This window comes from Microbacterium sp. NPDC076911, from assembly GCF_040687125.1.
Taxonomy (GTDB): Bacteria; Actinomycetota; Actinomycetes; order Actinomycetales; family Microbacteriaceae; genus Microbacterium.
In genome coordinates, this window is record NZ_JBFBMP010000005.1 from 57536 (window position 1) to 113648 (window position 56113).

The window sequence follows — 56113 nt, forward strand, 5'->3', positions numbered from 1 at the left end:
GCGGGCAGCCACTCTCTTTACCCGATGCTGTTCGTGGGTGCGCCTGAGGAATGGGGCGATTGGTACACCCACGAGGGGGAGGAATTCATACACGTGATTGCGGGGTCGATCCTGGTGGAAGTGGCGGACAAAGGCACTTTTGAGCTGCAACCTGGTGACACTCTCTACTACCCGGGCGGTGTGGCACATCGGTGGCGTGGCGTGCGCGGCTACGGCGCCGAGACGGCTCGGTTGCTCTTCGTGCAAGAAAGTAGATCCCGCTAGTTCGACCTTTGTCCGGCATCCCGCGCGATGTTGGTCATGGTTAACTCGGGCGTAACACGAAGGACATTCCAGGGAGCAATTACTGCCTAATGTTGTTAGGACTTACAAAATCTTAACGCAAGGAGTTGGTAATCGTGTGGAATGACCACGACACCCTGGCATTCGAATCGTTGTGCGCCGATGGAATTGCCTTTTATCCGGGGCTTTTGAGCGAGGACCGCTGCGGTGCTCTGCTGGAGGCAGTCTCATGGGCCCGCGCGAATCCCTCGCCCTCGTACCGACGGCTGTCGCCGGACGGCGCACCCGCTCTCGACAGCGACCTCTTCCGATGGCGAGATGTGCCCGAGATTCGTGACTTCGTCACCGACGACACGATGCTTCGCCTTGCGAGCGCCTACCTTTCAACTGACGATCCGATCATTCTTGAGGATCAGTGGTTCTGGTCTGAAGCAGGGTCGAGTACCGACAGCCCGTGGCACCAAGACGATCCCTATCACCCGCTAGACCGACCGTTCTTGACGATTTGGGTTCCACTTACCCCGGTGCCCGCCGGACTGGGGCTACGCGGCGTGGCCGGGTCTCATGAAGCGACGACCTTCGCGCCGGTTGAGTTCTCTGCCGGAGAGAGCACGCTCTCGACTGAGGCATCGTCCTTGGGAACTGTGCCCGACATTGATGGCCGCCCCGATCTTTACCGTGTGATCGACCCGGCTGGAGGAAAGGGTGACGCGGTGTTGCTCGATTCGCGCACGCTACACGCGGCAGGAGGATTTTGCGCCGACGACTTCGTGCGCCTGTCGATCCGATACGCTGACCCCGCGACAGTTCGACGTGGACGGTCATGGCCGACAGCAACTTTCTGGGATGCCTACGACTGGGCGGATGGGGATTCGCTTCCTTCCGTTGACTTTCCGCGGGCCTCCGCCCTTGTCGCTTCAAAGGAGCGGGCATGAGTTCGCCCCTCTACCGCACCCCTGATTCAGAGGTGACCGTAGGAATCGCATCGGTGCGCGATCGCTATGACGGACTGCGCCAAGATGTTGAAGACGTTCGCGGCGCGCCTGGTGCTGACGCACGGCTCTCTGCTGATGTGGCCCAGTGGTTGTACTCAGAGGCGCGCCTGCTCGATAACGAACGCTGGGAGGACTGGGCCGCGTCGTGCTGCGACGAGACGATTCTCTGGGTGCCGATTGACTCACGCACTCCCAACCCTGGGAGCGATCAAGCGCTCTTCCTTGATGATCGTCGGCGCCTCGACGAGCGAATCTGGCGATTCCTCGATCCCAATGCGTGGGCTGTTGTTCCCGGCGGCCAGGTTGTGCGCAGCGTAACGCGAGTCGAAGCCTGGCTCGATGCGAAGAAAACCGACGAAGTTCTCGTGTCCAGCTGCCTATCCATTCAGCATGTGCGCAATCAGTCCACGTTCTCGACGGCCGGTCATCAGGTGCACCGGCTGCGGCGAGCCACGGACAACAGCTGGACCTTGATTCAAAAAACACTTCTTCTCCCGCAGCTGGCTGCCGGAACCCCGCACCTTGGATGGTTGATGTGATGAGTATGCGCCCGGATTCTGCCTTTCGTTCGAGCGACCTCGATGGGATCATCGAAGAGATCGATCGTCTCGTGACGCCGGAACACGTGCACCGCCGGTTGTATACCGACGAAGCCATTTTTGACCGCGAGATGACCACCGTTTTCGGTGGATCGTGGACCTACGTCGGCCATGAGAGTGAGATCCCTCAGCCGAACAGCTGGGTGCGGCGAACCTTGGGGAAACGCCCGGTCATGCTCACGCGTTCTGCGAAGGGCGTCATCAACGTCGTACTGAACCGCTGCAGCCACCGAGGCACCCTCCTCGTTACTGAAGAAAAGGGCTGTGCGGCCGTTGTCACTTGTCCGTACCATGGCTGGCGATTCGGTGTGGACGGCAAGCTCAAGAACGTTCCCGTTCCTTCTTCATACGAAGACGTTCGCTCTGGTCGCTTCGATTTGGGACGTGCGCGCGTCGAGACATACCGAGGGTTTATCTTCGCGAGCCTTGCCCCCGAGCCGCCCGAGCTGATCGATTGGCTCGGCGCTGCCCGGCCCTGGTTTGATGAATACATCGACCGTTACCCCGGCGGCGAGATCGCGGTCCACGGCAGCCCATTGGTTTATGAGTTCAGGGCGAATTGGAAAGTGTCGTGGGACAACTCCGCTGACGGAATTCATGCCACGTTTGCTCACCGGAGTTACAACTTGCTCGGCGAAGAAGCGGACACAACGACGATTCTCGCGCGGAACCCTGCCACGACGTCGATTATCGCGAGGGCGTATCCCTATGGGCACTCAGTTGTCGACCAGAGACCGAGCATTCCTGCTGGACCTTGGGCCACAATGCGCCCGCTGCCTCTTGTTCAGGAGTTGCTTGATTCTCTGAAAGAGCGCGGGTTGTCGGACGAAGACACCTTGAACCTTGGTGCCGGCAGCATGGTCAATCTCAATCTGTTCCCCAATCTCATTTTTGTCGGAAACCAGCTCATGGTGGTAGAGCCGATCGCGGTCGATCACACGCGACTATCGATCTTCTTGCTGTCAGCACCGCAAGCGCCAGAGGAGACCGACCTCATCCGTCTTCGAGTTGAAGAGGACTTCATCTCGTTCGGAACACCGGATGACTTCGAGATGTTTGAGCGCATTCAAAGCGGACTATCCATTCCCGAAAGTGAATGGATAGATACCTCAAGGGGAGCCGCTCTGGACACCGAAGACCCCGTGGAAGTTGGAGTGCTTCTCGGAGATGTTGCCACAGAGGCGCCAATTCGGGGCTACCTGCAGGAATGGACGCGCCTGATGACAGCACGCCACGCTCTCGCTGCTGTTCCTCATGCACGAAAGGACGAAACAAAATGACTGCTGTCGCACCCGCAACGATGGACGCGAACAAAGCGATGATCATCGACTTTCATCAGCGACTCTGGGGAACCGGAGACCACTCGGCCATCGATGAGTACTTTCTTCCAGACGCTGTCGTTCACTTCAGCGGATTCGATGGCAGCGCGGTACAAACGGTGCGCGACGACGCTTCGCGGTGGTGGGGTGCTTTTGCTGACACGAGAACAACAATCCAAGACATCTTGGCTGACGGTGACCGAGTAATCGTTCGCTGGGATACGTCAGGACTGCACATGGGCCAGTACGGGAAGGTCGAGCCCACCAATAAGACGATCAACATGACAGGGATCGACATCTTCCGCATCGCAGATGGGCAAGTCGTCGAGTGCTGGTCGATGTGGGACGGCCTTGATGTATTTGACCAGATGGGTGTTCTCCCCGACCTCTGGTGAGTCTAGGGTCAACGTCCACGCACAAAAGCGCCACCCCAGGTCCGGGGTGGCGCTTTTGTGCGTGCTAGTGATGCGCTGCGACGGCCCAGACGGTCGTGTCGGGAGGCACGAGCCCGTCTTCGAGTCGACTGGTTGCGAGAATGATCTCGCCCACGGGCGGCTCGACAGGTGACGAGCCGGTGTTGGCCAGCACCGATACTGCGCCGGTGGTGAACGAAATGGTGGCGCCCCCATCGTGGGCGGACCATGAGAAGTGCCCCGCACCGAGTTGGTAATCGCGGCGCAGTGAAAGCGCCTTTCGATACAAAGAGAGCGTGGAGTCAGGGTCTGCGAGTTGCCGCTCGCGTGCGTATTCCCCCCAGTTGGGCGGCTGCGGCAGCCAGGCAGCGTCGGTTTGGTTGAAACCGAACGTTGATCCTTCGTTTGACCACGGCAGGGGAACGCGGCATCCATCCCTGCCGTATCGAGCTCCACCGGTCGTGATGAAGGCAGGGTCTTGTCGCGCTGCTGAGGGAATATCTATGGCTTCAGGTAGACCGAGTTCCTCGCCCTGGAACAGGTATGCGCTGCCGGGTAGTGCGAGCATGAGGGCTGTCGCCGCGTTTCCACGGCGCAGCGCGAACGCGGTATCAGGCAGATTCGGAGTTGTGGGACCGATGCCTGCGACCAGGTCAGAGCCGAGCGGGAATGCGAGCCGCGTCGCGTGGCGAACGACATCGTGGTTTGACAACACCCAGGTGCTGGGAGCGCCCACGGCATGGAACGCATCTAGCGAGGCATCTATCACTCGCCGCAATTGGGACGCATCCCATTCAGTGAAAAGGTACTCGAAATTGAATACCTGATGCATCTCGTCGGGTCGGGTCCAATTGGCGAGGCGCGCATGGGGGGTGACCCACGCTTCACCGCACAGAATGCGGTCGTCGTATTCATCGACCACGGTGCGCCACTCGCGCAGAATCTCGTGGACTTCGTCGCGACCGTAGTAAGGGGTATCGGCGAAGACATCCGTGGGATCTGACAGGTGATCGGGGAGGCCGGGGTCTTTTGCGATTCCGTGTGCAACATCTACTCGAAATCCGTCGACACCTCGATCCAGCCAAAACCTCAGAATCTCGACGAAACGATCACGTACCCAGCGATTCGTCCAGTCGAAGTCGGGCTGCGTGGTGTCGAAAATATGGAGATACCACTCTCCCGGCGTGCCGTCAGGATTTGTGGTGCGGGTCCAGGCGGGGCCCCCGAAACAGCTGGGCCAGTTGTTGGGGGGTATCTCGCCGTGTTCACCCTTGCCGTCGTGAAAGAGGTATCGCGCGCGTTCCTCGCTACCAGGGGCGGCAGCGAGCGCTTGCTGAAACCACTCATGCGCGGAGGAACAGTGATTTGGCACGAGATCAACGATCACCCGCAGGCCGAGTTCGTGCGCGCGGCGGATCATGTCATCGAAATCGCTCAGGGTTCCGAAAAGGGGGTCGACGTCGACGTAGTCAGAGACGTCATAGCCCCCGTCGTTTTGTGGCGACCGGTAGAACGGCGAAAGCCAGATAGCGTCGGCGCCGAGTTGAGATATCGACTCAAGGCGCGAGGTGATGCCGGGTAGGTCTCCCATGCCGTCGTCGTTGGAATCAGCGAACGATCTGGGATAGATCTGGTAGATAACGGCGGTGCGCCACCATCCACTCTCGTGCGGGTGATTCGGGGCAAGTTGACCGACTGCGGGGAGCACGGATTCCTCTCTAAGCAACCCAAAGATATTATCAGTGAAGATTTAGGCCTATCGCTCCTTGAGGAACGCATAGTGTGCCGCTGCGTGCTCCGCCGCAGACGGCTTTGAATGATGCCTCTTTGCCGCCACGATCGCCCGGTCGAAGCACTCCATGTACTCCTCTGTGGCGCCGATACTCACGATCTGGCGTACCTCTTCAAAGTAGAGTTCACCCGGGCTCACGTGGAAGTACTCCTTGTCGCACTCGAGTGATCGGAGCCCATCGGCAGTGACAGCGAAGTAGGGCTCCACGCGTTCCCACACCGGTACGTCGCTCACATCCCAGATGTGGGCATTGAAGCCATCGATGAGCCCCGTGGCCGTGATGACGATCGTTTGGCCCTCGGTGCCACTGGGAAGCATGAGGTGTCTGCGCACCTGAGCCAGGGCAGCGTCCACGATGACCCGCGAAGGCTCACCCGGTGGGCGGCTGGTCCCCAAGTGCGTTGCGATCTCGCTGGCATCTCGTTGCTTGACCGACGTAATGGTGTCCTCTACGGCATCGGCAAGCTTGCGCCGAGATATCGTGCGCTCAGGCGACAGAACCACGAACACCGGTGGGAGCTTCTCGCGGTACACCCAGTAGCACGCGGTCGAATAGAACGGCTTAATAATGCCTTGAGTCTGCTCTGTCGGCTCCTCGCCGTGAGCATCGGCATCTGACATGAGCCGAAAGGCGACCTGCGCATGCCGCAGTGCCTCGGTGGCAGGGCTAGTGGGGGCCATGAGTTCACCTCGAGGTCACAATGGCACGGTGCGGACAGCAACACCGTAGCGCGCGGACTTCAGCTCGTCTCAAGACCAGAGTTCTCGACGATATACACGCAAGGCGCGTGCATCTTCTCGGTTGAGGGATGCCACACCTCGCCGCTCAGCATTCGCGGCGGCACTGCGAAATACACCGTAATTCTGCGGCGACGCCGCGGCAAGAGATGCGAGCACTTTCTGCACGCGGAGACCGACCTCGATCATGCCGGCACCATCGCGCGCGATAGGACGAAACCCGTCTTCAGTCAGGTCTTCAATCGAGACGGGTGAGAGCCAAAGGTGCGGGTAGATCAACTCTTCGTCTCGCTCTTGCTCGGCCATGAGCGTGAACACTCGTTCGAGCGCCGCCAGAGCATCGATCGCGGTGCCCGGGTCGTTCGTCGCCGGCGAGAGTGCTCTGCTTCCGATCTCTGAGAGGGCGATCACGCCCAGTCGCGGATCCTGATCGTAGCTGCGGTGCGCCTCGACGTGGAAGGCATCTCGCAGTGCCTGGGTCGTGTCGTCGTTGAGCGTGCCGACCACGTATGCGAGCGGCGTACGCGAATTCGCCGTTCGGCCCGCTGTGGCCACGATGTACACGTGGATCGAGGCGGAATCGGCGACATGCTCGAGGGCGCCAAGGTCGATATGGGTGACGAAGCCGGGCGTTGTGGCATAGACCTGGTGGGCCGACGGCGGTATTGAGTGCAGGGGCTGAGCGCCAAGAGTCGGTCGCCGAGCGTACTGGGCGAGCGTGTCGCCCGCGGCTTTCTCAACCCGGCTGATGATGTCAGACATTCGACCGAAGTTGGCGAGGTGTGCGATCCATCGAAGCAACGTCACGATGATGATGACCACAACGACGAGGGTGCCAAGAAACAGCAGTGTGCGTGATTGTTCAGGGTAGTAGCCGGTGGAAAGGGCGACGATGCCCACGAGCGAGTAGGCGAAGCTGCCCACGAACGTCGACAGCACGTTTTGTGAAGTGCGGTCTTCGACGAGTAGTTGCGTCGCTCGCGGTGTGGCGATTCTCGCCGCAGACGAATATGCGGTCACCATGGCGGTCAACGAGAACGTCGTCACTGCCAGCATTGACGTTGCAAGAATCTGAAGGATCGAATCGATCGCGCCCTGGCCGAGATCGAGACTCGGTGAGAACGGCAGCAATGGTCCGATCCAGCCGATCAGCAAGGCATACGCGATGGCGACCAGCGTGAAGAGCGCGGCGCGGAACCATACGCGACGCGCTAAGCGACTGAGGAACACTTTTGCTGCGCTGATGATGAGACCTCCTCTGCGTTCACCTTACGACGCCATGGCTCGGTGCCTGCGGTTGCCGTAGTACCCATCGCAGATGTAAACTTGAGTCATGACGGCTCAACTTTTGAGTCTCACGATTTTTAGGAGCACGATGAACGCCACGCAGAACCCTGGACAGGAGGACGCGCGCAGCGCCCTCGAACAGTTTGGAATCGACCTCACTGAACGAGCCCGCCAAGGAAAACTCGATCCCGTAATCGGTCGAGACAGCGAGATCCGCCGCGTCAGCCAGGTCTTGACGCGGCGCACGAAGAACAATCCGGTGCTGATCGGTGAACCCGGCGTCGGTAAGACTGCGGTCGTCGAAGGACTTGCGCAGCGCATCGTCGCGGGTGACGTCGCAGAGTCGCTCAAAGACAAACAACTCGTCACCCTTGACATCTCGGCGCTCGTCGCCGGTGCGATGTACCGCGGCCAGTTCGAAGAGCGGTTGAAGAGCGTGCTCAAAGAGATCACCGAATCTGACGGTCAGATCATCACCTTCATCGACGAACTGCACGTGCTCATGGGCGCCGGCGGTGGTGAGGGCTCGGTCGCAGCATCCAACATGCTCAAGCCAATGCTGGCTCGTGGTGAACTGCGCCTGATTGGCGCGACCACCTTGAATGAGTATCGCGAATTTATTGAGAAGGATGCTGCTCTCGAGCGTCGCTTTCAGCAGGTCTACGTCGGTGAACCCACGGTCGAAGACACGGTCGCAATTCTGCGCGGACTCAAAGAGCGCTATGAAGCGCACCACAAGGTCGCTATCGCTGACGCCGCACTTGTTGCAGCCGCGGCGCTTTCACACCGCTATATTCCCTCGCGCCAACTGCCCGACAAGGCCATCGACCTGATTGACGAAGCAGCCTCCCGCCTACGCATGGAGATCGACTCGGCACCGCTTGAGATCGATGAACTGCGCCGTCACGTTGACCGGCTCAAGCTTGAAGAGCTCGCCCTGAAGAAGGAGAAAGACGACGCCTCGAAAGAGCGACTCGCCACGCTGCGCGAAACACTGCGCGTAGAAGAGGAACGCCTGGGCGAGCTGCAGGGCCGCTGGGAACGCGAACGTGCTTCGCTCAACCGTGTCGGCGATTTGAAGACCAAGTTGGATGCTGCTCGCATGGACGCAGAGCGCGCACAGCGTGAGGGCAACCTCGAGAAGGCGTCGAAGCTGTTGTACGGCGAGATTCCGGGCCTTGAGCGCCAACTGATCGACGCGGAACGTGATGAACCAGCCGGCGACCGGATGGTCGGCGACCAGGTGACCGAAGAAGACATCGCATCGGTGATCGCCGCGTGGACGGGCATTCCCGTCGGCCGGTTGTTGCAAGGTGAGAGCGAGAAGCTGCTGCATCTCGAGGCCGAACTCGGCAAACGCCTGGTCGGCCAAAAAGATGCCGTCACGGCCGTCTCTGACGCAGTGCGGCGTTCGCGCGCAGGCATCAGCGATCCGGGCCGACCCACAGGCTCATTCTTGTTCCTTGGCCCGACGGGTGTCGGCAAAACCGAGCTGGCGAAAGCGCTCGCCGAGTTCCTGTTCGACGATGAGCACGCCATGGTGCGCATCGACATGTCGGAGTATGGCGAGAAGCACTCGGTCTCACGACTGGTCGGTGCTCCTCCGGGTTACGTCGGCTACGAGCAGGGTGGGCAGCTGACCGAGGCTGTGCGACGCCGGCCATACTCGGTGGTGCTCCTCGACGAAGTCGAGAAGGCGCATCCCGAGGCGTTCGATGTATTGCTGCAGGTGATGGATGACGGCCGCTTGACGGACGGTCAGGGCCGTACCGTTGACTTCACGAACGTGATCCTGGTGTTGACGTCAAACCTTGGTTCGCCGCTGCTTATCGATCCGACGCTTTCGATTGAACAGAAGCGCGAAGGCGTCCAGGCGATGGTGCGCCAGGCGTTCAAGCCTGAGTTCATCAACCGTCTTGACGACATCGTGATCTTCCAGGCGCTGACAGAAGACGACCTCGCGCAGATCGTTGAGCTCTCGGTTGACGCCTTGCAGCGCCGGTTGTCCGAACGCAGATTGACGCTTGCTGTCACGCCGGATGCGCGGGCATGGCTCGCGGAGCGCGGCTATGATCCCATGTTCGGCGCACGGCCGCTGCGGCGACTGATCCAGACTGAGATCCAGAACCGCCTCGCAACCGCGCTGCTGTCGGGCGGCGTGCGCGATGGCGACACCGTTCGGGTTGACGTGGCCGTAGACGGCAGCGGGCTGGCACTGACGAGCGCCGCGGGCGAGTAGCTACTAGCCGGCGTTCACCTCGTCGCGCCAGCGCAGCAGGGGAGTGAGCTGGGCGAAGTCGAAGTCGGGACCATCAAGTGCCGGAATGAAGAAACGAAATCCGTGGTCGTGGAGCTTTGACACACCGCCGTCTTCGAGCATCGGACCAAAACCGCGAATCGTGAACCCGGTCGACAGCTCAATGTCGGCCGGGTTTCGGCCTTCCGTGCGGCACCATTCGTGCAACACGTCGATCTTGTGGGGCAGTTTGTCGAGCGGCGTGAATGTGTGCCAGATGTCGGCGTGCTGTGCCACCATGCGCAGCGTCTTCTGCTCGCCTTGGCCGCCAATGAGAATCGGGATGTGACGCGTCGGCGCCGGGTTGAGCTTCGCCCACCGTGCTCGTACGCAAGGCAAGTCGGCAGCGAGATCGTTGAGTCGGCTTCCGACGGTGCCGAACTCGTAGCCGTACTCTCGGTAGTCCTGCTCGGCCCATCCTGAGCCGGTGCCGAAGATCAATCGACCTACGCCGTCAGCGCCCGCACTGATGTGGTCTACGGTTCGTGCCATGTCAGCTTGAAGATCCGCGTTGCGGTAAGAGTTGCAGTTGACCAGCGGACCAAGCTCCACCTTCTCGGTGAGCTCCGCGATGGACGCGAGCATCGTCCACGCCTCGTAGTGTTCCGCGTCGAACGGCTCGGTCAGCGGAAAGAAGTGGTCCCAGTTGAAGATGGCGTCGACGCCAGCGTCTTCAGCGCGGCGCACGGCGTCGCGGATGGTGGCATAGCTTGCATGCTGAGGTGCGAGCTGCACCCCGATGCGAACAGGACGATGATCAGCGGGGTGAACGGTCATGATTTCAGCGTAGGCCGGTGAGCAGAGTCTCAGGGTGCCTCACAATGGGAAAGATGATCGTCTTGCGTGCGCTCTGGGGATCGACGCACCCCGGCCCAACCCTGGTAGTCACCGCACTCGCCGTTGCGCTCGGCATCGCCTCAGGACTCGATCCCTGGCGAGTGTGGGTGTTGGCGGCCGCTGTTTTCGCCGGTCAGGTGTCTGTGGGTATATCCAACGACGCCCTAGATGTCGTGCGCGACCGCATAGTGTCGCGCCCAGACAAGCCCATCGCGCGGGGAGATATCTCAGAGCGCGGAGCCTGGGCCGCTGCCTTCATCGCGCTGGGTGTGGCGCTCTTGCTGTCTGCACTCCTGGGCGTAGGCATGTTGGCAGCGCACGCCCTGGCCCTCGCTTCCGCGTGGGCGTACAACGCCGGCATGAAGGCAACTCGCGCATCGATTCTCCCGTTCTTGGTGAGTTTCGGATTGTTGCCCTCGCTTGCCACGCTTTCAGCGGTGTCGCCGTCCTTCGCCCCGGCATGGGCAACGTTCGCTGGCGCGGCACTTGGCGCGGCCGTGCACCTGACAAATGTGCTGCCTGACCTTGACGATGACGAGCGCACCGGAGTGCGCGGGTTGCCGCACCAGCTTGGATCGCGCCTATCGACGGTGCTCGCGGTTGTGGCTGTCATCGCTGGCGCGATCGCGGTGCTCATCGGACCCGCACACAGCGACCTCGCTGCGGTGCCCACGGTGTCGTGGCTGTTGTTCACTGCGGCGGTCTCGGTTGCGATCATCACCCTGCTTCAGGCGTTTCGTCGAACACCGTCTCGCACGCTCTTTCGCCTTGTGATGCTCGCTTCGTTGCTGCTTGCCACGCAACTGATTGCATCAGGTGCGGCCCTAGCGTCTTAGCTGGTGCCGTCTCTTCCCTGATGCCGTCCGTCGCCGAGGCTGCACCGCGGACCTCATGCGTCTTTGTCGAGGCCCATTGAGTACGCATGGGCGAACAGGTTGCCTGTTCTCGAAAGCATGGTGCTGACCGCCGCTCTTCGCACTTGATCGGCCGCGGGATGGAGGGGTCGACCCAGCCGCGTGTTCATCGAGGCGAGAGCTGCGGCACGTCGGGCTGATGTCACGCGCCGGCGTTCCCAGCGCTCGAGTTCGTCTTCGGGGGCTGCGCCAGAACGAACCCATTGTGTGAGCAGGGGTGCCAGCGTTGCGGCATCGAGTAGGCCGAGGTTCATGCCCTGCCCGCCAATTGGGCTCACCTCGTGGGCGGCATCTCCGATGACGAACAGTCGGCCGTGACGCAAATGAGAAGCGACGAACCGGCGCACGCCGAACGACGTGGCTGTCTCGACCGCCGAGGCTGATTCTGCTCCCTCGCGTGATGCCACTACCTGCCGCAACCTGCTCACCCGCGCGGTTGCGTCGTCAGGGAGTTCGTCATCCCAAGCCACGTATCGCCGGAACCCATCGGGCAGCGGAAATGACTCCAGTACACCCGAGGAATCGAGGTGGACGACTGCGGTCTGCGGGTCGGCGAACGGGCCTGCGACTGCATCCGTCATCACGTAGCGATCGCGATAGATACGAGTCGAAATCGCGCGGCGTCGGAATACGAGATCGCGACCGGAGCTTCCAGAAGCGACCACTACGAGAGGAGAACGCGATTCAGTGATCCGGCCCTCGATGCGGGACCGCACGCGCACCCCCGATTCGTCGGGTTTCAGGCCAACGACGTGCGCACCGCGCAACGGGGTTGGTGCGCGCGATGCAAGCACCTGCTCAGTAGCGGCTTGCGGCAATGTGGCCACGAACCCGAAGCGACTGCGCGAGCGGTCGAAGTTCACGAGGCCTAGCCTCTTTCCGCGTGAGCGCGCTTCACCGCGCCAGACCCGCTGTGCATTTTCGAGCAGTTCGTCGGTGATACCAGAGCTCTCAAGCGCTGTCAGCACGGGGGCATGGATCCCAATCGCGCGACTGCCGGCTCCGGCTTCTGTGCGACGCTCAAGCACCAACACTTCAACTCCCGAACGCGACAGTTCGGCGGCGAGGAGCATGCCTACCGGCCCCGCGCCGACAATGACGACGTCAGGCATGGCCTAATCGCGAGGCGAGCAGTCGAAATGCGCTAGGAGTGTCGACAGCCCATTCTTTGCCGAGCACGCGTGAGAGCTCGGCGCGACGAAAGCTTCGACGGATCGAGCGGAGGCCATCAGTGCGCAGAAACGTTCCCGGGGCGAGTGGAGTGATCCCGACGGCGTACAGCGCGTAGGCGGCGCGACTGCGGGCGATATCAGAGTGCAGCACGATACCAGTCGACAACTGCGCTGACGCGTCGGCGAAGTCTCGGATCTGAACAGAGTCGAGGTGATGAAGCACGTGGTTCGACAACACGGCGTCAAACCTTTCGCCACCGCGCAGCAAGTCGTCGGCGTCAGCGGCGCGGAAGGTCACCCCTGGTGGGTGAGGTCGCTCGTTCGCAGCACGCAACGCGCGGGGGTCAGGGTCGGCGCCAACCCACTCGACGTCAAGCCCGTCCGTTTCGGCCAGCGCGGCCAGACGGAGCACGATATCCCCTCCGCCCGAGCCGAGGTCGAGTACCCTCGCTGGACGACGAAGCCCGACGAGGAAGGGTGCGAGATTGCTGCGGTAAACCGTGCCCCAGCCGGAGATGAGTCGGTTGACGGTGTGGAATCGACGCAGTGTTGCGCGAAGTCGTTCAGGGTCACACTCCGGGTCGTCCATCAGTTCACGCAGTTGTTCGTCGCGGATGCTGAGGGTGGTGCGGGTGCGGGCAGTCATGCTGTGGCTGACCGCTTCGTGAGAAGCGCCGACTCAACAGTCAGCCCTGGGCCGAATGCGAGTGCACACACGCTGTCACCGTCGCCGAGCTCTTCGTTGTGGAGCATCTCGCGCAAGATGAAGAGGAGCGTTGCGCTCGACATGTTTCCGTACTGTCGCAATACGGCGCGTGAGGAGTCAATCGCGCGCGGTGCGAGATCCAGCCCGGTTTCGACGCGGTCAAGAACGCTCCGTCCACCGGGGTGCACTGCCCAGGCATCCGGTTGTGCGTCCACGCCGAGAAAGGCATCGACTGCACCGCGGATCTCGCGGCCGATGATGCGCGGCACCTCTGCCGAAAGTGTCATCTCGAAGCCGGCGTCGCCGATCGTCCAGACCATGTCGCTTTCGCCTTGCCCGGTGAGGGTGGTCGCGAAGCGCTCCATATCTAGTCCGCCGTGGCGCCCCAGCTCCGCGCGTGCCGATACGATCGCGGCACCCGCCCCGTCTGCGAACACCGATGCCGCGACGATCTGCTGGGGGTCGTTCGATGCCCGCACGTGCAAGGTGCATAGTTCTGCACACACCACCAGCACCACGGCATCGGGCTGAGCCGAGGTGATCCGCGCGGCAAGGCGAAGTGCAGGGATAGCAGCGGCGCAGCCGATGAAGCCCAGGTGATACCGCTCGACCGTGGCAGCCAGCCCGAGGTCGCGGACGAGTCGGTAGTCGGGACCCGGGGCGAAAAACCCGGTGCACGAGACTGTGACGACATGGGTGATGTCTTCGGCGTTCACGTGTGCTTCTGCGATGGCATGCGCAGCCGCACGCGCCGAAAGGTCAGGCGCGACCGCGGTGTACACGTCGTTTCTGGTTCCAGTGCTCGGAATCAGAAGTTGTTCGTCGACCACGAAATCAGGGCCCCGGTGCGCAGATCCTCCGCCGGCGGGTTCGGCGGTGGCATCACCCAATTGGGTCAGCACCGTATGTCGGTAGTCGATGGCAGCAGCGTCAAATGAAGCGTGGATGAGTCTCTGGCTGAGTCGGTCTGTGCCGGGTTGAGACGTCAAGAAGTCGCGTATCCGCGTCTGCGCCACACGAGTAGGGGGCACCGCCGTGGCGAGGGAGAGGATGCGCGCCGTCATACTCCCCACCTAAGCACGCACAGTCGGTGCGTGGGTCGCGCTTGCGACGTGGGCCCCCACCGGCTAGGCATTCACTGGACGTGAAACTCTGCGATTTTTCACCGCAGAGCCCCACCGGCGCAGCATCCACTCGCCCTTAGCCTGGGGGCATGACCATCGCGACGGCTGACCTCTATGACGAACGTGGTGAAGCGCTCGACTCGCTCTCGCTACCCATGCTTGACCTCGGCGGGCACGTGAGTTTTGATGGCCCGATTCGTACCGTGCGTTGCCACCGCGACAACGCATTGGTCAAGGCGATGCTCGCGACACCGGGCGAAGGCGCGGTGCTCGTCATTGACGGCGGCGGCTCTCTGGAGTCTGCGCTTGTGGGAGACCTGATCGGTGCATCAGCCGTCAAGAACGGCTGGGCGGGTGTGATTGTCAACGGTGTCATTCGAGACCGTGAAGCGCTGGGGATGCTGCCGCTCGGCGTCAAAGCACTCGGCAGCAACCCACGCAAGAGCGCAAAAGACGGGGTGGGTGAAGCCGACACGGATGTCGTCATCGCGGGGGTGCTGTTCACACCCGGCAAGCACGTGTGGGCAGATGCCGACGGAGTGCTCGTCGAGCGCTAGGCCCCGAGAATCAATTCGCTGACCGGACGCCGCACCCGAGGAGCGACTTCGCGCTCAGCAAGTGCCTCGGGAAGGCTGCCAGCCTCACCAATCTCGCCGATCGCAATTGCCGTCATCGGAGTGAAGCGCTCTGAAAGATCGAATGCGCTGCGCACCGCATCGCGGTCGAAGCCGCCCATCTGGTGCACGTGAAGCCCGTCGTGATGTGCTTGCACGCTCAGGTGTGCCACTGCCTGGCCAAGATCGTAGGCTGCGAATCCGATCTCTGTGCCGTCTTCGGCGGTGGTCTCTGCAACAGCGATGATGAGCGCTCCCGCATTGGCTGCCCACGCCTGGTTGAAGCCCAGAAGCGACGCGACCAGAGTGTCGTGTGCTGTAGTGCCCCGGCGGGCGACGATGAAGCGCCACGGTTGCAGGTTGTGTGCAGACGGCGACCAGCGGGCGGCTTCGAGCGCGCTGGCGAGCTTGATCTCATCGATGTGGGCCGCGGCATCGAATGCGCGCGGGCTCCAACGACCGGCCAATACGTCCAAGACGGGACTATCGGTCTTAGCGAGGCGGTCAGAAGTGAGCACAGTTCCGTTGGTCATCGGAGTTCCTTCAATCAATGGATGCTGCTCGGGCGCCGGTGACCGCACTTTCGATAACAACATACGCACGCAGGAATTCCCTGCATGCGGCATCCACAATTACCGAACGGCTCTAGACAACGACACCGAAGCAGAGAATGCTGGCGAGCGAAGCAAGCGATGTCATGCAGAAAGAGGGACCCGCCTAGAGCTCGGGCCACGCCTTCGGCCCTGACGAACCGGCGGGATAGTCCTCGAGCGGCACCTGATCGGCGGCCCATGCCTCAAGCACCGGCTGCACGATGTGCCAGCACCGCTCGGCGGTATCGCCACGCACCGAAAGCGACGGATCGCCGTCGATGATGCCCGCGAGTACTTCGCTATAGGCTCGGCGCTCACCTTCGCTGAAGTCTGCTTCAAGAGTGGCGCGATCGAGGTGAAACGGTGCGCCGGGGCCGTTGAGGTTGAGCTCGAGCGCCATCTTGTCGGCACCGAGCGAGAGACGAAGCACCGATGGTTCGGTAGAGCCGTCGAAGCCGGATGGCAGCAGCGACACTTGTCGGAAGCGAATGACGATCTCGCTGCACTTTTCGCCGAGCCCTTTGCCCGAGCGCAGCGTGAACGGCACGCCGGCCCAGCGATGCGTGGCTACGGCAAAGGTGACCTCGGCAAGAGTCTCAGTATTGCGAGAGACATCGACGCCGCCCTCATCGACATAGTTCGGCAGTTCGCGACCGTTGATGGAGCCGGCGGTGTAACGGGCGCGGCGCGAGTTGGCCGCGGGGTCGTGGTTCCACACGCTGGTGGCGCGCAGCGCGGTCGCTTTCGCTTCACGAAAGTCCGCGGCATCTAATGTGGCGGGCGGATCCATCGCGACGATCGCGAGCACCTGCAGCAGGTGGCTCTGGATCATGTCGACCATCGCGCCCGCCTTGTCGTAGTACCCAGCGCGGTTTTCTAGCCCCAGCGTTTCGTCGTAGCGAATTGCCACAGATTCAATGTGCTCGCTTGACCAGACCGGCTCGAAGACGCGGTTGGCGAATCGCAGACCGAGCACGTTAAGCACGGTCGAGCGCCCGAGAAAGTGGTCGATGCGATGCACCTGCTCTTCGGGCACCACTCGCGTCAGCTGTTCATTGAGCACCTTCGCGCTCTCTTCGTCGGTGCCGAAAGGTTTCTCAAGCGCGAGGATGAGTCCGTCGGGCAGGCCGACAGATTCAAGCGCTGTGCATGCCTTCGCGGCAATGGCCGGGGGCACTGCGAAGTAGAGCGCCACCGTTCCCGAGCAGGTGCCCAGCAGAGCGGCGAAGTCTGTTGAGTCGGTGATGTCGCTCTTGCGATAGCGAGCGCCTTTGAGTATCGCGTCGACGGTGGCGCCCGCGGCATTGGCGGTAGCGAACGAGTCGGCGACTACCGAGCGCCACTTCTCGTCTGTCCAGTCGTCCATCCCGGCGCCGACGAGGTGCACCGTGCGGTCTGGTTCTTCGGTGAGAAGCTGACCGAGCGCCGGCAACAGCAGCCTGAAGGTGAGATCGCCAGAGGCGCCGAGAATGCACAGGGTCGTTTCCGAGTCCGTCATGCCGCCCACCTTAGCCGCCGGGCCTTTCGGGCATGTATCGGCCCGGCGCTGCCGCGCAGACTGACACAATCGAACCCATGGCTTCACCGATCGAGGACTACGCAATTCTCAGCGACTGCCACACCGCAGCTCTCGTCTCGCGCGAGGGCAGCATTGATTGGCTGTGTCTGCCCCGCTACGACTCCCCGTCGACGTTTGGCGCGTTGCTCGGTGACGATAGTCACGGCAGATGGATGCTGCGCCCCACCGACCCCGACGCTGAGACGACCAGGCACTACGACGGCGATGGCTTCATCTTGGTCACGCGCTGGCAGACATCGTCGGGCATCGCGGAGGTCATCGACGTGATGCCGCACGGCGATCGTCGCGCGGACGTGCTGCGACGTGTGCGTGGCATCGAAGGCACCGTTGAATTTGAACAGGAACTGCGGGTGCGCTTCGACTACGCACGGGCAATGCCCTGGATGCGCCAGGCGGGCACCGATGACGCGCCCGCTCTGGTTGCAACGGCCGGGCCCGATGCGCTCGTTGTGCGGGGCGCTCGCCTCACCGCGTCGGACCACGCGCACCGCGGCACAGTCACTGTTGCGGCTGGCGAGCAGGTAGACCTGACGCTGACATGGTTTTCTTCGCACAAGGATGTTCCCGCCCCGATTGATGTCGATGCGGCGCTCGCCAGCACCGTCGCCTGGTGGTCGAAGTGGGCGGAGGGCATCGAGCACGCGGGCCCGCACCACCGCGAGGTCGTGCGATCGCTGCTCGTTCTTCGAGCGCTCACCCACGAAGACACCGGCGGAATCGTCGCGGCGGCGACGACGTCGCTACCCGAGGACTTCGGAGGCGTGCGCAACTGGGACTACCGCTATGTGTGGCTTCGCGATGCATCGTTGACGCTGGAAGCGTTGCTTGATCATGGCTTCGTTGAAGAAGCGCAATCGTGGCGCCGTTGGTTGTTGCGCGCGATTGCGGGTAGCCCGGAAGACCTGCAGATCATGTACGGGCTCTCGGGTGAGCGTGACCTGACAGAGCGCACACTGGATCACCTTCCCGGCTATGACGGAGCAGCTCCGGTGCGCATCGGCAACGGAGCAGTCGACCAGTATCAGGCCGACGTGATCGGCGAGGTCATGGTCGCGCTTGAAGCGGCGCGAATGGCCGGGGTCGATGAGACCGAGTTCTCATGGCCGTTGCAGCGGGCGTTGCTCGATTTCGTTGAGCGCAACGTCGACCGTGCCGACAACGGCATCTGGGAGATCCGTGGCGAACCTCGCTACTTCACCCACTCGCGCGTGATGATCTGGGCCGCGTTCGATCGCGGTGCGCGAGCCGTGCGAGAGTTTGGGCTTGACGGCGACGCGGAGCGCTGGGAAGCGCTGCGCGATCGGGTGAGAGCAGAGATCGACGATCGTGGCGTCGACCACGAAGGCGGGCACTTTGTGCAGACCTATGGCTCGACCGATGTGGATGCCGCGCTGCTGTTGCTGCCGCAGGTTGGCTTCTGCGAGGCGGACGACCCTCGCATGCTGGCGACGGTTGCCGAAATGGAGCGCACGCTGCTCCACGACGGACTGTTGCATCGCTATCGCACCCAGACGGGCGTTGATGGTCTGCCCGGCGACGAACACCCGTTCTTGGCATGCTCGTTCTGGCTCGTCGAGCAGTATGCGGCTAGTGGGCGACTGCACGATGCGCGTCTGCTCATGGACAAGGTCTGCGGTCTCTCAAACGATCTCGGGTTGCTGTCGGAAGAGTATGACGTGACGTTGCGGCGGCACGCGGGCAACACCCCCCAAGCGCTGTCGCACCTCGCCCTCGTGCGCGCGGCTGATGCGCTCGTCGGTCACAGTGGCCGCGCGGCGCACAAGAAGAACGCGTGAAGCGACGGATGCCTCACCCCGCGCTCAGCGCAGGGTGAGGCATCCATTCGTGTGTGTGTTTAGAGTTCGCCGAAGCCCTGCGCGACGAGGTTCTCTAGCTCGCCGATCACTTCTGTGGCCTCGGGTCCGGTCGCGTCAATGCGGACTTTGGCGCCCTGCGTTACGCCCAATGACATGAGCGAGATCAACGAAGCGCCCGAGGCCGGCGCCTTGCCGCTGCCGAGGTCGGTGATGGTTACCTTGGCGTCATAGCGACCCACAGTCTTGACGAACACCGCCGCCGGGCGCGCATGCAAGCCTGACGGATTGCGAATCACGCCAGTGAACACAGCGTCGCCGTTAGTTGCGGGTGCTGCTGGTGTCGCGGATTCCGGTGTCGGTGCGGCGGCCGGTTCAGCCGAAGCTTTCGTGCCGGGCGCACCGTCGAGCTGTGCGATCTTGCCATCGAGAGCCCTTCGCACTTCAGCATCCACGTCATCGAGTGAGGCGCCACTTCCCGCGACGACGACGGCCGCGATCAGCCCTTCAACGAAGGGGGCATCGCTGAGACGAACGGCAGCATCGCTGCTGACAAACTCCAGAGCCATACCGGCGCTCAGAATCGCTGAGCCCAGGTCCATCAGCACGAGCACGCCATCGGGCGAGGCGACTTCATCGATGGCGGCGGCAATTGCCACCGCGTCGGTTCCCGTCGAGCCGTCAGAAGTGCCAGCGGCGATGCGCACTGTTGGTGGGGCTTCTCCGCCCATTTCGAGAGCAAGATCCACGGCCGCCTGCGCGAGCGCGGGGGAGTGTGAGACGACAACAATTCCGATCATGTCATCCTCCTAGCGCGTCGCTGAGGGCGCGGAACAGCAACGTCGTCGACGCGGCACCCGGGTCAAGGTGCCCGGCGCTGCGGTCACCGAGGTAGCTTGCGCGACCCTTGCGGGCCACCAGCGGAATAGTGGCGTCCCGCCCCACCTCGGCAGCAGCCAGTGCCGCTGCCGAGGCTTGAGCAGCGGACTCGCCCGCAGTCACGGCGGCATCCCACGCGTCGATCGCGGGAGACATCGCGTCAAACATGGTCTTGTCGCCCTGCTCGGCTTTTCCGCGCGCAACGATTCCGCCGAGACCAGCACGCAGTGATGCGGCGGTACCGGCAGCATCCAGAGCTTTTACGGCGCCAGCACTCATGCCGAACCGCAGGAAGAAGGTGCCATACAGCGGCCCGCTGGCTCCGCCGACGCTGGTCACGAGCGTCATACCAACAGCCTTGAACAGGTCTGCGATGGTCTCGAACTCTTCGGAGTCGAGCTTTGCAGCCACGGCACTCATGCCGCGTGTCATGTTGGCCCCGTGGTCGGCGTCGCCGATCACCGAGTCGAGCTCGGTGAGCTCGGTCTGGTGTTCGGTGACGAGCGCCTGGAAGCGGCGGAGCCAATCGGTCAGTTGGTCGATCGTGACATCAGTCATGGTGGTTCTTCTCTCTTCGCTTTGCTTCTCAGGCGCCCCAGCGCAGGCCGGGCGTCACAACAGGAGCATCCCATAGGCGCAGCAGCTCGTCATCGGCCTTGAGTACCGTGAGCGAGCAGCCGGCCATGTCGAGGCTCGTGATGTAGTTGCCGACAAGGGATCGAACTGCCTTCACGCCGGCTTCTTCGAGCAGTGCGGCGACCTCTCCATACATGAGGTAAAGCTCGATGAGGGGAGTGCCGCCGAGACCGTTGAGCATGACGATGGCGTCACCGCTGGCATCGATATCGTGAAGAATCGGCTCGACCAGCATCGCGGCGACCTCTTTTGCGCTTGCCATGGGCACACGGTGGCGACCGGGCTCGCCATGAATGCCGACGCCCACCTCCATCTCGTCGTCGGGCAGGTCGAAGGTCGGTTTTCCGGCTGCAGGAACGGTGCAGCTGGTGAGCGCGACACCCATCGATCGACCGCTCGCATTCACGCGCTTTGCGAGTGCGACCACGGCATCGAGGTCGTAGCCCTCTTCGGCGGCAGCTCCAACGATCTTTTCAAGAAGAACGGTTGTGCCTACGCCGCGGCGACCAGCGGTGAATGTCGAGTCTTCGACGGCCACGTCGTCATCGACGATGATGGATTCAACGCGCACGCCTTCAGCAGCGGCAAGCTCTGCGGCCATCTCGAAGTTCAGTACGTCGCCGGTGTAGTTCTTGACGATGTGAAGCACGCCAGCACCGGAATCGACCGCCTGTGTGGCGGCGAGCATCTGATCGGGCGTGGGCGAAGTGAACACTTCGCCCGCGCACGCGGCGTCGAGCATGCCGGTTCCGACGAAGCCGCCGTGCAGCGGTTCGTGGCCGGTGCCGCCGCCCGAGAGCAGCGCAACCTTGCCCTCTCGCGTTGGCGTGCCGCGATAGATCACACGGTTCTCGTGGTCAACGCGCAGCTCGGGGTGGGCGGCTTCGACGCCTTTGAGTGAGTCGGCGAGCACGGCTGCGGGCTCATTGATGAACTTCTTCATTTCAGTTTCCTTTGAGAGTGAGAGTTAGGCGCTGGCGACGGGCTCAGCGGCTGCGGACTCGACCGCGGTAGCGCGGTCGGCTGCGGTGTGGGCCACGATGCCGAAGAGCACACCGGCTGCAACGCCACCGAGCAGTTCAGCGATCAAATAGACGGGAAGCTGCTCCCAGGCGATCGTGCCGCCAGCGATCTGCTGCACCAGCATGGGTCCGATCGTACGAGCAGGGTTGATCGAAGCACCGGTAATCGGCGCCACGGGGATGATTGCGGCGAAGACCACGAATCCGATGACGAGACCTGCCCAGCCGAGAGCCGCTTTGCGGTAAATGACGCCGAAGACACCGAACACCAGAAGAAAAGTGCCGACGAACTCTGCGAAGAAGGCTTGAGTCCATGGGATGTCAGCGCCATAGGCAGCCACGCCCAGGCCAAGGTCGCTGGCTGCTTGACCCATGACACCAAGGATGACGACGGCGCCGATGATCGCGCCCAAGACCTGAGCGATCATGTACGGCGCGACGAGCTTCCACGGGTGTTTGCCGGTCACGGCGAGGGCCAGGGTCACGGCCGGGTTGATGTGGTTTCCCGAGATGTAACCGAAGATGTATACCGTCACGACGACGATCAGCGCGAACGACAGTGAGATGAAGCCGAGTTCGGCGCCGGTAAACGGCTCACCGCCTCGAGCCAGGGCTAGCGCGGGCACAGAACCCACACCGACAAAGACGAGCATTGCGGTTCCGATGAGCTCGGCGGCGAGTTTCTGCCAGAGCTTGTTTTCATCATCCATGAGGTCTCCTTTGAACTGGATGCGTCGAACTACTTTCGACATTATCGAATAATGGCCGGAAAGTGGGAGGCTGTCAAGGGGTCGATATGAATGCGCTATCGTTCACCACGTGCTCTTCCGCGGCATAGGAGGTGCGGGCATGATTCAGTCAATCGATCGAGCAGCGAAGATTCTGTCGAGCCTTCAGGGTGCTCGCCACCTCGGAATCACCGACCTTGCAGCAATTCTCGAGCTTCCCCCCTCAACTGTTCACGGACTCGTCAAATCGTTGCAAGAGCACGGACTCGTCGCAAAAGAGCCGGGCACGACCCGCTACATGCTGGGGCCCGCGCTGCTCAAGCTGTCGAACGTCTATCTCGATACGCTCGACGTGCGTGCGCGCGCTATGCGTTGGACGGCCGAGCTTGCTCGCCGCACAGGCTGTGCTACCCGGCTTGGAGTGGCGCTGTTTGACGAGGTTATTGTGATCCACCACAATCGTCGGCCTGACGGGTCGGAGCAGATGCCCGAAATCGGCGTGACGATTCCCGCCCACGCCACAGCGCTCGGCAAGGTGCTGCTGGCCTATGACCCCCACGTCGCCGATCCGCTACTCGCGGGAGAGCTGCGCAGTCTCACGGGTGCGACCACGACTGATCCTGCCGCGCTGGCCGTGCAACTCGCGCAGGTTGTCGAGCGTGGCGCAGCGCATGACGAAGACGAGGCCATCCTCGGCGAATCATCCATTGCCGCACCGATTGCTGACCGTTCTGGTCAGGTCGTCGCAGCGATTTCGGTCGTCATGCCCACCAGCGAATACCCGCCTGGCGACACGGTGCTCAATGACTTGCGCGAGGCCGCTCGCAACATCTCGCGTGAACTGGGGGCTCCGAGTTGGCCGCCCGCGGTGGCGCAGCGAAGATCAGACGACTGAAGTAGGTCAGACGACTGAAACGGCAGCGTCCGATCGCGGCTAAGAGCTGAGTGCGTCGCGAAGCTTCACGCGCGCGCCCATTCGCAGCAATGAGTTCTGATAGATGCGTGCGCCTATGGCGATCGCCGCGACACATGTTGCAATGAGGATTGCCAGTGACAGCAGCGGCTCCCACCACTGCGCTTCACCGAGGAAGAGTCGCAGGGGCATGCCGACGGGAGCCGAGAACGGCACGTACGACATGATCTTGAGCACCAGCGGATTGTCGAAGAAGAAGATCACCAAGAAGTACGGCGCCATGATGAGCAGCGTCAAGGGCGTCGTGGTGGAACCGATGTCTTCTTGCCGCGACACCATGGCCGCAGCAGCGGCGAACAGCGATGCGAGCAAGACGAAGCCGAACAAGAAGAACACCGCGAACCACGCAATGGGGCCACCCAGCCCGCGCAACAATTCAGTTTGGCCGGTGACGGTGAGACCCACGATGGCGATCGACGCGAGGATCAAGACTTGACCCATGGCGAGCACCGTATTGCCGATCACCTTGCCGGCGAGCAGTGCCCTGACCGGAATGGCTGAGATCAGCAACTCGACCACACGCGTCTGCTTTTCTTCAACAACGCTCTGTGCGATCGTTCCGCCAAAGAGGGAGGCGGCCATCAGGAACACGATCCCGAAGCCGATCGCGGCAAGGTAGCCAAGTGCCGTGTCTGTGTCGCCCGGGTTGAGTACCTCGACCGGTGGCACCTGGGCGAATGTCAGCAGCAGGGTGCTGCCCGCACTTTCGTCGGCGATGAGGGTGAAGCCCACGGGCGACGACGCGTCGGCAACCACCGCAGCATCCACGTCGCCACTGGTCACCAGCGACTCGGCCGCAGTCCGGTCAGCAACTTCGGTGACATCGAGTCCGGGCACATCTTGTACGTACTGCGTCGCGTCGGAGGTGACTGCGACGGGGGTACCCGACGTGGACGCGCTATTGGCGGAGAACCCCAACCAGATCACGCCGATCAACGCGCCGACGAAGAGGATTGCGGTCGAGATCACGAATGCCTTGCTGCGCAGCTTCGAACCAATCTCGCGTTCGGTGACAAGGATCACACTCTGTGCAAATGGGGGCGCAGCGACATTGACGTCGGTGTTCACTGGATTACCTCCTTGAAGATCTGGGCGAGCGAGGGATGCTGCGGCGCGAAACTTGCGACGTCGCCGAGCTCGACAGCGCGGCGCAGCACGCGCTGGGCGACCTCATCGGAGTCGGCGTCGAATAGGGCGTAGCCGCCGTCGAATTCGAGCACCTTTACCCCCGGGTCGTCGCGCAACCAACCGGCGTCGACACGAGAGACCAGCTCAAACCGGCGGGACGAATGCTGGGCACGGAGTTCGTCGCGAGAGCCAGCGGCGCGAATGCGTCCGCCGGCGATTATCACGAGGTCATCGCAGAGGCGCTCGACGACATCGAGCTGGTGTGATGAGAACAACACCGCAGCTCCGGACTTTGCGCGTTCGTGAAGCACTCCCGCGACAACGTCGACGGCGAGTGGGTCAAGGCCCGAGAACGGTTCATCGAGAATCAGCACCTCAGGATCGTGCACTAAAGCGGCGGCGATCTGTGCTCGTTGCTGGTTGCCGAGCGAAAGCGTTTCAACGTTGTCAGCAAGGCGCTCGCCGAGGCCGAGCTTCTCAAGCAACGCTTTCGCTCGCGCTGAGGCATCGGACTTCGAGAAGCCATGAAGGCGTGCGAGGTAGGTGATGTGCTCGTGCACCTTCATCTTCGGATAAAGCCCGCGCTCTTCGGGCATGTACCCGAAGCGGCGGCGGTCACCCGTGGCGAGCGCCGCGCCGTCGAGTGCGATGGATCCGCCGTCTCTGCCGAGCACCCCCAGCACGATGCGCATGGTTGTCGTCTTGCCAGCGCCGTTTCCGCCGACGAACCCGGTGAGGCGTCCGGGTTTGACGGCAAATGAGACGTCGTCGAGGGCGAGACGTTCGCCGTAGGACTTCGTGATCCCTGTCAGTTGCAGCATGGTTTCAACGCTAGGCCCGACGCCTCGACCGGGCCTCCCCCGTGAGGGGGAAATCTCTGGCCGCGAGTGATCAGGTGAGACCGTGACGGTGCGCGTAGACCACTGCCGCTACCCGATCACGCGCACCAAGCTTTTGCAGAATGTTCGAAACATGAGTTTTCACGGTGGCTTCACCGATGAACAGTGCGGCCGCAATCTCGGCGTTGCTGCGGGCTTGCGCAAGCAATTGCAGCACCTCGGCCTCGCGTTCGGTGAGCGGGACAGAGACGATGGGTGACTCAGGCGGAGCGGTCACGCGGCCAGATGCGGCGGCAAACCGCTCGATCACGCGTCTCGTCACCTCCGGGGCCAGCAGTGCGTCACCCGCGGCGGCGACACGAACAGAAGAGATGAGCTCCTCGGGGCCGGCGTTCTTGAGGAGAAAGCCACTGGCACCCGCGTCGAGCGCGGCGAAGAGATACTCGTCGCGGTCGAATGTGGTGATGATGACGATTGCCGCATCAAGCCCGTCGATTTCGGTGATCTTGCGGGTGGCCTCAATGCCGTCCATCTCGGGCATCTGCACGTCCATGCAAATCACCCGCGGCCGCAGTTCGCGCGCCGCCGCGACCGCTTCGGCGCCAGTCGCCGCTTCGCCGACCACGGTGATATCGCTGGCGGTTTCGAGAATCATGCGAAAGCCGACGCGCATGATTGCGTGATCGTCGACGAGCAGCACGCTGATCGGAGCGCGAGTCATGCAGGCACCGGAATGCGCACACGCACCAGAAATCCACCGCGTGGGCGCGGACCAATCTCGATTGTTCCACCGGAGGCGGTGGCGCGCTCGCGCATGCCGAGAGTTCCGAGCCCTGCGCGGGTTGTCGCGACGGCGCGCCCCGAATTTGCGATCTCGAGTTCGACCGCAGTCTCGTCGTACCGCAGGCGTACGTCGGCGGTGGCACTTGCGCCGCTGTGCCGGCGTGCGTTCGTGAGTGCTTCCTGCGCAATGCGATAGATATTGAGCTGCACGAGTTCGGGCAACTGAATCGGAGTGCCGATGACCGTCAGCGCTGTCGGCATGCCATTCTCTCGCGCGTGCGCGACCAATGACTCGAGGTCGTGCACGGCGAGGGTGTAGCTATCCGCTGAGTCGTCGAGCGGGGATCGCAGCGTCTCGAGCAGGTGGCGAAGTTCGTCAAGAGCCGCTCGCGCAGACGACTCGACGGCGAGCATCGCGGTGCGTGCCGCCACCGGATCAGCGTCGAGCACCGTGCGCGCAGCGCCCGCCTGCACCCCCATAGACGAGACGTGGTGCGCGACCACATCGTGCAGCTCCCGAGCGATGCCTACCCGGTCGAGGGCGATAGCCTGCGCGGCGGTGAGTTCACGTTCATCTTCGAGTTCGCGTGTGCGTTGCTCGAGGGCGGTTCTGTCGAGGGCCGAGGCACATGCGCGATCGCCCATGTAGTACGCACCGCCAAAGAACGCCGCGTTGACGAGAAACTGAATCAGCATGTATGCGACGAAGGGTGAGAAAAGCCCTTCGCGGGACAGTCCGCCGTCGTCGTCGGTTGTGGCTGCTTGGAAAGTGGTGACCAGTAGCCAGATGAACATTCCGACGATGATGCCGGTGCGCACCCAGAATGCGCGGCGCCGGTTGTCGACCCATGCGCCCACCGAGTAGACCACGATGAACAGCGAGATGTTGCTCACGTAGAACTCGGGGATTCGCGCCGTGACACCGATGAAGAACGCGATGGTGACGGCGATCGCAGCAACTTCGGGGGTGCGGCGGCGGAAGGCAAGCGGAACGGTCAGCCCCGCGCTGAAAAGAATTGCCCAGCCGATGCTCGGAGTATCGTCACCGAACAGTCCTGCAGTGGCGCCGAGCGCTGCGCTGATGATCGCGCCGACGAGCAGCGCACCAGCGAGCCAAGCGTCAGAGCGTAACTCTGCCGGGGTCGCGGGCGTGCGTCGCTGCGTCACGGCTTCTGGATGAGAAGACATGCCTTCACGCTAGGCGCAACGGATGACTCCGGCATCCCCCTTGCGAGGGAGACGGCGAGCAGTCCGCTTCCGATAGCGTTCCTTGCATGAGTCAATCGGGCGATGAGTTGGATGCTGCCCAGCAGCTGCGACGCCGTGACGTGCCTATCGGCGTGGTGATGGTCGCGATGTCGGTGGCCGTGTGGTGGCCGTCGTTCACGCTGGGTGTGTACGGTGAAATTTTCTTCGGTCAGCTCATGTCGATCTGGGCTGCGGCGACCGCAGCTTTCGTGTTCGTCCTTGTCGAGCGCCGCCCGGTCGGTGGTCGGCTCGTGCGCGCGTTCCTCCTCTTGCTGCCGTCGCTGTGGCTGCTGCTCATGTTCACGCTCAATGACGAAGAGCAAGACCTGTTTGCGGTCATCGTCGACCTCGGCGCGATCCTGGCGGTGCTGGTGGGGTTGCCCTTCACCCTGTGGATCTTGGTGCGCATCGTGTGGCCAGATTTCGCGCACAACACCACAACCGGCAGTAAATGGCTGATTACCTCGGTCGTGCTCGGGATTGCCGCGACGTCGTTCGTGCTGGGCCTGGTCCAAGACCGGTTTCTCACCTGCGAAGACTTTGTGCTCAGTGGCAATACGGCGCCGGCCGATTGCACGCCCGCACCACCCGACTAGCCGTCAGAAGATCATTGGACGATCGTCGTCGTCGGGCTCTTCCAGATCGACATCGACGACGACGGGCACGTGATCGCTGGGGATCTCGCCCTTGCGTTCATCGCGGTGAATCGCGGCGCCGACGACCCCTTCGGCGAAGGTGGGTGACCCCATGATGAAGTCGATGCGCAGCCCCTGGTTGCGGGGAAAACGCAACTGCTTGTAGTCCCAGTACGTGTAGCCGGTCGGGACGAGTGGGCGCACGACGTCGGTGAGCCCGGCGGCTTCAAGCGCCGCGAACGCTTCGCGCTCGGGCGGCGACACGTGGGTCGCGAATCCCGGCACGATCGTCGGGTCCCCGTTGTCGGCATCCGTCGGGGCGATGTTGAAATCCCCCACGAGCGCGAGCGGGAGGTCGGGGTTATCGGACAACGATGCGCGCGCGTACTCCTCGAGCGCCTTGAGCCAGCGCAGCTTGTAGTCGTAGTGCGGGTCGCCAAGTGCTCTGCCGTTCGGCACGTACAGGCTCCACACCTTCACGCCGCCGATAGTGGCGCCGATGGCACGGGCCTCAAGTGGAGCATCCGGACCCTCGTGCCCTTTCGCGAACCCAGGCATGTTCGAGAAGGCGGTCTCCACGTCTTCGATCGGCTCTCGACTCGCGATGGCGACGCCGTTCCACTGTGACAGTCCGTGCGCCGCAACGTGGTACCCCGCCTCTTCGAACTTGGCGAACGGAAACTGCTCGACTTTGCACTTGATCTCTTGCATCGCGAGCACATCGATCGACTCGCGTACCGCGAACTCAACGGTTCGCTCGACGCGCGCACGGATGGAGTTGACGTTCCAGGTGGCAAGACGCATGTACTCAACATTACGGTCGAGCCGCGAGACTGCGAGACACGACGTCAACGCTCACGGGCACTCAATAGAATCGTCACCATGACTGTCTCCTCCGCGCCTGCAGTAGAAGCTGACCGCCAAGCCCTCATCGGGCTGATCAAGGCTGAAGCCGTGTTTCACGGTGACTTCACGCTGTCAAGCGGCAAGAAGGCGACGTACTACGTCGATATGCGCAAGCTCACGCTCGACCACCGCGCTGCGCCTGCCATCGGTCGCATCATGCTCGATCTGATTCGCGATATCGACGGCATCGTCGCGGTCGGCGGTCTCACACTCGGCGCCGACCCAATCGCCAACTCGGTGATGCACGAGTCGGCCCGCACTGACACGCCCCTTGATGCGTTCGTGGTGCGCAAGGAGCCGAAGGACCACGGCCGTGGTCGGCAGCTCGAAGGTGCTGACGTCGTCGGCAAGCGTGTCGTTGTCGTCGAAGACACCTCCACCACCGGGCAGTCCGCACTCAAAGCTGTAGAAGCGCTGCGTCGAGAGGGGGCAGAGCCGGTTGCCGTTGCCGTGATCGTTGATCGAAAGACCGGTGCCCAGGCGGCGATTGAGGCTGAGGGATTGCAGTGGCTTGCCGCGATTGACCTCGACGATCTGGGGCTCGCTCCCCAGTAGCGGAGGCGACGGCTCTTCGGCGTGCCGGGCGGGCAGCCGTGAGCGCTGTCAGTCGCGATCGCGGCCACGCCACCATTGCCAGATGAACATGGTCAGCGTGCCCACCAAGATGATGGCGCTGGTGGCAAAGATCAGATTCTGTTCAAGCTCGGTCATGCTGGTCGCTTTCCTTGCGAGGCGTCCGCCACGATCTTGGCGATGCGGGCAGACTTCGTCTCTTCGCGCTTCGCCAGCGCGATCTGGCTGAGCCCTAGTTTCTTGACGGACTTGGGGAAGGCGTCCCAATTGGCGCGCGCGTCGGGAGCAGCATCCAACGCCCGAGCGAAAGCCTCTGGCTCGATTCCCGCTTCGGGGCCGTCGAGCACCTCCCATGAACCATTCGCCTTGGCGACTGCGATCGCCTTCCAACCTGCTTCAGCCATGAGGCCTTGCTCTTCGAGCAAAATCAATCGCGCCTTGTTCGTGGCGGCCCAGCCACCCGTTGGTCGGCGCGGCGAGAACCACAGGCCTCCCATGCGTTCGTCGAAGGAGCGCGTCGGGCCGTCGATCCAGCCGAAGCAGAGCGCGTGCCGCACGGCATCCTCATAGCCAACTGCTTCAAGAGTGAATCCCGCACGGGCACGCACCAGCCACACGCCTTTCGACGTGCGATGGTTTGCTTCCAACCACGACCGCCAGGCATCGGCATTCGGAACGAGAATGCGCTCGCCCTCGTCTAGTGCGCCCATACCAACGACCCTATCCGGGCTCGGGGGCCGTTCAGAGAATGCTGACGTCTTCGCTTTCTACAGGTTCTTCCGAGAGCAGGTCGGCCACCGAATGAAGCACTTCGTCGGGGCGGAACGGGTAGCGAAGAATCTCCGCATCGTTTGAGATCCCCGTCAGCACGAGCACAGTGTGAAGGCCCGCCTCGATACCAGCGACGATGTCGGTGTCCATGCGATCGCCGATCATGCCGGTGTTCTCTGAATGAGCACCGATGCGGTTGAGGGCGGAGCGGAACATCATCGGATTCGGCTTTCCGACGACATAGGGTTCCATGCCCGTTGCCTTTGTAATCAGCGCCGATATTGCTCCGGTCGCGGGCAACACGCCGTCAGCCGACGGACCAGTCGCATCGGGATTTGTTGCAATGAATCGAGCTCCCGCAACGATGAACCTGATGGCTTTCGTGATCGCTTCGAACGAATAGTTGCGGGTTTCACCCACCACGACGTAGTCGGGTTCGGTCTCGGTCATGATGAAACCAGCCTCGTGCAACGCCGTCGTCAGGCCCGCTTCGCCGATCACGAACGCCGTGCCACCGGGCGTCTGCGACTTGAGAAAGTCCGCGGTGGCCAGGGCAGAAGTCCAGATCGATTCTTCGGGAACGACTAATCCTGATGCGCGTAGTCGAGCGCTCAGATCGCGTGGAGTGAAGATCGAGTTATTTGTGAGCACGAGAAACGGGGTGCCCTGAGTGCTCCATTGTTCGAGCAACTCGGCAGCACCGGGAACGGGACGGTTTTCGTGCACGAGCACGCCGTCCATGTCGGTCAACCAGCATTCAATATCGGCTCGGGTCCGCATATGGGCCAGCCTAGGCCCGAACTGGGCCTATCGTCGTACTGATGGCGAGTACGACCTGGAACCCAGAGCACCTCCCTGATCTGACGGGCAAGGTGTATCTCGTCACGGGCGCGAACGCCGGGCTCGGATATTTCTCTTCTGAGCAGCTTGTGCGTGCGGGCGCCAGAGTGATCATGTCGGGGCGAAATCCGAAGCGCATCTCAGCCGCCCGCGCAGCGATCCGTCGAAGAGTTCCGGATGCTGAGTCAGATGCTACGGAAACGCTGATTCTCGATACCTCGAACTTCGGTTCAGTACGCTCCGCGGCCGCCAGCGTGCGCGGTCGCGGACCGCTGGATGGTCTGCTGCTGAACGCGGGAATGGTGCACCCCCCGAAAGAGCGTGAGGTGACGCTTGACGGCAACGAGATGGTGTTCGCCACGAACGCGCTCGGACATTACGCGCTCGCCGGCTCGCTGTTGTTGCCGTTGGCCGCGGCGTCAGGGCGCATGGTGTGGCTCGGCAGCATGTCGACGTCGATTTCGCAGTACGATCCGGTCGATCCCCAACTCGCAGACAACTACTCGGGCTGGCGGGCCTACGTGCAGTCCAAGATCGCAACGACGGTGCTCGGCTACGAGGCTGATCGTCGCCTTCGCGCCGCGGATGTCGATGTGACCAGCGTTGTCGCTCACCCCGGCTATTCGGTGAGCGGCCGCACCCCGGGCATTGCGGGCGTGAACGAGCCTTCGCGAAGCGCTCGATTCTTCGACAACCTGCAGGCTCCGATGACCCAATCGAAGGAGCACGGAGCGTGGCCACTCGTGAGGGCTCTGGTCGACCCTGACATCAGCGGTGGTGAGTACTGGGGCCCGAAGTCCACGATGCGTGGCGTGCCGAAACTGCAGAAATCTTCGAAGATCACGCGATCACTCGACGTTGCTGGGCGCATCTGGCAGGTCAGCGAAGACGTGACCGGCGTGCAGTGGCCGTTCGAGCAGGCCGCAGAGGTTTGAACGTCGCGCTGAGGCGCTACTAGATTGAGGCGCTCAGCCAGACGGCGTCGACCGCAACGGCAGGCATCGCGATTGTCGCCTGGTCGATCACGAGAGTGTCAGCATCCCTCACAAACACTTCGGCACCCACGGTGAGGCCTGCGCTCTCGGCGACACGCAAGATCTCGGCGTCGCGGTCGCTGACTCGCAAGACGCGACCGGTATGCCCGGGGGCCGCCAGCGCCAGCAGCACGAACGGCTCGCGTTCAACGTGGCCGTCGGCATCGGGGATTGCGTCTCCGTGCGGGTCGAACCGGGGGCGCCCAAGGCGTTCGTCGATGCCTTCGAGCAGGCGGTCGCTTATCGTGTGTTCCAGCTCTTCGGCTTCTTCGTGCACTTCGTCCCACCCGTAGCCAAACTCTTGCACGAGCCACGACTCGATCAGGCGGTGTCGACGCACCATAGTCGCGGCACGTTTCTGGCCAGAATCGGTGAGCGAGATCGGACCGTAAGGCCGGTGAGTCACGAGCCCCTGCGCAGCAAGCTTCAACACCATTTCGGTGACGCTTGAGGGCGCAAGGCCCAGCACGTTAGCGAGCTGAGACGGCGTGATTCGGGCGTCTTGCCACTCGGTGTGGTGGTAGATCGCCTTCAGATAGTCGTCGATCGCGGCAGAGGGCACGCAATCAGGGTACCGGCGTAATCGACCGCAGCTGCGCCGGCAAGTACCGTCGAATCAACGCAGGGGCGACCACCAACGCGATGAAACCCGCAATCAGCTTGTCGAGAACTGAGGTGATGATGTTTGACGAGAACACCGTGCCCACCGCCTGAGTGCCAATGATGGCGAGGTTGTCGGCAATGGCTTGAGCGCCCACATTTGTGGATGCGCCTCCGAAACCGAACACGATGACTGGCGTCGCCACGAGTGTGCAGGCCAGCGCCACCGCAAGCGTTAGGCCAAAGAAGTGAAGCGGGGTGCGATCCAGGCGCCAGACGCGCACACCGTACCCCCACAGCAGTGCGCCGGTCATGTTGACGAACATGAACGGCAGGCCATCGGTAGACGTTTGGATTACCGCGAAAATTCCGTGTGTAGAAACGGCGACGAGCACGCCCCACCACGGTCCGAGGGTGATGGCTGCGACGGCTGTGCCGATCATGTCGAGATAGAGCGGAAACGAGAGCGCAACGGCAGTTTCAGAGCCGACCATGTTGGCGGCCACAGTCAGTATGACAATGAGGGCAACGGCGATGAGCTGCCGGCGGTGGGTTCCGTCGTGCGCGAATGAGACGTTGCTTGCTGCGGGCGCGGGCGCGGGCGAAGCGCCTTGTGCGGGCGTGGGTTCAGCGGGCACCGTGCGCGACGACTGCTCTGGGTCGCTTTCGCGTGGGGGGTCACCTCGCGGATCGTTGAGCATCATAGGAATGGCGGGGTCACCGCGGCGCGCTTGAACGCAGTAGCGGCGCCAGCCTTCGGCGCGGTCGGCGCTCTCGCCGAGAACGATGGCGATATCGGCAACGAGGTCGGGGTTGATGCGCCTGCGACCAAGCCGGAACGCGTCGTACACCGTCGAGCGGCCCACGTATGCGGCGGCTGGGCTCAAGCCACGGCTCTCGCGAAGCTGGCACACTTTGTCGGCGATCTGCGTGTAGCTGGCGTCACCGGAGGCCAGGCGGAGCGACTGAAAGTCTGCGACGAAGCTATCCATGATGCTGCCAGCCGAAAGCGATTCTTCAGGCTGCATCGCACCCCCTGACCTGCGCTTTGCCTTCGATGACAGGATCCTACCGGGGGTTTCTGTAGTTCAGAGCCACGGTGCCAGGCAAAGCGCGCGCTTTGCGACGTTATGCCCACCACCCATCTCACGCTCCGGTGAACAGCAACCAGAGCAGAACCCCATTGAGTGCAATAAGAAAGACGGAGGCGGCCACTCCCGCGAGCGTCGTGACGAGGCGGTTCTGGTACTCGCCGAGCACCTCACGCTTTGCGGTCAGCACGACGAGCGGAACCAGCGCGAACGGGATACCGAATGAGAGCACAACCTGGCTCAGCACGAGCGCAAGGGTGGGATCCACGCCCGCCGCGAGGATGGCGAGTGCAGGAACGAGGGTGACAAGTCGACGTGCGAGCAGGGGGATTCGCACTTTCAGCAGGCCGTTCATGATCTCGGCACCGGCATATGCGCCGACGGAGGTGCTCGCGAGACCGCTGGCAAGTAGCCCTACAGCAAACAGCGTCGCAACTACCGGGCCGATGCCCGTGTAAAGCGCCGCGTAGGCACCTTCGAGGGTGTCGGTGCCGGGAACACCGGCGAGGTTGGCTGCGGCGAGCAACAGGATGCAGAGGTTGACGGTTCCGGCGATCGCCATCGCGATCGTGACATCCCAACGGGTTGCCCTGAGCAGTCGAGAGGTCGGAATGCCGCGCAGAACTGCAAGCGCGGAGTTCGTGTCGTGCGCGCTTCGATTCTCAGGCGCTTGGGGCGAACCCTGTTGCGGCTTCGGCGGGGCGAATCGGTCGCGGGAGAGAGCGGAATGCGCGTAGATCGCGTGCGGCATGATGGTCGCTCCGAGAATGGATGCTGCCAGCAGCACGCTGCCAGTGTCTTCGAAGCGGGGCACGAGTCCGGCGGCAACTCCGGCGGCATCGGGAGGGGCGATGAAGACACCGAATGTGAACCCGATTGCGATGATCACGACAAGCCCGATGACGACGAACTCGAAACTGCGCGCGCCTCGGCGGGTTTGCACCATCAGAAGCACAATAGAAACGGTCCCCGTGATCACGCCGCCCCACACCAGCGGAATGTTGAACAGCAGGTTCAGTGCCACCGCGCCGCCGATCACTTCGGCGATATCCGTGGCCATCGCGACAAGCTCCGCCTGCAACCAGTACGCGCGACGACCCATGCGGTTCTTCATGCGGTGGCCGAGCATTTCGGGCAGGCTCTGCCCGGTAACGATGCCGAGCTTGGCCGAGAGGTACTGAATCAGCCATGCCATCACGTTGCCGAGAACGACGACCCACACCAGCAGGTAGCCATACTTCGCGCCAGCAGTCATATTGCTGGCCACGTTGCCGGGGTCGAGGTACGCGACGCCCGCCACGAGCGCCGGCCCGATCAGCCATGCCGCGCGAGGCGTCTTGACGACGCGCGCCGATAGGGGCGCTCCTGCAGCGGGAGTGCTCTTCGGTGGACGTTGTGACACGAGAGAACCTTAGCGGATTTTTCGGTGTGCCGAAAAGCCAAGGGTGAGAAGTTGTGAGTTGCGGAGAAACCGACCACCGACCACGACACGGGTAGCCTGAGCCGGTGACAGCACCCGAAGATCCCACCGGCCCGGCAACGCCAGATGCGCCGATCGAGCCGCAGCTTGCGCACGGCGTTGGCCCGTGGCCCGGCGGCCCAGAATCGTGGCCGGACGACCCGCGCTTCGACCCAGAGCTGCTCGCCGGCGGCGACTCAAGAAACGTCATCGACCGGTACCGCTATTGGAGCATGGACGCGATCGTCGCGGATCTTGACCGGCATCGCCACCCGTTCCACGTGGCGATCGAGAACTGGCAGCACGATATGAACATCGGCTCGATAGTGCGCAGCGCGAATGCGTTCCTCGCGCAAGAAGTGCATATCATCGGACGCCGCCGGTGGAACCGACGCGGCGCGATGGTCACCGACCGCTACCAACATGTCCGTCACCACGAAGACATCGCCTCCTTCAAGCAGTGGGCAGATGCCCAAGCCCTGCCGATTCTCGCCATCGACAACGTCGAAGACTCAGTTCCCGTTGATAGGGCGGAACTGCCAGAGCGATGCGTGTTGCTCTTCGGTCAGGAAGGACCAGGGCTGTCGCCCGAGGCCATCGAGGCAGCATCCAGCGTCATCGAAATCACTCAATACGGCTCGACTCGCTCAATCAACGCGAGTGCGGCTGGCGCGGTCGTGATGTACGAGTGGTGCCGCCGCTGGGCGTAGGTCGCTATGCGCCAGCGGTCATCCACTCTGCGCCTCGAACTCGCCAGCCGAGCGTGACGAGCCGACCCAGCATGTACACACCGAAAAAGGCAACCGACAGCCAAGCGAGGCCTATAGCGCCTCCTGGCGCCAGGGCCGCGACCAGCACGAGTGCGGGCAAGAACGGGGCAAGATTCAGCACACCCACCCACGCGAGATATCGCGCGTCGCCAGCACCGATGAGTACCCCGTCGAGCACAAAGACGATGCCGCAGACTGGCTGAGCCACCGCGAGCACGATCAGGGCTGGTTGCACGAGAGCGGCGACGTCGGCTGAGCCGGTGAACAGCAGCCCGATCACGCCCGAGCAGGCACCGATGATCGCCCCCACGATCACGCCGAACCATGCGCCCCACGCAACAGTGCGTCCGAGCACCCGCCTGACCGTCGCGGAGTCCTCGGCCCCCAGGCTCTTGCCGATTAGCGCCTGAGCGGCGATTGCGAGGGCGTCGAGCGCGAACGCAGCCGTCGAGAAGATGGTGAATGCCACCTGCCACCCTGCCAGTTCAGCGGTGCCGAGTCCCGCAGCAACCCCCACCGTCGCGAGCAACGCAAAGCGCAGCGACACGGTGCGAACAAACAGCCATCCGCCGATCCGCGCTGAACTGCTCACACCGTCGCGTCCAGGCCGAACTGATGCTGCGTGTCGCCGCGCCATCCGCCCGATCACGACGACATAGGCGCCCACCATGCCCCATTGCGCCACGACCGTGCCCACGGCCGCGCCCGCGATTCCCCACCCGAATCCGTAGATGAACAGCCAGTTGAGCAGTGCGTTCGCGCCGAAGCCGATCCCAGCGATCCACAGCGGTGTCACCGTGTCTTGCATACCGCGCAACAGCCCGGTAGCGGCGAAGACGATGAGCATCGCTGGTAGCCCCCACATTGACAGCCCCAAGTAGGTTGCGGCCTGCGCAGCCACCGCATCGCTCGCGCCGAAGAGGCTGACGAGCCACGGGGTGAGAAGGTAGCCGGCGACGGCGAGCACCGCGCCCATGCCGAGCGCCAGCCACATGCCGTCGATGCCGACTGATACCGCCTTTGACGAGTTGCCGGCACCGAGGCGACGCGCGACGGCCGGGGTCGTCGAGTAGGCGAGGAATACCATCAGACCGACGATGGTCTGCAGCACCGCCGAGGCGACACCCAGGCCCGCCAGCGGTACCACCCCCAGGTGTCCGACGAGAGCGGAATCGACGATGAGGAAGAGCGGCTCGGCGATCAGCGCTCCCAGCGCGGGAACAGCGAGCCGAAGTATGTCGCGGTTCAGCGTTTTGGGAGGCGTAGTCACGCTCTCAGCCTACGGTCGGCAGCAGACGCAGCATCCGGACTCAAGAACCTGGCGCCTGCGACGGACACTGGCGCGAACCGGCGGTCCCCCCCGGGGTCACGAGGCCGTTGGCTTCGCTAACCTAATCCAAAGGTTCGGGTCTTATCCTTGTTGGCATGACCGATGCCCCTCAATCTGGTCTCGTGCTCGAAGAGTTGAGCGCCGAGATTCGCCCACAAGATGACCTGTTCCGTCACGTGAACGGTGCGTGGCTAGACCGCACTGAAATCCCCGATGACAAGGCACGCTGGGGTTCTTTTCACCTTATCGCTGAGCAGGCAGAGAAGCATGTTCACGCCATCATCGAAGAATCGCAGCAAGCGGAACCCGGAACAGAGACGCGCAAGATCGGTGATCTCTACTCAAGCTTCATGGACACTGACCGCATTGCTGAGCTCGGGGCCGCGCCACTGGCTGATTCGCTCGCACGCGTAGAGAAGATCGACTCCGTGCCGGCGCTGTTGCGCACGGTGGGCGAGCTTGAGCGCGATGGCGTGGGCGGCATGATCTCGCTCTACATCGAGCCCGACCCGGGCAACCCGCAGCGTTACGTGCCGTTCTTCGTGCAGTCGGGTCTGTCGCTTCCCGACGAGAGCTACTACCGACTTGAGAACTTCGGCGAAGCGCGCATTGCGTTCCGCGCTCACATTGAGAAGATCCTCGATCTCGCCGGAGTGACGGATGCCGCGGCGAACGCTGACCGCATCGTCTCACTCGAAACCGAGATCGCGACCCACCACTGGGACAACGTCAAGAGTCGCGACGCGATGGCGACATACAACCTCATGCCGTGGGCTGAGGTGCAAGCGCTGATTGGGGTAGACCTCACGCCCTGGCTCGAGGGGATTGCCCGCGATCACGCCGATGCGTTCGACGAGGTCAACATCTACCAGCCGAGCTTCATCGAGGGACTCGGCACTTTGCTCACCGAAGAACGGCTCGAAGACTGGAAGGCATGGCTGCGCTTCTCGATCGTTCACGGCGCAGCCGCGTTCTTGTCAGACGAATTCGTCGCCGAGAACTTCTCGTTCTATGGAACACAGCTCACCGGGGTGCCGGTGAACCGCGAACGTTGGAAGCGTGGCGTCGGCCTCACCGAGGCGGCCTTGGGCGAAGCCATCGGCAAGGTCTACGTTGAGCGCCACTTTCCGCCGGCGGCAAAGACGGCCATGGATGGACTCGTCGAGAACCTTGTCGCCGCGTACCGCCAGTCGATCAGCGACCTTGAATGGATGACGCCTGAAACGCGGGAGCGTGCGCTGGCGAAACTTGAGGCGTTCACACCGAAGATCGGCTTTCCCGCGAAATGGAAAGATTACTCGAGCCTCGAGATCGACGCGACTGACCTGGTTGGCAACGTGCGTCGATCGCATATCTGGGAGCACGACCGCCAACTCGAAAAGGTCGGCCAACCGATTGACCGTGACGAGTGGTTCATGACCCCGCAGACGGTAAACGCGTACTACAACCCGCTAATGAACGAGATCGTGTTCCCCGCGGCCATTCTGCAGTATCCCTTCTTTGACGTGGACCGCGACGATGCTGCCAACTACGGCGGAATCGGGGCGGTCATCGGGCACGAGATCGGGCACGGCTTCGACGACCAGGGCAGCCGCTTTGACGGCGACGGTTCACTGCGTGACTGGTGGACCGACGATGATCGTGCCGCGTTCGAAGTGCGCACCAAGAACCTCATTGCGCAGTACGACGAGCTCACCCCGGCCGGCCTACCCGAAGAGAACAAGGTCAACGGTTCGCTGACGATCGGCGAGAACATCGGCGACCTCGGCGGTTTGGGCATCGCGTTGAAGGCCTACGAGCTTTCACTCGACGGTGCTGAAGCGCCCGTAATCGACGGTTATACGGGTGTTCAGCGACTGTTGCTGAGTTGGGGCCAGGTATGGCAACAGAAGGGCCGGGATGCTGAGACAATCAGACTGCTGACCATCGACCCGCATTCGCCCAATGAGTTTCGTTGCAATCAGATCGTTCGCAACATCGACGCGTTCTACGACGCATTCGACGTGACCGAAACCGACGCACTTTGGCTCGACAAGGATGAGCGCGTCACGATTTGGTGATCGTACTCGCGCCCGCCCGCGCAGTTCCACCCAGGTAACCTCATTCATGTTCCGCCAAGATCGGAAGGAAGCCCACTTGGGCACGTCCCCAGAACACCAACGGGACGCCGACTCGTTACGAGGGTCGCGCCGAAGCAGCAATCTGCGCGTGCCGCGGCGCGCGGCCATCGGTCGACGTTCGTTCACGTCGACGCTCAAGGCGCTCGATGACCTCGCCACTTCTGGCGCGCAGGTTTCGGTGCGCATCACCGATCTCGATCGCGGCACCTCGGTGCTCGCGGGAGACGACTTTCTCACCCTGCCTGTCGCAGGGCTCGGAGTCGTGCCGCTGCTGATCGAAGTCGCGGCGGCTTTCGAGTCGGGCGCGCTCGATCCGCTCGAGATCGTTGATCGCGCGACAGTAGCGCCGGTGGCTGTTTCCGGTCTGTGGCAGCACCTTAAAGCACCGGCATTGCCGCTGATCGACCTTGCCGTGTTGACCGCTGCCACGGGCGATGCTCTCGCCGCGAACATGCTTCTTGAGCGAGTGGGTTTGCCCGCGGTGCGTGCTCGCATTGAGCAATTGGGAATGGAGCGCTCGGCATTGCTCGATCAGTTCCGAGAGCAGCGAGGACCAGACGACGCACCCCACGTTGCACTCGCCTCGTCGCGTGAACTGTCAGAACTGTTCGCTGCGCTGGTGAACTCCAAGGCGGTGTCACCCAGCGTGAGCGCGCAGGTCGCGGAGTGGCTGAGCCTGAATCATGATCTTTCACTTGTCGCATCCGCCACGGGCCTCGACCCTTTCTCTCACGAGAACGACGAGCACGGGTTGCTCTTCATCAACAAGACGGGGCGTGATGCGGGCATTCGGGCTGAAGCAGGAGTGCTTGCCGGACCGCGTGCTGGAGTGTCCTACGCAATGATCGTGTGCTTCGACGATCTCTCGATCCTGCACCGCATGCGGGCGCACGACGCATTTCGTGCTTTCGGCGTCGAGCTGATGGAGTACGTGCACTAGTCCCGTGCGGGTGCGGGTGCGGGCTCGTATCGAAACAGGTACGCGAATGCGGGGCGAGTGTAGGCGACACCGCGGCCGGACGCCCGAATCGCTTCCGCGGTGGCATTCGCGGGCTTCTTGGGCACCAGATATCTGTCCAGATCGTGGGTGTTCCACCGGTAGGCACCATCGCGATGTGTCACTGCCGCGACGAGCGTGAGCCGAGAATCAAGCGCGGCGAGACTGGCATCGCCGTGGCTCGCGTTCGCCAGAAATAGTCCGTCTGCGCGCAGGTATCTTTCGCACCCGTCCCAGCAGGGGCCTGTGAAGAGCGAAATGATCAGGTCAACGCTGCGTTCCTCAACGGCGAGTGCAGCCGTGAAATCTGCGTCAAGGTATTTCACCTCTGTGGCGGCTCCAGGGCGCGCTCGGCCGTGGAGCTCTGCAGCTACGCGTTGCTCGTCTGCGAAGAAGCGGGTCGCACGACGATCAACATCGACATAGGTCACTGCCGGAATAGCGACCGACGGTGACAGGTCGACATAGCTGCCGAGATAGAGCGCCCGCTCGATTGCCCACGTGTCAGTGAGCCCCTCGAACAAACCGGAGCGATCTCCGATCGATTCTCGATAGCTCGACCACGACACCTCTGACGAACGACGTGGCGAGGTCATGACCCCACCCTATTTGGTGGCCTACAGCCCCGGAGCCCAGACGCGCTCGTGGTTGTGAGCAGCAGGCTCAGAAAACGATCGTGTGATTGCCGTGGCGGATCACGCGGTCTTGCGCGTGCCAAAGCACCGCCCGCGAGAGCACCTGCCGCTCGACATCTGCGCCGCGTCGAGCGAGTTCAGCAGCGGTGTCGCCATGCGCGACACGTACCGTGTCTTGCTCAATGATTGGCCCCTCGTCGAGCTCACTAGTGACGTAGTGCGAGGTGGCGCCGATGAGTTTCACGCCGCGCTCTTTCGCCTTCTTGTAAGGCTCGGCACCGATAAATGCGGGCAGGAAGGAGTGATGAATGTTGATCACCGGCACGCCGACCTGCTCGAGGAAGCTCGGCGAGAGAATCTGCATGTACCGCGCGAGCACGATGAAATCAACGTTGCCACGCAGCAGTTCGATGATCTTGGCTTCGGACTCCGACTTATCGGGCCCCGGCACCGACGGTACGTGAAAGAACGGCACGCCAAACGAGTGCACATCATCGGCCGCAGTCGGGTGGTTCGAGATCACCATGGGAATGCTCACCGGCAGGTCGCCCCGGCGATGGCGCCAGAGCAAGTCGAGCAGGCAGTGATCTTGTTTTGACGCGAGAATCGCCATGCGCTTCGGTGACGCTTGGTCGGTGATCGTCCACTCCAGGCCGAACTCTCCACCGATGGTGCGTTCAAGATCCGCTTCGATCTCGCTCAGTGCCGCCGGCAATCCCGCACGGTGAAACACCACGCGCTGAAAGTATGCTCCTCCGACTGGATCATCTGAGTACTGGTCGAACGCCACGATGTTGCCCTGGTTTCGTGTGATCAGCGCCGACACCGCCGCGACGATTCCCGGCCGATCCGCGCCGTGAACGATCAGGCAGGCGTGGTCGGTCAACGAGGAGGCAGGCACAACAGTCATGCATCGATTCTGCCCTGTCTTGGCGGGTGTCGCGGGCACTGGCTGCGAGTGCGCCAGGTGAGATAGACGAATGCGGATCGCGAACAGCGACCCGGCCATCGCCTACCTTGGGAGACCAGACGGTAGTGCTCAACGATCGCAAGGACTTAGTGGATGCAGATGACAGGCGAACCGCAGCTCTACGTGGGCATCGATATCGGCACGAGCGGTTGCAAAGCTTCTGTGATTGACGCCGCCGCATATGTGGTCGCCGAAGGGCATGCTGGGTATCGCAGCTATCACCCGCAACCCGGGTGGGTTGAGCAGCATCCCGCTGATTGGGTCGCGGCCGCTTTCGCCGCGTGTGACGACGTCTTTGGATCGCTTACAGTGACGCAGCGTGCAACGGTAGCGGCCATCTCTTTCTCGGCGCCGACGCACGTCGCCGTGCTAGTAGGCGGCGATGGGGTACCGGTGCGCCCTGCCATCATGTGGAATGACCAGCGCAGTGCGACGCAGGCAGAAGAACTTCGGCGCACTGACGGTGCGCACATCGCAGCCGTCACCGATAACGCTCCTACGCCTACGTGGACGCTCGCGCAGTTGCGATGGCTCGCAGAGAATGAACCCGGCGCGATCGACGCAACCCAACAGCTTTGGTTCATGAAGGACTGGGTGCGTTCGCATTTCTCTGCCACAGCTCCTTTCTGCACAGACCGTGTCGACGCGCAAGGCGCGTTGCTCTTGGACGTACATACGCACGAGTGGGATCCCACACTGGTTGCGCGCGCGGGTCTGCCCATGAGCGCCATGCCAGAGGTGCGGGAGCCGACCTCGGTAACGGGCGCGCTCGCGCCGGAACTTGCCGCCCGCTGGGGCCTTGAGAGTGTTTCGGTGACTGTTGGCACGACAGACACTGCCGCCGAGTTGCTGGCAGCTGGCCTCGCTGGGCACGGCGACACGGCGATCAAGATTGCTACGGCTGGCAACGTCGCGGTCGTGGCGGATAGTCGTCCGACAGACAAGCGTGTTCTTTGCTACGAGCACGTTGTTCCCGGCGTCTTCTATTGGAATAGTGCGACCAGCGCTGCGGCGGCATCATTGCGATGGCTGGGTGAGAGCATGCTGGTTGCTGAGGGTCCGGTTGACTTCGCAGAAATCGACCGCAAGGTTGCCCAGACCCCACCCGGCGCTGACGGGCTGCTGTTTACGCCATACCTCAACGGGGAGCGCTCGCCGCGGTTTGATCCCGCGCTTCGAGCCACGTTTGCAGGTATCAGCGCTCGCCATTCGTGGCCGCACTTCGCGCGTGCGGTGATGGAGGGCGTCGCGTTTTCGCTTCGGGATGCAGCGGGGCTTTACTCAGCGCCGTTGCCGCCCGCAGTTGCGCTGATCGGTGGGGGTGCGCGCAGTGCGGTCTGGCCGCGGATCGTAGCTGACGTGCTCGATCGGGATGTTTCAGTGCTTTCGGAATGCGATTCCTCGGTGGGTGCGGCATTGGTCGCCGCTGTCGGCGCGGGAGGGCTGCCTACGTTGATCGATGCTGCCCACGTGGCACGAGGTCGAGCGTCGCGCACTGTGAAACCTGATCCTGACCAGCGGGAACTTTATGGATCTCGGTTTGAAGACTATCTAAGCCTCGCGGAAACGACGGCCCAGATCAGCCATCGGCTAGGGCGTTCTTAGCCAGTTCATCGGCAAGAATCACGTCGATGTTCACTTTGAGGGTTGCGCTATACACGGCTGTGTTCTAACTTGTATACAAGTAGGGATACAAGATCGATTCATTGAAGAATCACCGACACGTCAGACGAAGGAGTTGAGGTGACGGATCAGTCAGCCGCCGCACGAGTGAGCGGAAGCGCGTTCCTGCAGGGACACATTGTGCGCGAGCTAGAAGCAGCAATCGGGCGCGATCGAGTAACGACGGACGCAGGTGAACTCCAGGCGCAAGCAGCCGACTGGTCGTGGACCTCGAAGTACATTCAGTACTCCGATCTACAGCTTCCCTCAGCCGACATTGCCGTTCGACCCACGACGCAAGCGCAGGTCGAAGAGGTTGTGCGCATCGCCTCCGAGTATCGGCTGCCGGTGGTGCCACGCGGTGGTGGCTCCGGCACGCAGGGTGGGACCCTCGCCGTTTACGGGGGCATCTCATTGGATCTCACGGCGCTCGACGAGATCATCGACATCGACGAAGAGAGCCTTCTGGTGACGGTCGGTGCCGGCATCGACGGCCCCACGCTCGAGGACGAACTCAACAAGCGCAACCTCACGCTCGCGCACTACCCGGGGTCGTACCACCTCGGGGCGACGATCGGCGGGTTCATCGCCGCCCGTGGATCGGGTGTTGTGTCGACCAAGTACGGCAAGGCCGAAGACCAGGTCGTTCAGGTGAAGGCTGTTGTCCCACCAGGCAAGACCGTCACGACTCTTCGCGTACCCAGCCATGCGGCAGGCCCTGACCTGCTGCAGAGTTTCGTTGGTTCTGAGGGAACGCTCGGCGTCATCACGGAAGCAACCCTTCGCGTCGACCCGCTTCCTGAAGCTCGCGGCTTCTTGTCATTTAGCTTTCCCGACATCTTCGCCGGCATCGAGGCCGGTCGTCGCATCATGACAAACCGCCTCCGGCCGGCCGTCATCCGCCTGTATGACGAGGCAGACAGCGTGAAGCTCAAGGACTGGGTCGGCACGCCCTTCACGGGCACGCTCATGGTCATCATGTGCGACGGCGCCCAAGAGCTGGTCGATTATGAGACCAAGGCGATCACGGCCCTCGTCGAGAGCGCTGGTGGCACTTCGCAGGGCCCCGACGTCGGTCGAATCTGGTGGGAAGGCAAGTACGAGCCCTATGCAAAGGGCAAGCTGCCGCAGCCGCCGCTGATGTATGGCACCTTCGACCAGGTCGCACGCTTCGCGGACATCCCCAACATCTACCGGGCCAAGAAGAAGGTCATCGAAGAGGAGTTCGCCGAGTATGGCGCTCGCTATACCGCCCACCTCTCGCACTGGTACGACTGGGGTGCGATGCTCTACGACCGGTTCTACGTCGACGAGCCGCCGACCGATCCAGCAGAAGCGATGAGCTTGCACGACCGGCTGTGGGACGCTGGCATTCTCACCGGCATTGAGCACGGTGCCGTGTTGAACGACCACCACGGTGTCGGCATCAAGCTCGGACGCTTTATGCACAAGCAGTACGGAGAAGGATTCCGATTGCTGAAGGCGCAAAAAGACGCCTGGGATCCCGACGGGATCATGAATCCCGGAAAACTAGGATTCGGACCCCCTCGACGCTGAGACCCGACCAGCAGACCAGCATCAACACCAACACACTCAAAGGAGAGTTAGATGCACCTGTCAATGCACAACTGGATGCGCCAAGAGCCGATCGAAACCACGATTGCTCGCCTGGCCAAGTACGGCTACAAGAGCATCGAGATCAGTGGTGAGCCCGAAAAGTACGATGCAAAGCACGTGCGCGGGCTGCTGGACCACTATGGTCTCGAGTGCTGGGGCGCCGTGACTCTCATGGTCGACAAGCGCAACATGCAGTCAGCTGATGAAGCCATGCGGGCCTCGAGCGTGCAGTACGTCAAGGACTGCATTCAGATGGTTCACGACATGGATGGCCAGATTCTCACCTATGTGCCGGGGACCGTCGGCAAGGTGGTGCCCGACTCGACGCCCGAGAACGAATGGCAGTGGCTGGTTGAGGGCACAAAGGAGATCTACGAATTCGCGGAGTCAAAGGGCGTGAAGGTGGGCGTCGAGCCGCTGAACCGCTTCGAGTCGTACCTCATTACTCGCGCTGAGCAGGCGCTTGCGTTGTGCGATGCGGTCGGTCCCAACCTCGGTGTCGTGCTGGATGCTTTCCACATCAACATCGAAGAAGAGAATCTCTACGACGCGATCCGTCTGGTCGGTGACAAGCTCGTAGACGTCCACGTCGCTGAGAACAACCGGATGCCTGCTGGCTATGGCGACTACGACTGGAAGCAGTTCGTCAGCGTGTTGCGTGAGGTGGGCTACGACGGCGCCCTCACCGCTGAGTTTGTTGCACCGGTTGACCGTACGCCCGCGAACAAATACCCGAACGCGCTGGAAACCAACTTCGAAGGTCTCGAGATCGATGAAGAGCAGCTGAAGTTCATCATTGATCACGGATCCTCGATCCTCACCGAGGAGTACTACGACTGGCTTGTGAAGGTCAACTCCGAAACCCTGCTGCCTCTCACGCAGTAATCCCCTGTTCGTTCACCCTGCAACGGAGCATCCCTGTGAACCTCCCCGTCGCCTTGATCGCGACCCTCGATACGAAGGGTCCCGAGGTCGCCTATCTGCGCGACCGCCTCGCTGACCTTGATGTACCGTCCGTCGTTATCGACACCGGCATTCTGGGCGAACCTGTGGGGATCACTCCCGATGTGTCGCACAGCGACCTCGCCCAGTTCGGCGGTATCACCCTTGAGCAACTGCAGCATGCGGGTACTCGGGGTGATGCTGTCGGACTGATGCGGCAGTTTGTGATCGACTACGTGTCGCAGCTCTGGGCGCGGGAAGAGATCGCCGGCGGCATCGCGGTGGGGGGCGTGGGGGTCGTCATGGGAGCCGCAGCTCTGCACACGTTGCCGATCGGTGTTCCGAAGATCGTGATCGCTCCGACGGCCTCGGGAAGACATGAATTCGGTCCTTACGTCGGCACGACTGACGTGCTCGTCATGCACTCCGTCGTCGACATCCTTGGCCTCAACGCAATTGCGACCACTGTGTTCGACAATGCGGCCGCCGCGATGGCTGGAATGCTGCAACACGGGCACGTGCTGCCGCCGCCGAAATCTACATCGAAGTGCGTCGGAATGACGATGCTCGGCAACACCACGACTGCGGTGGGCGCGGCCAAAGATCGGCTCGCCGAGCTTGGGTACGAAGGTGTGGTGTTTCACTCCAGCGGCGTCGGGGGACGCTCAATGGAGCAGCTCGCTGAGGCTGGCCATCTCATCGGAGTGATCGATTACACGACGAACGAGATCGTTGACCATCTCACCGGCGGTATTCACGATGCGGGTCCGGAGCGGCTACGCCGCGTCGGGCGTGCGGGCGTGCCGCAGGTGGTTTTGCCCGCGTGCGTTGACTTCTCGGTGTTCGCCTCAGACGCCATCCCCGAGCGGCACCGCGATCGACCCCTCTACGAGCACAATCCCGAGTACACGCTGATGCGCACGTCGGCCGATGAGATGGCCCAAGTGGGCGCCATTTTCGCCGAGCGCCTCAACGAGTCCACCGCACCCGTGCGCGTCATCGTTCCCACCGAAGGCCTATCGATTCCCAGCACACCCGATGGGGTCTTCTGGGATCCCGACGCCGACGCGCGCTTCCTCGACTCCGTCCGCAATGATCTCCGACCCGACATCGAGGTAGAAACCGTGCCTCTTCACTCCAACGACCCCGCGCTTGGCCGCCTGGCCGCAGATGCGTTTCACGCCCTCTATACAAAGGAGCAGCAGTCATGACCGAACGTCCAGAACGTCGCGTTCCGCACCTCACCGAAGGAGACCAGGACTTCCGCGACAAGTTCCGCTCGTGGAACCTGGCAGACCTGTCTTACGTCGACATCGAGGAGTACCTCAAGACGAAGGACACGATCCTAGTGCCGATGGCGAGCACCGAGCAGCACGGACCCCACCTTCCGCTCTACACCGACACGATCACTGCGGTTGAGATCACCAACCGCATCTCGGAGCAGATCGGTGTGCTTCACACGCCACCGCTGTGGGCAGGCTACTCGCCACAGCACATGTACGGTGTGGGCCAAGGCCGTGGCACGATCACGCTTCGCGCGAGCACGTTGCTTAATCTCATGAACGACGTTGCCCGCAGCCTGATTCATCATGGCTTCAGCCGCATCATCTTCATCAATGGTCATGGCTCGAACACCAAGGTCGTAGACCCGGTACTGCGCAAGCTTCGCTATGAGACCGGCGCGTTGATTTCGTTCGTGAAGCCCTTTATGGAGCGCTATGAAGGCATTCTCGCGGGCCTGATGGAGAACCCGCCCGAGGAAACTCCCGGTTGGCACTCCAGCGAACTGGAAACCTCACAGGATCTCGCGTGGAACCCGGACTTGGTCCGTATGGAGCGCGCGGTCGACACTCGAGCTCACACGCCGGCGTTCTTGCCGGACGCGTTCAAGAAGAACGACGGCATGCCCGACACGGAGTTTGAGGGTTATCAGTACTTCACCTTCCCGATGGATCACCATGAATTCGTCGAGAACGGCATCATCGGAAACCCAATGCGAGCCACTGCCGAGAAGGGCGAAGAGGCTTTCCGCCGGTACAGCGAGCACGTCGCGCGGGGCATCATCGAGCTGCAGAAGGTCGATGTCAACGTGCACACGCGCGAATTTATCGACCGTACGATGTGATCAGAGAATGTTGAACAGTGGGAAGGCGGTGGACGCGATGTCGATAGCAGATTCTGCGTCACGAGTGAATGTGGCCTATGACTGGCTGCTCGCGGAAATCACCGCCTTCCGGCTGGCCTCTGGTGCGCCACTGTCAGAGAATCGCATTGCGACCCATCTCGGCCTCTCTCGCACCCCGGTGCGTGAAGCGCTGCAACGGCTTGAAACCGAGGGATTGGTCAAGCGCACCGACAACGCTCGCTTCTCGGTGTCGACTTTGACGCCGCGCGAGGTTAACGATGCGTGTGACCTCCTGCAGGTGCTGGACACCTACATCTTCATGAAGGCTGCGCAGGAGCACGACGCTGAGGTATCAGCGCTCATCATCGAAACTGTCGAAGCCATGGTCGAAGCGGCCGCGGCGGGAGATAGGCAGGCATGGTCAGATGCTGACTTGCGCTTTCACCGGGTCGTCAACCAGGTGGCCGGAAACCAGCTCGTCTCTGAGACGGTGAAGCACACCCGGCGGCGGATTCAAAGATTCTGGACCCGTGCTGCGTCCGCTCAGGATCGCCTTGTGGGCTGCTCCGCTGAACACATGGAGCTCGCCGAGGCGATCGTGGCGCGAGACACCGATGCGATCCCGCCCGCGGTAGCGAAGCACATTGGGCACATGCGGGTGAGCATTCTCGAAAAGCTCGAGGCCGCCTCGGTCTTCTTCGGCGAATAGCAATCTAAACGTTGCCATTTCGCTATTGGAAAGACATATCTATAGTTGTATACAAGAAGGAATACGACGACGTGTCCTCTATTGAACACACACGAAGAAGTGAGGTGAGATGGATCAGTTCTTGCAAGTCGCATTGAACGGCTTGACCTTGGCTGCCGTATATTTTCTGGTCGCGAGTGGGCTGTCGCTCATCTTCGGCCTGATGCGCGTGATCACAATGGCGCACGGAACGAGCTATCTGCTCGGTGGCTACATCGGCTACGTTGTGGTCCGCGCGACCGGCAACTGGCTGTTCGGCGCAATCGTTGCCGCTGCTGCCGTGGGTCTGGTGGGGCTGTTTATCCACCAGGTGCTGATCAAGCGCTTTCAAGACGACGACATGCGCGTCGCCTTGATCACCCTGGGCGTGTCGATCGTGGGGGCGGACTTGATGTTCGCTGTCTTCGGTGGCACGGCAACTCAGGTTCCCGTGCCGGCATGGCTCTCGGTCGGCGTTGACCTCCCGTTCCTGTCCAGCCCATACCCGCTGCTTCGGCTGGTGATCCTTGGTCTTGCCATCGTCATTGGTATTGCTATCTGGCTGGTTATTCAAAAGACCCGATTCGGTTCGATTGTGCGGGCTGGTGTTGATGACAGCGCGATGACCGCAGCAACAGGCGTGTCGATTGGCAAGGTCTTCGCGATCATCTTCGTCGTCGGCTCAGCACTGGCCGGGTTCGCCGGAACTGTGGGCGGGTCGCTGTTTCCCCTGCTGCCTGGTCAAGATGGCACCTACCTGCTGTTCTCGCTTGTCGTGGTGATTGTCGGCGGGATGGGCTCGATTGTCGGTGCGGCAATCGGATCAGTTCTCGTGGGGCTGGTGTCGCAGTTCGCGCTGGTCTACATACCGACCTACTCGCTTGTCGTCACCTTCGCGCTCATGGTGGTTGTGCTCGCCGTGCGGCCTCAGGGTCTGATGGGGAGGAAGGCATGACCGCCATCGATCAGCAAAACGACACGTTCACCGGAGCGTCAAAGCCTCGCCGGCGCTCATACATGTGGATCTTCTGGGTCGTTGTTATCGCTCTGGCGATCGCCTTCCCATTCTTGGTAGACCGCCCGCGATTCTGGGTCTCGAATATCGGTATCAAAAGCCTGTGGCTAGGCATCATCGCGATGAGTCTGGTCTTTCTTAACAAGTACGTTGGGCTGCTGTCTCTCGCTCAGATGACCATGGCCGGAGTTGCGGCCTATGGAGTGGGCTACGCAGCGGTGACGCTGGGATGGTCCGATACGGCATCCATCGCGATCGGGCTGCTGGCTGGCACGCTTGCTGGACTGGTGACCGCTCTCGTCGCTGCCCGCACGAAGGCGATCTACTTCTTGATGATTACGCTCGCTCTCGGGCAAGTGTTCTACTCGTGGGCGTCGCAAGCGATCGAAGTGACTAATGCCCGCCGAGGCCTCGCTCCCATTCCACGCAGCGACTGGGGCTTCATCGACTTCCGCGACCTGAACGTCTTCTACTACACGGTCTTGGCGGCAGCTATTGGGTGCTACCTGCTCTGCCGCTACGTGGCCTCGACGCCGTTCGGGTATGCGCTGCAAGGCATTCGGGACAGCCCAGAGCGCATGAGCGCCCTCGGCTACAGCGTGGTTCGCTACCGAGTCGCCGCGGTGACCTTTGCGGGTTTCATTGCATCGGTGGGCGGGGTGGTGCTGGCCTTCGATCGCTCGCAGGTCGACCCAGACATCGTGAGCCTGGGCGCAACGCTCGACATCCTGGTCGTGGCAGTAATCGGTGGCATCGGCTCGCTTGGCGGGGTCTTCCTCGGCGGGATCTTCCTGACCTTGCTCGACAACTTCGCCGGCGACGTCACCGAGCGCTACCTCACGCTCACCGGACTCATCTTCATCATCGTTCTCTACTTCGCTCCGGCAGGACTGGCAGGCATCGCCGAACAGGTGAGAAACCGACTGTCGAAGCGCAAGAAAACCCATGGCTCCAGCACAGGAGCCGACAATGTCGCGGACGAACCCTCGTCTGCAGCAGAGACCTTTGCTCCCACAGAAGGTCATGCAATCAAGAAAGGAAACAGCAATGAGGCTGACAAACAGTCCTAACAAGAAGTTTCTCGGAGCCATGGCCGTTGCGGCGTCCTCGGCGCTCATCCTCACGGGATGCGCCGGCGGCAGCGACGACTCGTCGGATGGCGGAGACGGCACGCTGACGATTGGCGTTCTCGGTATTACCGAGGGTTCACTCGCCTTCGCGATGGACGAGACCGAGCGCGCGATTGAAATCGCTATGCAGGCATACGGCGGTGACTCCAGCGGCGGTACCGTCGGCGACGTCGAGGTCGAGTTCATCTATGAAGGCACCGACGGAACCAGCGGTACCGCGCAGACCAAGGCCAAAAAGCTTGTCGAGAACGACGACGTCGACATCGTCTTCGGCCCGGTGTCGGGTGACGAGGGTGAAGCCGTCGTGCAGTACGCGCTCACGGTGCCCGAGAAGACTTTTGTGATCTCTGCGGCAAGCCCCGTTGGTCTCACGCTCGAAGGGGCAACGAACGTCTACCGATTCTTCGGCGACTCGGCCATGTGGATGGGCGGCGTGGGCACCTACGCTCACGATGACAAGGGGTACGAGAACATCTACTTGATCGCGGAGGACTACTCGTTCCCGTACGACAACGCGGGTGGCTTCTTCTCAGAGTTCTGTGCCGCCGGTGGCGAAATCACTGGAACCAGCTGGGTGCCGGTAGGAACGACCGACTACGCAACAATCATCTCGACGATTCCCGACGAAACCGACGCGGTGTACGTGGGACTCGGTGGCGCCGATGCGGCCAGCTTCCTCTCACAGGCAGTGACTGCTGGCGTTGCGAAGCCGCTCGTCGGTGGAACGATCGCCGTCGACACGACCGCGCTGTCAGGCGACTCGAACCTCGCCGGCGCTGCAGCGGGAATGATCGCGGGCGGCCCTGTACCGGGTGCTGGCTACGACAACCCGAACTGGGTTGAGTTCTCCGATGCCTACACGGCGCTCACGGATGAATTCCCGAGCCCCGGCATCTTTGCGATCCTGCCCTACAACTCGATCGTTCCGCTGCTCATGGGCATCGAAGCGACGGGTGCTGATCTCGGTGCAGACCAGGCCGACCTGCAGTCCGCGTTGTCGGCGACCGACTGGGACAGCCCCACGGGCAACATCACGGTTGACGAGAACAACCAGGGCATCGTTGACAACTTCATTGTCGAGGTCACCGCCGACGGCGACGCCTTGGGCCTGAACACGATCAGCGAGGCAACCGGAGTCACACAGGGAACGGTCACGTACGACCGCTTCGACACCTGCCCGTAGCAGGTTCAGCCGGGCGGGGTCAATGACCCCGCCCGGCTACTCACACCCACACGAAGAAAGGAGCGGCGATGACGGATCAGACCCCCGCGCTGCGGGTGACTGGACTATCCAAGAGCTATGGCGGGCTCAAGGCAATGCGCCCGATTGACTTGGTAGTGGGAGACGGCGAAAGAGTCAGCGTGATCGGTACGAACGGTGCTGGCAAGTCGACTCTGTTCAATTGCATCGCCGGCACGGTTCCCGCCACGACAGGAACGGTCAACTACTTCGGCCGTGACATTTCAAAACTGTCTGCCGCGCACCGTGCCCGGCTGGGAGTCGCTCGCACATTTCAGACCTCGCAGTTGTTCGACCAGATGACCGCGGCGCAAAACGTTTACGTCGCGCTCGGCGGCCGCGAGTTCACCGGCGGGATGCTCTGGCATGTCACCCGCGACACCCTTCGCTGGGAGCGGGTCGATCGGCTGCTGGCACGAGTGGGCCTTGGCGCGGTTCGCGAGGCGATTGTGGCGGATCTGTCTCATGGCGAGCAACGCCAGCTCGAGTTGGCGATGGCATTCGCTCTGCAGCCCAAGGTGCTGATGCTCGATGAGCCCGCCGCAGGATTCTCGCCCGCAGAGCGAAGCCGGCTTATTCAGATTCTGCGCGAGCTGCCCGCAGAGGTCAGCCTCATTCTTATTGAGCACGATATGGACATCGCTTTGGCCGTCGCGCATCGCGTGGTGGTGATGCACGACGGGGAAAAGATTCTCGAGGGCACACCCGACGAGATTCGCAGCAGCGAACGAGTTCGCGAGATCTACCTCGGAGGTTCCCTCGATGACGTCGCATGAGCCGCTCTTGACAGTGTCAGGACTCAATGTGTCTTACGGACGCGTTCATATTCTTCAAGATGTGGCCTTCGAGATGGGCGCAGAGCCGCTGGGTATGGTCGGCCGCAACGGCATGGGAAAATCGACGCTTGCTCAAGCGCTCACCGGAATGTTGCCGCTGGATTCCGGCAAGATCGATTTTGCAGGAGTTGACATTGCGGGTCGAAAGCCCGCTCAGGTCAACCGAGCAGGTATCGGCTACGTGCCTCAAGGCCGCCGCATCTTTCCATCGCTGACCGTTCACGAACATCTCACCATGGTGGGCGGTGCTCGTTCCCGCCGGTGGAGCGTGTCAGACATCTATGAGCTCTTTCCTCGTCTCGCCGAGCGCAAGCGCAACGGGGGCGCTGAGCTCTCGGGCGGTGAGCAGCAGATGCTTGCGATCGGGCGCGCGTTGTTGACCGATCCGAAGCTGCTGGTCATGGACGAGCCCAGCGAGGGCTTAGCGCCCGCGATCGTGGATCACCTCGCCGACACTTTGCGAATGCTCGTCGCCGAAGGACAGGCGGTGTTGCTGATCGAGCAGAACCTGCGGTTCACAGTTGAATTGTGCCCGCGCGTTCTGGTGATGGTCAACGGACGCATCGCAGCAGACCTTGCGTCTGATGTGCTTGCACATGATGCAGATGCGCAAGCGCGATATCTCGGCGTCGCAGCATCGGATGCGGCCTAGAAGCAACGCCACGGGCCAGCAGAACTAGTCGCCCAATACGTGCTCCGGGTCGTGAAGCACGAGCCGGCGTTTACCCGCGTCGGTGGGGCGTGCGCCAGCCTCAGCCCACCGAAAAAGTCGCGCGGCAGGGGCGCCGACGCGCGTGACTGCGCCGAAGTCGAGGGTCAGTGTGCCTCCCGACTCAAGCTCAGGAAGCAGTTCAGTGAGCACATGCTCGGCATCACCGAATTTGAGGTCGCCGCGAAGGTGTGCCGAGACGTCGTCGTCGGCGCTGTCTCCGGCACGAGAGATCTCCCCTATCGGCGAAAGGGGTTCGGCACGATGCTCGAGCATGTGCAGCCCGAAGCGCTGGCTGAGTTCTTCGAGCATCGCAACGCCGCGCACACTGTTGCCGCGGTCGTTGAGGCGTGGACTGAACGTGCCGATGCCAAACTGCTCAGGTTGCAAGGCGACGATACCCCCGCCGACACCGCTTTTGGCAGGGAGCCCCACACGCACGAGCCACTCGCCGGACGCGTCGTACATTCCGCAGCTGGTCATCACCGCCATGGTCCAGCGTGCGACGTTTTCGCTGACGACCCTCTCGCGGGTGATCGGGTTCACGCCTCCGCCGGCGAGGGTGGCGGCCATGATGGCGAGGTCGCGGGCGTTGACGCCCATTGCACACTGCCGAAAGTATGCGCGCGTGGCAACTTCAGCGCTCGATGCGAGTGTTCCCGCCGATTTGGCGAGGTAGGCGAGGGCGCGATTGCGGTCTCCGGTTTCGACTTCAGATTCGAACACAGCCTCGTCGACGGTGAGTGTGCGTCCAGCGAACGCCGATAGGCCTCGGCGGATCACCTCGAACTTGTCAGCCGCGGTGTCTCCCGTGATGAGCGACGTGGTCACGATCGCACCTGCATTGATCATCGGGTTGAGTGGGCGCCCGGAGGCCTCTTCGAGGCTAATTGCATTGAACGGTTCACCGCTGGGCTCGAGACCGACGTGAGTGGTCACCTCGGCAAGCCCAAGCTGCTCGAGCGCGAGGGCGAACACGAAGGGCTTCGATACCGACTGGATCGTGAACTCAGCGGCGCTATCGCCCATCTCATGTGTCGTGCCGCGCACGCTGGCTAGAGCAATTCCCATTTGGTCTGGGTTTTCTCTCGCTAGCTCTGGAATGTACGAAGCAACTTCACCATCCTTCAGCGATCGCACTCGTTCGAATACGGAGTTGAGTGCGAGATGGAGAGGTTTCGGGCGCTCAGCCGATGGCGAGGAATCTGGATGCTGCGCTCTCCCTTGCGGGGAGGGAGTGTGAGGGGCTTGGTCGCTCGCGGGCATATGGTCAGCTTATGGTGCAGCGGGCATCGTTTCGTGGTTGGCTCTACCCATGCCCGGTCGCCGCCAATCACCCGCTTTTGATGTTCTCGGAACATCACTGAGTGTTTCGGGTGTGCTGGGCGCCGTCGGCATCTTGACCGTCACGGTCGTGCTGGCGCTCGTGCTTCGGCACCTGATTCTGCGGCACTCTCGTCGCCAGAACACCGTGCACTCGTCAACCTAGTACACCCTGTCCCGCCTGGTGATGTACACAGTGCTGGTCATCGGGGTGCTCGTCGCGGTCTCATTCATGGGCGTTTCGATCAGCGAGTTCTCACTGATCGCGGGCGCGGTCGGCGTGGGACTCGGCTTCGGCTTGCAAACCCTCTTTGCCAATTTCATCTCGGGCGTTGTGCTCCTGCTCGATAAGTCGTTGACTGTGGGTGACTTCGTCGAGCTCGAGTCGGGAGTCACCGGCGAGGTGCGCGACATCAAAATGCGGGCGACTGCAATCGTCACAAACGACAACATCGACATTCTTGTGCCGAACTCGGAGTTTGTGAACGGTCGTGTCGTCAACTGGACGCACCGTGATGCGAAGAGGCGCCTGCACGTGCCGTTTGGTGTTGCCTATGGCACCGACAAAGACACCGCGAAGAAGGCAGCGCTCGAAGCTGCCGAGGCGGTGCCGTTTACGTTGGGCCTCGACGGGCCGTTGAGTCCGCAGGTGTGGCTGACCGATTTTGGTGAGAGTTCGCTCAACTTCGAACTCGTGGTGTGGCTCAATCCCGAAGCAACGAAGAGGACAGCGGGGGTCGTTGCCG

At 62.3% G+C, this 56113-nt stretch carries 56 protein-coding genes (2 of these 56 cut by a window edge); 29 read left to right on the top strand and 27 right to left on the bottom strand.

Annotated elements, in window-relative coordinates:
- From AB0O81_RS09190 to AB0O81_RS09210, 5 genes are all read left to right on the top strand, one after another.
- Positions 1 to 264, top strand: the 3' portion of a protein-coding gene (locus AB0O81_RS09190) for a cupin domain-containing protein (RefSeq protein WP_363583938.1). It extends 105 nt beyond the left edge of the window; 264 of the gene's 369 nt are visible here — the last part of the coding sequence; its start codon lies off the left edge, out of view; its stop codon occupies positions 262 to 264.
- Positions 265 to 398: 134 nt separating this feature from the next.
- Positions 399 to 1217, top strand: a complete 819-nt coding sequence (locus AB0O81_RS09195) for a phytanoyl-CoA dioxygenase family protein (RefSeq protein WP_363583479.1) — start codon at positions 399 to 401, stop codon at positions 1215 to 1217.
- Positions 1214 to 1816, top strand: a complete 603-nt coding sequence (locus AB0O81_RS09200; protein ID WP_363583481.1) for an aromatic-ring-hydroxylating dioxygenase subunit beta — start codon at positions 1214 to 1216, stop codon at positions 1814 to 1816. Before AB0O81_RS09195 ends, AB0O81_RS09200 begins: the two co-directional genes overlap by 4 nt.
- A complete protein-coding gene (locus AB0O81_RS09205) occupies positions 1816 to 3156 on the top strand; it encodes an aromatic ring-hydroxylating dioxygenase subunit alpha (RefSeq protein WP_363583483.1) in 1341 nt (446 codons plus the stop codon). The genes AB0O81_RS09200 and AB0O81_RS09205 overlap by 1 nt, the downstream gene beginning before the upstream one ends.
- On the top strand, positions 3153 to 3590 hold the full coding sequence (locus AB0O81_RS09210; RefSeq protein ID WP_363583485.1) for an ester cyclase: 438 nt from the start codon (positions 3153 to 3155) through the stop codon (positions 3588 to 3590). The genes AB0O81_RS09205 and AB0O81_RS09210 overlap by 4 nt, the downstream gene beginning before the upstream one ends.
- A gap of 64 nt (positions 3591 to 3654) precedes the next feature.
- Here the strand turns inward: AB0O81_RS09210 and AB0O81_RS09215 are convergent, their stop codons facing one another.
- From AB0O81_RS09215 to AB0O81_RS09225, 3 genes are all read right to left on the bottom strand, one after another.
- Positions 3655 to 5316, bottom strand: coding sequence for a glycoside hydrolase family 13 protein (locus AB0O81_RS09215; protein WP_363583487.1), 1662 nt, complete (start codon positions 5314 to 5316; stop codon positions 3655 to 3657).
- Between the two features lie 48 nt (positions 5317 to 5364).
- Positions 5365 to 6081, bottom strand: coding sequence for a hypothetical protein (locus AB0O81_RS09220; protein ID WP_363583489.1), 717 nt, complete (start codon positions 6079 to 6081; stop codon positions 5365 to 5367).
- Between the two features lie 69 nt (positions 6082 to 6150).
- Positions 6151 to 7368, bottom strand: coding sequence for a DUF2254 domain-containing protein (locus tag AB0O81_RS09225; protein ID WP_363583491.1), 1218 nt, complete (start codon positions 7366 to 7368; stop codon positions 6151 to 6153).
- 145 nt (positions 7369 to 7513) lie between these two features.
- Here AB0O81_RS09225 and AB0O81_RS09230 point away from each other — a divergent pair, with 145 nt between their 5' ends.
- On the top strand, positions 7514 to 9664 hold the full coding sequence (locus AB0O81_RS09230; RefSeq protein ID WP_363583493.1) for an AAA family ATPase: 2151 nt from the start codon (positions 7514 to 7516) through the stop codon (positions 9662 to 9664).
- Positions 9665 to 9667: 3 nt separating this feature from the next.
- Here the strand turns inward: AB0O81_RS09230 and AB0O81_RS09235 are convergent, their stop codons facing one another.
- The gene (locus AB0O81_RS09235) at positions 9668 to 10498 is read right to left on the bottom strand and encodes an LLM class F420-dependent oxidoreductase (RefSeq protein WP_363583495.1); all 831 of its coding nucleotides are present in this window, start codon (positions 10496 to 10498) and stop codon (positions 9668 to 9670) included.
- Between the two features lie 53 nt (positions 10499 to 10551).
- Here AB0O81_RS09235 and AB0O81_RS09240 point away from each other — a divergent pair, with 53 nt between their 5' ends.
- Positions 10552 to 11394 carry a UbiA family prenyltransferase gene (locus tag AB0O81_RS09240; protein ID WP_363583497.1) on the top strand — a complete coding sequence of 281 codons (843 nt, stop codon included), beginning with the start codon at positions 10552 to 10554 and terminating at the stop codon, positions 11392 to 11394.
- Between the two features lie 53 nt (positions 11395 to 11447).
- Here AB0O81_RS09240 and AB0O81_RS09245 read toward each other — a convergent pair whose 3' ends face one another.
- From AB0O81_RS09245 to AB0O81_RS09255, 3 genes are read right to left on the bottom strand one after another with little or no spacing between them, the layout of a single operon-like run.
- Positions 11448 to 12584, bottom strand: a complete 1137-nt coding sequence (locus AB0O81_RS09245; RefSeq protein WP_363583499.1) for an NAD(P)/FAD-dependent oxidoreductase — start codon at positions 12582 to 12584, stop codon at positions 11448 to 11450.
- Complete coding sequence (locus AB0O81_RS09250) at positions 12577 to 13290, bottom strand: methyltransferase domain-containing protein (RefSeq protein ID WP_363583501.1); 714 nt, start codon at positions 13288 to 13290, stop codon at positions 12577 to 12579. The genes AB0O81_RS09245 and AB0O81_RS09250 overlap by 8 nt, the downstream gene beginning before the upstream one ends.
- Positions 13287 to 14414: a type III polyketide synthase gene (locus tag AB0O81_RS09255; RefSeq protein ID WP_363583503.1), complete on the bottom strand. Its 1128-nt coding sequence runs from the start codon at positions 14412 to 14414 to the stop codon at positions 13287 to 13289. Before AB0O81_RS09255 ends, AB0O81_RS09250 begins: the two co-directional genes overlap by 4 nt.
- Before the next feature lie 149 nt (positions 14415 to 14563).
- Here AB0O81_RS09255 and rraA point away from each other — a divergent pair, with 149 nt between their 5' ends.
- Entirely contained in the window at positions 14564 to 15031 is a 468-nt protein-coding gene (gene rraA / locus AB0O81_RS09260) for a ribonuclease E activity regulator RraA (RefSeq protein WP_363583505.1), read from the top strand.
- Here the strand turns inward: rraA and AB0O81_RS09265 are convergent.
- A complete protein-coding gene (locus AB0O81_RS09265) occupies positions 15028 to 15621 on the bottom strand; it encodes a nitroreductase family protein (protein WP_363583507.1) in 594 nt (197 codons plus the stop codon). The two genes, rraA and AB0O81_RS09265, sit on opposite strands and share 4 nt — an antisense overlap.
- A 184-nt stretch (positions 15622 to 15805) precedes the next feature.
- The gene (locus AB0O81_RS09270) at positions 15806 to 17179 is read right to left on the bottom strand and encodes a glucose-6-phosphate dehydrogenase (protein ID WP_363583508.1); all 1374 of its coding nucleotides are present in this window, start codon (positions 17177 to 17179) and stop codon (positions 15806 to 15808) included.
- Positions 17180 to 17256: 77 nt separating this feature from the next.
- Between AB0O81_RS09270 and AB0O81_RS09275 the strand changes: the two genes are divergently transcribed.
- Positions 17257 to 19056 carry a glycoside hydrolase family 15 protein gene (locus tag AB0O81_RS09275; RefSeq protein ID WP_363583509.1) on the top strand — a complete coding sequence of 600 codons (1800 nt, stop codon included), beginning with the start codon at positions 17257 to 17259 and terminating at the stop codon, positions 19054 to 19056.
- Positions 19057 to 19115: 59 nt separating this feature from the next.
- Here the strand turns inward: AB0O81_RS09275 and dhaM are convergent, their stop codons facing one another.
- From dhaM to AB0O81_RS09295, 4 genes are read right to left on the bottom strand one after another with little or no spacing between them, the layout of a single operon-like run.
- Complete coding sequence (gene dhaM / locus AB0O81_RS09280; RefSeq protein WP_363583511.1) at positions 19116 to 19874, bottom strand: dihydroxyacetone kinase phosphoryl donor subunit DhaM; 759 nt, start codon at positions 19872 to 19874, stop codon at positions 19116 to 19118.
- 1 nt (position 19875) lies between these two features.
- A complete protein-coding gene (gene dhaL, locus AB0O81_RS09285; RefSeq protein WP_363583513.1) occupies positions 19876 to 20511 on the bottom strand; it encodes a dihydroxyacetone kinase subunit DhaL in 636 nt (211 codons plus the stop codon).
- A gap of 28 nt (positions 20512 to 20539) precedes the next feature.
- The gene (gene dhaK, locus AB0O81_RS09290) at positions 20540 to 21532 is read right to left on the bottom strand and encodes a dihydroxyacetone kinase subunit DhaK (protein WP_363583515.1); all 993 of its coding nucleotides are present in this window, start codon (positions 21530 to 21532) and stop codon (positions 20540 to 20542) included.
- Between the two features lie 24 nt (positions 21533 to 21556).
- Positions 21557 to 22321, bottom strand: a complete 765-nt coding sequence (locus AB0O81_RS09295; protein ID WP_363583517.1) for an MIP/aquaporin family protein — start codon at positions 22319 to 22321, stop codon at positions 21557 to 21559.
- A 139-nt stretch (positions 22322 to 22460) separates the two neighbouring features.
- On the opposite strand from AB0O81_RS09295, the gene AB0O81_RS09300 reads away from it, so the two are divergent.
- Complete coding sequence (locus tag AB0O81_RS09300; RefSeq protein WP_363583519.1) at positions 22461 to 23234, top strand: IclR family transcriptional regulator; 774 nt, start codon at positions 22461 to 22463, stop codon at positions 23232 to 23234.
- Between the two features lie 39 nt (positions 23235 to 23273).
- Here AB0O81_RS09300 and AB0O81_RS09305 read toward each other — a convergent pair whose 3' ends face one another.
- The 4 genes from AB0O81_RS09305 to AB0O81_RS09320 all read right to left on the bottom strand — a co-directional run bounded on the left by AB0O81_RS09305 (position 23274) and on the right by AB0O81_RS09320 (position 27250).
- On the bottom strand, positions 23274 to 24380 hold the full coding sequence (locus AB0O81_RS09305; RefSeq protein WP_363583521.1) for an ABC transporter permease: 1107 nt from the start codon (positions 24378 to 24380) through the stop codon (positions 23274 to 23276).
- Positions 24377 to 25261: an ATP-binding cassette domain-containing protein gene (locus tag AB0O81_RS09310; protein ID WP_363583523.1), complete on the bottom strand. Its 885-nt coding sequence runs from the start codon at positions 25259 to 25261 to the stop codon at positions 24377 to 24379. The genes AB0O81_RS09305 and AB0O81_RS09310 overlap by 4 nt, the downstream gene beginning before the upstream one ends.
- A gap of 70 nt (positions 25262 to 25331) precedes the next feature.
- The gene (locus AB0O81_RS09315; protein WP_363583525.1) at positions 25332 to 26000 is read right to left on the bottom strand and encodes a response regulator transcription factor; all 669 of its coding nucleotides are present in this window, start codon (positions 25998 to 26000) and stop codon (positions 25332 to 25334) included.
- Positions 25997 to 27250, bottom strand: a complete 1254-nt coding sequence (locus AB0O81_RS09320) for a histidine kinase (protein ID WP_363583527.1) — start codon at positions 27248 to 27250, stop codon at positions 25997 to 25999. The genes AB0O81_RS09315 and AB0O81_RS09320 overlap by 4 nt, the downstream gene beginning before the upstream one ends.
- An 86-nt stretch (positions 27251 to 27336) precedes the next feature.
- Between AB0O81_RS09320 and AB0O81_RS09325 the strand changes: the two genes are divergently transcribed.
- The gene (locus AB0O81_RS09325; protein ID WP_363583529.1) at positions 27337 to 27906 is read left to right on the top strand and encodes a hypothetical protein; all 570 of its coding nucleotides are present in this window, start codon (positions 27337 to 27339) and stop codon (positions 27904 to 27906) included.
- Between the two features lie 3 nt (positions 27907 to 27909).
- Here AB0O81_RS09325 and AB0O81_RS09330 read toward each other — a convergent pair whose 3' ends face one another.
- Positions 27910 to 28749, bottom strand: coding sequence for an exodeoxyribonuclease III (locus tag AB0O81_RS09330; RefSeq protein WP_363583531.1), 840 nt, complete (start codon positions 28747 to 28749; stop codon positions 27910 to 27912).
- Positions 28750 to 28827: 78 nt separating this feature from the next.
- On the opposite strand from AB0O81_RS09330, the gene pyrE reads away from it, so the two are divergent.
- Positions 28828 to 29406, top strand: a complete 579-nt coding sequence (gene pyrE / locus AB0O81_RS09335) for an orotate phosphoribosyltransferase (RefSeq protein WP_363583533.1) — start codon at positions 28828 to 28830, stop codon at positions 29404 to 29406.
- Between the two features lie 152 nt (positions 29407 to 29558).
- Here pyrE and AB0O81_RS09340 read toward each other — a convergent pair whose 3' ends face one another.
- Positions 29559 to 30134 (bottom strand): YdeI/OmpD-associated family protein, encoded by a 576-nt coding sequence (locus AB0O81_RS09340; RefSeq protein ID WP_363583535.1) that lies wholly within the window; start codon positions 30132 to 30134, stop codon positions 29559 to 29561.
- 31 nt (positions 30135 to 30165) lie between these two features.
- Positions 30166 to 30975, bottom strand: coding sequence for an HAD-IIA family hydrolase (locus tag AB0O81_RS09345; RefSeq protein ID WP_363583537.1), 810 nt, complete (start codon positions 30973 to 30975; stop codon positions 30166 to 30168).
- A 41-nt stretch (positions 30976 to 31016) separates the two neighbouring features.
- Between AB0O81_RS09345 and AB0O81_RS09350 the strand changes: the two genes are divergently transcribed.
- Complete coding sequence (locus AB0O81_RS09350; protein WP_363583539.1) at positions 31017 to 31970, top strand: SDR family NAD(P)-dependent oxidoreductase; 954 nt, start codon at positions 31017 to 31019, stop codon at positions 31968 to 31970.
- A 19-nt stretch (positions 31971 to 31989) separates the two neighbouring features.
- Here the strand turns inward: AB0O81_RS09350 and AB0O81_RS09355 are convergent, their stop codons facing one another.
- From AB0O81_RS09355 to AB0O81_RS09365, 3 genes are all read right to left on the bottom strand, one after another.
- Positions 31990 to 32631, bottom strand: coding sequence for a metal-dependent transcriptional regulator (locus AB0O81_RS09355; protein ID WP_363583541.1), 642 nt, complete (start codon positions 32629 to 32631; stop codon positions 31990 to 31992).
- A gap of 4 nt (positions 32632 to 32635) precedes the next feature.
- Complete coding sequence (locus AB0O81_RS09360; RefSeq protein ID WP_363583543.1) at positions 32636 to 33697, bottom strand: helix-turn-helix transcriptional regulator; 1062 nt, start codon at positions 33695 to 33697, stop codon at positions 32636 to 32638.
- A 118-nt stretch (positions 33698 to 33815) separates the two neighbouring features.
- Complete coding sequence (locus tag AB0O81_RS09365) at positions 33816 to 35078, bottom strand: Nramp family divalent metal transporter (protein WP_363583939.1); 1263 nt, start codon at positions 35076 to 35078, stop codon at positions 33816 to 33818.
- Between the two features lie 236 nt (positions 35079 to 35314).
- Here AB0O81_RS09365 and AB0O81_RS09370 point away from each other — a divergent pair, with 236 nt between their 5' ends.
- Positions 35315 to 35929 carry an RNA methyltransferase gene (locus AB0O81_RS09370; protein ID WP_363583941.1) on the top strand — a complete coding sequence of 205 codons (615 nt, stop codon included), beginning with the start codon at positions 35315 to 35317 and terminating at the stop codon, positions 35927 to 35929.
- Between the two features lie 4 nt (positions 35930 to 35933).
- On the opposite strand, the gene AB0O81_RS09375 is transcribed toward AB0O81_RS09370, so the two are convergent.
- Positions 35934 to 37259 (bottom strand): MATE family efflux transporter, encoded by a 1326-nt coding sequence (locus tag AB0O81_RS09375; RefSeq protein WP_363583545.1) that lies wholly within the window; start codon positions 37257 to 37259, stop codon positions 35934 to 35936.
- A 155-nt stretch (positions 37260 to 37414) separates the two neighbouring features.
- On the opposite strand from AB0O81_RS09375, the gene AB0O81_RS09380 reads away from it, so the two are divergent.
- Together AB0O81_RS09380 and AB0O81_RS09385 are read left to right on the top strand one after the other, a co-directional pair.
- Entirely contained in the window at positions 37415 to 39379 is a 1965-nt protein-coding gene (locus AB0O81_RS09380; RefSeq protein WP_363583547.1) for a M13-type metalloendopeptidase, read from the top strand.
- A gap of 148 nt (positions 39380 to 39527) precedes the next feature.
- Positions 39528 to 40379 (top strand): serine hydrolase, encoded by an 852-nt coding sequence (locus AB0O81_RS09385; RefSeq protein ID WP_363583549.1) that lies wholly within the window; start codon positions 39528 to 39530, stop codon positions 40377 to 40379.
- Here AB0O81_RS09385 and AB0O81_RS09390 read toward each other — a convergent pair.
- Together AB0O81_RS09390 and purU are read right to left on the bottom strand one after the other, a co-directional pair.
- Positions 40376 to 41032 (bottom strand): hypothetical protein, encoded by a 657-nt coding sequence (locus tag AB0O81_RS09390; protein WP_363583551.1) that lies wholly within the window; start codon positions 41030 to 41032, stop codon positions 40376 to 40378. The genes AB0O81_RS09385 and AB0O81_RS09390 overlap by 4 nt on opposite strands.
- A 67-nt stretch (positions 41033 to 41099) precedes the next feature.
- Positions 41100 to 41981 (bottom strand): formyltetrahydrofolate deformylase, encoded by an 882-nt coding sequence (gene purU / locus AB0O81_RS09395; RefSeq protein ID WP_363583553.1) that lies wholly within the window; start codon positions 41979 to 41981, stop codon positions 41100 to 41102.
- Between the two features lie 153 nt (positions 41982 to 42134).
- On the opposite strand from purU, the gene AB0O81_RS09400 reads away from it, so the two are divergent.
- The 11 genes from AB0O81_RS09400 to AB0O81_RS09450 all read left to right on the top strand — a co-directional run bounded on the left by AB0O81_RS09400 (position 42135) and on the right by AB0O81_RS09450 (position 53987).
- Positions 42135 to 43646, top strand: coding sequence for an FGGY family carbohydrate kinase (locus tag AB0O81_RS09400; protein WP_363583555.1), 1512 nt, complete (start codon positions 42135 to 42137; stop codon positions 43644 to 43646).
- A gap of 138 nt (positions 43647 to 43784) precedes the next feature.
- Positions 43785 to 45260, top strand: coding sequence for an FAD-binding oxidoreductase (locus AB0O81_RS09405; protein WP_363583557.1), 1476 nt, complete (start codon positions 43785 to 43787; stop codon positions 45258 to 45260).
- A gap of 51 nt (positions 45261 to 45311) precedes the next feature.
- On the top strand, positions 45312 to 46205 hold the full coding sequence (locus AB0O81_RS09410) for a sugar phosphate isomerase/epimerase family protein (RefSeq protein WP_363583559.1): 894 nt from the start codon (positions 45312 to 45314) through the stop codon (positions 46203 to 46205).
- Between the two features lie 35 nt (positions 46206 to 46240).
- Positions 46241 to 47473 (top strand): Tm-1-like ATP-binding domain-containing protein, encoded by a 1233-nt coding sequence (locus AB0O81_RS09415; protein WP_363583561.1) that lies wholly within the window; start codon positions 46241 to 46243, stop codon positions 47471 to 47473.
- Positions 47470 to 48387, top strand: coding sequence for a creatininase family protein (locus AB0O81_RS09420; protein ID WP_363583563.1), 918 nt, complete (start codon positions 47470 to 47472; stop codon positions 48385 to 48387). The genes AB0O81_RS09415 and AB0O81_RS09420 overlap by 4 nt, the downstream gene beginning before the upstream one ends.
- Before the next feature lie 37 nt (positions 48388 to 48424).
- Entirely contained in the window at positions 48425 to 49096 is a 672-nt protein-coding gene (locus tag AB0O81_RS09425) for a GntR family transcriptional regulator (RefSeq protein WP_363583565.1), read from the top strand.
- A gap of 109 nt (positions 49097 to 49205) precedes the next feature.
- Positions 49206 to 50069 (top strand): branched-chain amino acid ABC transporter permease, encoded by an 864-nt coding sequence (locus tag AB0O81_RS09430; protein ID WP_363583567.1) that lies wholly within the window; start codon positions 49206 to 49208, stop codon positions 50067 to 50069.
- Positions 50066 to 51199, top strand: coding sequence for a branched-chain amino acid ABC transporter permease (locus tag AB0O81_RS09435; RefSeq protein WP_363583569.1), 1134 nt, complete (start codon positions 50066 to 50068; stop codon positions 51197 to 51199). The genes AB0O81_RS09430 and AB0O81_RS09435 overlap by 4 nt, the downstream gene beginning before the upstream one ends.
- Entirely contained in the window at positions 51177 to 52442 is a 1266-nt protein-coding gene (locus tag AB0O81_RS09440) for an ABC transporter substrate-binding protein (RefSeq protein ID WP_363583571.1), read from the top strand. Before AB0O81_RS09435 ends, AB0O81_RS09440 begins: the two co-directional genes overlap by 23 nt.
- Before the next feature lie 68 nt (positions 52443 to 52510).
- Entirely contained in the window at positions 52511 to 53275 is a 765-nt protein-coding gene (locus tag AB0O81_RS09445) for an ABC transporter ATP-binding protein (RefSeq protein WP_363583573.1), read from the top strand.
- The gene (locus tag AB0O81_RS09450) at positions 53262 to 53987 is read left to right on the top strand and encodes an ABC transporter ATP-binding protein (protein WP_363583575.1); all 726 of its coding nucleotides are present in this window, start codon (positions 53262 to 53264) and stop codon (positions 53985 to 53987) included. Before AB0O81_RS09445 ends, AB0O81_RS09450 begins: the two co-directional genes overlap by 14 nt.
- Before the next feature lie 24 nt (positions 53988 to 54011).
- On the opposite strand, the gene glsA is transcribed toward AB0O81_RS09450, so the two are convergent.
- On the bottom strand, positions 54012 to 55310 hold the full coding sequence (gene glsA, locus AB0O81_RS09455) for a glutaminase A (protein WP_363583577.1): 1299 nt from the start codon (positions 55308 to 55310) through the stop codon (positions 54012 to 54014).
- Positions 55311 to 55359: 49 nt separating this feature from the next.
- On the opposite strand from glsA, the gene AB0O81_RS09460 reads away from it, so the two are divergent.
- Positions 55360 to 55533, top strand: a complete 174-nt coding sequence (locus tag AB0O81_RS09460) for a hypothetical protein (protein WP_363583579.1) — start codon at positions 55360 to 55362, stop codon at positions 55531 to 55533.
- Between the two features lie 21 nt (positions 55534 to 55554).
- On the top strand, positions 55555 to 56113 hold the 5' portion of the coding sequence (locus tag AB0O81_RS09465; RefSeq protein ID WP_363583943.1) for a mechanosensitive ion channel domain-containing protein. It continues 149 nt past the right edge of the window; 559 of the gene's 708 nt are visible here — the first part of the coding sequence; its start codon is at positions 55555 to 55557; its stop codon lies beyond the right edge, outside the window.

Coding starts and splice junctions, on each gene's coding strand:
- AB0O81_RS09200 (WP_363583481.1), top strand. CDS start 1,214: ATGAGTTCGCCCCTCTACCGCACCCCTGATTCAGAGGTGACCGTAGGA.
- AB0O81_RS09205 (WP_363583483.1), top strand. CDS start 1,816: ATGAGTATGCGCCCGGATTCTGCCTTTCGTTCGAGCGACCTCGATGGG.
- AB0O81_RS09210 (WP_363583485.1), top strand. CDS start 3,153: ATGACTGCTGTCGCACCCGCAACGATGGACGCGAACAAAGCGATGATC.
- AB0O81_RS09220 (WP_363583489.1), bottom strand. CDS start 6,081: ATGGCCCCCACTAGCCCTGCCACCGAGGCACTGCGGCATGCGCAGGTC.
- AB0O81_RS09230 (WP_363583493.1), top strand. CDS start 7,514: ATGAACGCCACGCAGAACCCTGGACAGGAGGACGCGCGCAGCGCCCTC.
- AB0O81_RS09235 (WP_363583495.1), bottom strand. CDS start 10,498: ATGACCGTTCACCCCGCTGATCATCGTCCTGTTCGCATCGGGGTGCAG.
- AB0O81_RS09240 (WP_363583497.1), top strand. CDS start 10,552: ATGATCGTCTTGCGTGCGCTCTGGGGATCGACGCACCCCGGCCCAACC.
- AB0O81_RS09245 (WP_363583499.1), bottom strand. CDS start 12,584: ATGCCTGACGTCGTCATTGTCGGCGCGGGGCCGGTAGGCATGCTCCTC.
- AB0O81_RS09250 (WP_363583501.1), bottom strand. CDS start 13,290: ATGACTGCCCGCACCCGCACCACCCTCAGCATCCGCGACGAACAACTG.
- AB0O81_RS09255 (WP_363583503.1), bottom strand. CDS start 14,414: ATGACGGCGCGCATCCTCTCCCTCGCCACGGCGGTGCCCCCTACTCGT.
- rraA (WP_363583505.1), top strand. CDS start 14,564: ATGACCATCGCGACGGCTGACCTCTATGACGAACGTGGTGAAGCGCTC.
- AB0O81_RS09265 (WP_363583507.1), bottom strand. CDS start 15,621: ATGACCAACGGAACTGTGCTCACTTCTGACCGCCTCGCTAAGACCGAT.
- AB0O81_RS09270 (WP_363583508.1), bottom strand. CDS start 17,179: ATGACGGACTCGGAAACGACCCTGTGCATTCTCGGCGCCTCTGGCGAT.
- AB0O81_RS09275 (WP_363583509.1), top strand. CDS start 17,257: ATGGCTTCACCGATCGAGGACTACGCAATTCTCAGCGACTGCCACACC.
- dhaM (WP_363583511.1), bottom strand. CDS start 19,874: ATGATCGGAATTGTTGTCGTCTCACACTCCCCCGCGCTCGCGCAGGCG.
- dhaL (WP_363583513.1), bottom strand. CDS start 20,511: ATGACTGATGTCACGATCGACCAACTGACCGATTGGCTCCGCCGCTTC.
- dhaK (WP_363583515.1), bottom strand. CDS start 21,532: ATGAAGAAGTTCATCAATGAGCCCGCAGCCGTGCTCGCCGACTCACTC.
- AB0O81_RS09295 (WP_363583517.1), bottom strand. CDS start 22,321: ATGGATGATGAAAACAAGCTCTGGCAGAAACTCGCCGCCGAGCTCATC.
- AB0O81_RS09300 (WP_363583519.1), top strand. CDS start 22,461: ATGATTCAGTCAATCGATCGAGCAGCGAAGATTCTGTCGAGCCTTCAG.
- AB0O81_RS09310 (WP_363583523.1), bottom strand. CDS start 25,261: ATGCTGCAACTGACAGGGATCACGAAGTCCTACGGCGAACGTCTCGCC.
- AB0O81_RS09315 (WP_363583525.1), bottom strand. CDS start 26,000: ATGACTCGCGCTCCGATCAGCGTGCTGCTCGTCGACGATCACGCAATC.
- AB0O81_RS09320 (WP_363583527.1), bottom strand. CDS start 27,250: ATGTCTTCTCATCCAGAAGCCGTGACGCAGCGACGCACGCCCGCGACC.
- AB0O81_RS09325 (WP_363583529.1), top strand. CDS start 27,337: ATGAGTCAATCGGGCGATGAGTTGGATGCTGCCCAGCAGCTGCGACGC.
- AB0O81_RS09330 (WP_363583531.1), bottom strand. CDS start 28,749: ATGCGTCTTGCCACCTGGAACGTCAACTCCATCCGTGCGCGCGTCGAG.
- pyrE (WP_363583533.1), top strand. CDS start 28,828: ATGACTGTCTCCTCCGCGCCTGCAGTAGAAGCTGACCGCCAAGCCCTC.
- AB0O81_RS09340 (WP_363583535.1), bottom strand. CDS start 30,134: ATGGGCGCACTAGACGAGGGCGAGCGCATTCTCGTTCCGAATGCCGAT.
- AB0O81_RS09345 (WP_363583537.1), bottom strand. CDS start 30,975: ATGCGGACCCGAGCCGATATTGAATGCTGGTTGACCGACATGGACGGC.
- AB0O81_RS09350 (WP_363583539.1), top strand. CDS start 31,017: ATGGCGAGTACGACCTGGAACCCAGAGCACCTCCCTGATCTGACGGGC.
- AB0O81_RS09360 (WP_363583543.1), bottom strand. CDS start 33,697: ATGCAGCCTGAAGAATCGCTTTCGGCTGGCAGCATCATGGATAGCTTC.
- AB0O81_RS09380 (WP_363583547.1), top strand. CDS start 37,415: ATGACCGATGCCCCTCAATCTGGTCTCGTGCTCGAAGAGTTGAGCGCC.
- AB0O81_RS09390 (WP_363583551.1), bottom strand. CDS start 41,032: ATGACCTCGCCACGTCGTTCGTCAGAGGTGTCGTGGTCGAGCTATCGA.
- purU (WP_363583553.1), bottom strand. CDS start 41,981: ATGACTGTTGTGCCTGCCTCCTCGTTGACCGACCACGCCTGCCTGATC.
- AB0O81_RS09400 (WP_363583555.1), top strand. CDS start 42,135: ATGCAGATGACAGGCGAACCGCAGCTCTACGTGGGCATCGATATCGGC.
- AB0O81_RS09410 (WP_363583559.1), top strand. CDS start 45,312: ATGCACCTGTCAATGCACAACTGGATGCGCCAAGAGCCGATCGAAACC.
- AB0O81_RS09420 (WP_363583563.1), top strand. CDS start 47,470: ATGACCGAACGTCCAGAACGTCGCGTTCCGCACCTCACCGAAGGAGAC.
- AB0O81_RS09425 (WP_363583565.1), top strand. CDS start 48,425: ATGTCGATAGCAGATTCTGCGTCACGAGTGAATGTGGCCTATGACTGG.
- AB0O81_RS09430 (WP_363583567.1), top strand. CDS start 49,206: ATGGATCAGTTCTTGCAAGTCGCATTGAACGGCTTGACCTTGGCTGCC.
- AB0O81_RS09435 (WP_363583569.1), top strand. CDS start 50,066: ATGACCGCCATCGATCAGCAAAACGACACGTTCACCGGAGCGTCAAAG.
- AB0O81_RS09440 (WP_363583571.1), top strand. CDS start 51,177: ATGAGGCTGACAAACAGTCCTAACAAGAAGTTTCTCGGAGCCATGGCC.
- AB0O81_RS09445 (WP_363583573.1), top strand. CDS start 52,511: ATGACGGATCAGACCCCCGCGCTGCGGGTGACTGGACTATCCAAGAGC.
- AB0O81_RS09450 (WP_363583575.1), top strand. CDS start 53,262: ATGACGTCGCATGAGCCGCTCTTGACAGTGTCAGGACTCAATGTGTCT.
- glsA (WP_363583577.1), bottom strand. CDS start 55,310: ATGCCCGCGAGCGACCAAGCCCCTCACACTCCCTCCCCGCAAGGGAGA.
- AB0O81_RS09460 (WP_363583579.1), top strand. CDS start 55,360: ATGCCCGGTCGCCGCCAATCACCCGCTTTTGATGTTCTCGGAACATCA.